47 protein-coding genes and 8 pseudogenes (1 of these 55 only partly in view) are annotated in these 57,671 nt (G+C 49.8%); 23 read left to right on the plus strand and 32 right to left on the minus strand.

What is annotated here, in order from left to right; genetic code table 11:
* Position 1: 1 nt before the first annotated feature.
* Positions 2 to 160, plus strand: a complete 159-nt coding sequence (locus ACM5QY_RS25800) for a hypothetical protein (RefSeq protein ID WP_416123480.1) — start codon at positions 2 to 4, stop codon at positions 158 to 160.
* Between the two features lie 281 nt (positions 161 to 441).
* On the opposite strand, the gene ACM5QY_RS25805 is transcribed toward ACM5QY_RS25800, so the two are convergent.
* Positions 442 to 1,680 carry an IS110 family RNA-guided transposase gene (locus tag ACM5QY_RS25805; protein WP_416121892.1) on the minus strand — a complete coding sequence of 413 codons (1,239 nt, stop codon included), beginning with the start codon at positions 1,678 to 1,680 and terminating at the stop codon, positions 442 to 444.
* A gap of 331 nt (positions 1,681 to 2,011) precedes the next feature.
* Between ACM5QY_RS25805 and ACM5QY_RS25810 the strand changes: the two genes are divergently transcribed.
* Entirely contained in the window at positions 2,012 to 2,248 is a 237-nt protein-coding gene (locus ACM5QY_RS25810; protein WP_416123481.1) for a hypothetical protein, read from the plus strand.
* A 461-nt stretch (positions 2,249 to 2,709) separates the two neighbouring features.
* Positions 2,710 to 3,225, plus strand: coding sequence for a GNAT family N-acetyltransferase (locus tag ACM5QY_RS25815; protein WP_416123482.1), 516 nt, complete (start codon positions 2,710 to 2,712; stop codon positions 3,223 to 3,225).
* 148 nt (positions 3,226 to 3,373) lie between these two features.
* Here the strand turns inward: ACM5QY_RS25815 and ACM5QY_RS25820 are convergent, their stop codons facing one another.
* Together ACM5QY_RS25820 and ACM5QY_RS25825 are read right to left on the minus strand one after the other, a co-directional pair.
* The gene (locus ACM5QY_RS25820) at positions 3,374 to 3,589 is read right to left on the minus strand and encodes a hypothetical protein (protein ID WP_416123483.1); all 216 of its coding nucleotides are present in this window, start codon (positions 3,587 to 3,589) and stop codon (positions 3,374 to 3,376) included.
* A gap of 490 nt (positions 3,590 to 4,079) precedes the next feature.
* Positions 4,080 to 5,030, minus strand: a complete 951-nt coding sequence (locus ACM5QY_RS25825) for an alpha/beta hydrolase (protein WP_416123484.1) — start codon at positions 5,028 to 5,030, stop codon at positions 4,080 to 4,082.
* Positions 5,031 to 5,140: 110 nt separating this feature from the next.
* On the opposite strand from ACM5QY_RS25825, the gene ACM5QY_RS25830 reads away from it, so the two are divergent.
* The 4 genes from ACM5QY_RS25830 (at position 5,141) to ACM5QY_RS25845 (ending at position 8,528) form a co-directional block, all read left to right on the plus strand.
* The gene (locus tag ACM5QY_RS25830) at positions 5,141 to 5,542 is read left to right on the plus strand and encodes a MarR family winged helix-turn-helix transcriptional regulator (protein WP_416123485.1); all 402 of its coding nucleotides are present in this window, start codon (positions 5,141 to 5,143) and stop codon (positions 5,540 to 5,542) included.
* Positions 5,543 to 5,871: 329 nt separating this feature from the next.
* Entirely contained in the window at positions 5,872 to 6,267 is a 396-nt protein-coding gene (locus ACM5QY_RS25835) for a plasmid partitioning/stability family protein (RefSeq protein WP_416123486.1), read from the plus strand.
* Positions 6,268 to 6,723: 456 nt separating this feature from the next.
* Positions 6,724 to 6,972, plus strand: a complete 249-nt coding sequence (locus tag ACM5QY_RS25840) for a DNA polymerase III subunit theta (RefSeq protein WP_416123487.1) — start codon at positions 6,724 to 6,726, stop codon at positions 6,970 to 6,972.
* Between the two features lie 317 nt (positions 6,973 to 7,289).
* A complete protein-coding gene (locus tag ACM5QY_RS25845) occupies positions 7,290 to 8,528 on the plus strand; it encodes an IS110 family RNA-guided transposase (protein WP_416121892.1) in 1,239 nt (412 codons plus the stop codon).
* A gap of 129 nt (positions 8,529 to 8,657) precedes the next feature.
* On the opposite strand, the gene ACM5QY_RS25850 is transcribed toward ACM5QY_RS25845, so the two are convergent.
* From ACM5QY_RS25850 to ACM5QY_RS25860, 3 genes are all read right to left on the minus strand, one after another.
* Positions 8,658 to 8,948 carry a DUF1330 domain-containing protein gene (locus ACM5QY_RS25850; RefSeq protein ID WP_416123488.1) on the minus strand — a complete coding sequence of 97 codons (291 nt, stop codon included), beginning with the start codon at positions 8,946 to 8,948 and terminating at the stop codon, positions 8,658 to 8,660.
* A gap of 103 nt (positions 8,949 to 9,051) precedes the next feature.
* The gene (locus ACM5QY_RS25855; protein WP_416123489.1) at positions 9,052 to 10,101 is read right to left on the minus strand and encodes an aldo/keto reductase; all 1,050 of its coding nucleotides are present in this window, start codon (positions 10,099 to 10,101) and stop codon (positions 9,052 to 9,054) included.
* Positions 10,102 to 10,166: 65 nt separating this feature from the next.
* Entirely contained in the window at positions 10,167 to 10,739 is a 573-nt protein-coding gene (locus tag ACM5QY_RS25860) for a flavodoxin family protein (RefSeq protein ID WP_416123578.1), read from the minus strand.
* Between the two features lie 136 nt (positions 10,740 to 10,875).
* Here ACM5QY_RS25860 and ACM5QY_RS25865 point away from each other — a divergent pair, with 136 nt between their 5' ends.
* Entirely contained in the window at positions 10,876 to 11,781 is a 906-nt protein-coding gene (locus ACM5QY_RS25865) for a LysR family transcriptional regulator (protein WP_416123490.1), read from the plus strand.
* Between the two features lie 300 nt (positions 11,782 to 12,081).
* Here the strand turns inward: ACM5QY_RS25865 and ACM5QY_RS25870 are convergent.
* Positions 12,082 to 12,204, minus strand: a pseudogene (locus ACM5QY_RS25870) (transposase); the annotation flags it as partial.
* A gap of 151 nt (positions 12,205 to 12,355) precedes the next feature.
* Here ACM5QY_RS25870 and ACM5QY_RS25875 point away from each other — a divergent pair.
* A complete protein-coding gene (locus ACM5QY_RS25875; protein WP_416123491.1) occupies positions 12,356 to 12,706 on the plus strand; it encodes a hypothetical protein in 351 nt (116 codons plus the stop codon).
* Positions 12,707 to 12,745: 39 nt separating this feature from the next.
* Here ACM5QY_RS25875 and ACM5QY_RS25880 read toward each other — a convergent pair whose 3' ends face one another.
* The 8 genes from ACM5QY_RS25880 to ACM5QY_RS25915 all read right to left on the minus strand — a co-directional run bounded on the left by ACM5QY_RS25880 (position 12,746) and on the right by ACM5QY_RS25915 (position 25,059).
* The gene (locus ACM5QY_RS25880; protein WP_134706923.1) at positions 12,746 to 13,519 is read right to left on the minus strand and encodes a lipid II-degrading bacteriocin; all 774 of its coding nucleotides are present in this window, start codon (positions 13,517 to 13,519) and stop codon (positions 12,746 to 12,748) included.
* 611 nt (positions 13,520 to 14,130) lie between these two features.
* Positions 14,131 to 14,544 carry a hypothetical protein gene (locus ACM5QY_RS25885; protein ID WP_416123492.1) on the minus strand — a complete coding sequence of 138 codons (414 nt, stop codon included), beginning with the start codon at positions 14,542 to 14,544 and terminating at the stop codon, positions 14,131 to 14,133.
* A gap of 79 nt (positions 14,545 to 14,623) precedes the next feature.
* Positions 14,624 to 20,386, minus strand: a complete 5,763-nt coding sequence (gene mobF / locus ACM5QY_RS25890; protein WP_416123493.1) for a MobF family relaxase — start codon at positions 20,384 to 20,386, stop codon at positions 14,624 to 14,626.
* On the minus strand, positions 20,383 to 21,084 hold the full coding sequence (locus tag ACM5QY_RS25895; protein ID WP_416123494.1) for a hypothetical protein: 702 nt from the start codon (positions 21,082 to 21,084) through the stop codon (positions 20,383 to 20,385). Before ACM5QY_RS25895 ends, mobF begins: the two co-directional genes overlap by 4 nt.
* Positions 21,081 to 23,042, minus strand: a complete 1,962-nt coding sequence (traD, locus tag ACM5QY_RS25900) for a type IV conjugative transfer system coupling protein TraD (RefSeq protein WP_416123495.1) — start codon at positions 23,040 to 23,042, stop codon at positions 21,081 to 21,083. The genes ACM5QY_RS25895 and traD overlap by 4 nt, the downstream gene beginning before the upstream one ends.
* Positions 23,043 to 23,124: 82 nt before the next feature.
* Complete coding sequence (locus tag ACM5QY_RS25905; RefSeq protein WP_416123496.1) at positions 23,125 to 23,547, minus strand: hypothetical protein; 423 nt, start codon at positions 23,545 to 23,547, stop codon at positions 23,125 to 23,127.
* A 61-nt stretch (positions 23,548 to 23,608) separates the two neighbouring features.
* On the minus strand, positions 23,609 to 23,932 hold the full coding sequence (locus ACM5QY_RS25910; protein ID WP_416123497.1) for a hypothetical protein: 324 nt from the start codon (positions 23,930 to 23,932) through the stop codon (positions 23,609 to 23,611).
* Between the two features lie 15 nt (positions 23,933 to 23,947).
* Positions 23,948 to 25,059 (minus strand): IS3 family transposase gene (locus ACM5QY_RS25915; protein ID WP_416118689.1). Its coding sequence is split into 2 segments (ribosomal slippage): positions 23,948 to 24,798 and positions 24,798 to 25,059, totalling 1,113 coding nucleotides; the frame shifts between segments, so codons are not numbered across the junction.
* A gap of 52 nt (positions 25,060 to 25,111) precedes the next feature.
* On the opposite strand from ACM5QY_RS25915, the gene ACM5QY_RS25920 reads away from it, so the two are divergent.
* Positions 25,112 to 25,567, plus strand: a complete 456-nt coding sequence (locus ACM5QY_RS25920) for a hypothetical protein (protein WP_416123498.1) — start codon at positions 25,112 to 25,114, stop codon at positions 25,565 to 25,567.
* A gap of 211 nt (positions 25,568 to 25,778) precedes the next feature.
* On the opposite strand, the gene ACM5QY_RS25925 is transcribed toward ACM5QY_RS25920, so the two are convergent.
* From ACM5QY_RS25925 to ACM5QY_RS25940, 4 genes are all read right to left on the minus strand, one after another.
* A complete protein-coding gene (locus tag ACM5QY_RS25925; RefSeq protein ID WP_416123499.1) occupies positions 25,779 to 26,906 on the minus strand; it encodes an MFS transporter in 1,128 nt (375 codons plus the stop codon).
* The gene (locus tag ACM5QY_RS25930) at positions 26,903 to 28,093 is read right to left on the minus strand and encodes a radical SAM protein (protein ID WP_416123500.1); all 1,191 of its coding nucleotides are present in this window, start codon (positions 28,091 to 28,093) and stop codon (positions 26,903 to 26,905) included. The genes ACM5QY_RS25925 and ACM5QY_RS25930 overlap by 4 nt, the downstream gene beginning before the upstream one ends.
* Positions 28,094 to 28,496: 403 nt before the next feature.
* Complete coding sequence (locus ACM5QY_RS25935; protein ID WP_416123501.1) at positions 28,497 to 29,264, minus strand: TraX family protein; 768 nt, start codon at positions 29,262 to 29,264, stop codon at positions 28,497 to 28,499.
* Positions 29,265 to 29,891, minus strand: coding sequence for a recombinase family protein (locus ACM5QY_RS25940; RefSeq protein WP_416123502.1), 627 nt, complete (start codon positions 29,889 to 29,891; stop codon positions 29,265 to 29,267).
* A 255-nt stretch (positions 29,892 to 30,146) separates the two neighbouring features.
* Here ACM5QY_RS25940 and ACM5QY_RS25945 point away from each other — a divergent pair, with 255 nt between their 5' ends.
* Together ACM5QY_RS25945 and ACM5QY_RS25950 are read left to right on the plus strand one after the other, a co-directional pair.
* The gene (locus ACM5QY_RS25945) at positions 30,147 to 30,410 is read left to right on the plus strand and encodes a helix-turn-helix transcriptional regulator (RefSeq protein WP_416123503.1); all 264 of its coding nucleotides are present in this window, start codon (positions 30,147 to 30,149) and stop codon (positions 30,408 to 30,410) included.
* Positions 30,407 to 31,750: a type II toxin-antitoxin system HipA family toxin gene (locus tag ACM5QY_RS25950; RefSeq protein ID WP_416123504.1), complete on the plus strand. Its 1,344-nt coding sequence runs from the start codon at positions 30,407 to 30,409 to the stop codon at positions 31,748 to 31,750. Before ACM5QY_RS25945 ends, ACM5QY_RS25950 begins: the two co-directional genes overlap by 4 nt.
* Before the next feature lie 77 nt (positions 31,751 to 31,827).
* On the opposite strand, the gene ACM5QY_RS25955 is transcribed toward ACM5QY_RS25950, so the two are convergent.
* The 3 genes from ACM5QY_RS25955 to ACM5QY_RS25965 form a co-directional block, all read right to left on the minus strand.
* Entirely contained in the window at positions 31,828 to 32,868 is a 1,041-nt protein-coding gene (locus ACM5QY_RS25955) for a tyrosine-type recombinase/integrase (RefSeq protein ID WP_416123505.1), read from the minus strand.
* A 613-nt stretch (positions 32,869 to 33,481) separates the two neighbouring features.
* The gene (locus ACM5QY_RS25960) at positions 33,482 to 34,309 is read right to left on the minus strand and encodes an SDR family oxidoreductase (protein WP_416123506.1); all 828 of its coding nucleotides are present in this window, start codon (positions 34,307 to 34,309) and stop codon (positions 33,482 to 33,484) included.
* 241 nt (positions 34,310 to 34,550) lie between these two features.
* Positions 34,551 to 35,117, minus strand: a complete 567-nt coding sequence (locus tag ACM5QY_RS25965; RefSeq protein WP_416123507.1) for a sugar O-acetyltransferase — start codon at positions 35,115 to 35,117, stop codon at positions 34,551 to 34,553.
* A gap of 152 nt (positions 35,118 to 35,269) precedes the next feature.
* Between ACM5QY_RS25965 and ACM5QY_RS25970 the strand changes: the two genes are divergently transcribed.
* Together ACM5QY_RS25970 and ACM5QY_RS25975 are read left to right on the plus strand one after the other, a co-directional pair.
* A complete protein-coding gene (locus ACM5QY_RS25970; RefSeq protein ID WP_416123508.1) occupies positions 35,270 to 36,187 on the plus strand; it encodes a LysR family transcriptional regulator in 918 nt (305 codons plus the stop codon).
* Positions 36,188 to 36,471: 284 nt separating this feature from the next.
* Positions 36,472 to 37,674, plus strand: coding sequence for a multidrug effflux MFS transporter (locus tag ACM5QY_RS25975; protein WP_416123509.1), 1,203 nt, complete (start codon positions 36,472 to 36,474; stop codon positions 37,672 to 37,674).
* A gap of 415 nt (positions 37,675 to 38,089) precedes the next feature.
* Here the strand turns inward: ACM5QY_RS25975 and ACM5QY_RS25980 are convergent.
* Positions 38,090 to 38,386 (minus strand): annotated as a pseudogene (locus ACM5QY_RS25980) (integrase core domain-containing protein); the annotation flags it as partial.
* Positions 38,387 to 38,474: 88 nt separating this feature from the next.
* On the opposite strand from ACM5QY_RS25980, the pseudogene ACM5QY_RS25985 reads away from it, so the two are divergent.
* Positions 38,475 to 39,242: pseudogene (locus tag ACM5QY_RS25985) on the plus strand (IS110 family transposase); the annotation flags it as partial.
* 116 nt (positions 39,243 to 39,358) lie between these two features.
* On the opposite strand, the pseudogene ACM5QY_RS25990 reads toward ACM5QY_RS25985, so the two are convergent.
* The 5 genes and pseudogenes from ACM5QY_RS25990 to ACM5QY_RS26010 form a co-directional block, all read right to left on the minus strand.
* Positions 39,359 to 40,158: pseudogene (locus ACM5QY_RS25990) on the minus strand (IS3 family transposase); the annotation flags it as partial.
* 344 nt (positions 40,159 to 40,502) lie between these two features.
* Complete coding sequence (locus tag ACM5QY_RS25995; protein WP_416123510.1) at positions 40,503 to 42,146, minus strand: glycoside hydrolase family 43 protein; 1,644 nt, start codon at positions 42,144 to 42,146, stop codon at positions 40,503 to 40,505.
* 184 nt (positions 42,147 to 42,330) lie between these two features.
* Positions 42,331 to 43,932, minus strand: a complete 1,602-nt coding sequence (locus ACM5QY_RS26000) for a glycoside hydrolase family 43 protein (protein WP_416123511.1) — start codon at positions 43,930 to 43,932, stop codon at positions 42,331 to 42,333.
* A gap of 35 nt (positions 43,933 to 43,967) precedes the next feature.
* A complete protein-coding gene (locus ACM5QY_RS26005) occupies positions 43,968 to 45,317 on the minus strand; it encodes a glycoside-pentoside-hexuronide (GPH):cation symporter (RefSeq protein WP_416123512.1) in 1,350 nt (449 codons plus the stop codon).
* A gap of 186 nt (positions 45,318 to 45,503) precedes the next feature.
* The gene (locus tag ACM5QY_RS26010) at positions 45,504 to 46,370 is read right to left on the minus strand and encodes a helix-turn-helix domain-containing protein (RefSeq protein ID WP_416123513.1); all 867 of its coding nucleotides are present in this window, start codon (positions 46,368 to 46,370) and stop codon (positions 45,504 to 45,506) included.
* Between the two features lie 117 nt (positions 46,371 to 46,487).
* On the opposite strand from ACM5QY_RS26010, the pseudogene ACM5QY_RS26015 reads away from it, so the two are divergent.
* Positions 46,488 to 47,830: pseudogene (locus tag ACM5QY_RS26015) on the plus strand (glycoside-pentoside-hexuronide (GPH):cation symporter).
* A 27-nt stretch (positions 47,831 to 47,857) separates the two neighbouring features.
* Here the strand turns inward: ACM5QY_RS26015 and ACM5QY_RS26020 are convergent.
* Genes ACM5QY_RS26020 through ACM5QY_RS26030 form a run of 3 tightly spaced genes read right to left on the minus strand, consistent with a single transcriptional unit; the run spans position 47,858 to position 49,472 of the window.
* On the minus strand, positions 47,858 to 48,115 hold the full coding sequence (locus ACM5QY_RS26020; protein ID WP_416123514.1) for a helix-turn-helix domain-containing protein: 258 nt from the start codon (positions 48,113 to 48,115) through the stop codon (positions 47,858 to 47,860).
* A 19-nt stretch (positions 48,116 to 48,134) separates the two neighbouring features.
* A complete protein-coding gene (locus ACM5QY_RS26025) occupies positions 48,135 to 48,545 on the minus strand; it encodes a substrate-binding domain-containing protein (RefSeq protein WP_416123515.1) in 411 nt (136 codons plus the stop codon).
* A gap of 39 nt (positions 48,546 to 48,584) precedes the next feature.
* Complete coding sequence (locus ACM5QY_RS26030; RefSeq protein ID WP_416123579.1) at positions 48,585 to 49,472, minus strand: helix-turn-helix domain-containing protein; 888 nt, start codon at positions 49,470 to 49,472, stop codon at positions 48,585 to 48,587.
* Between the two features lie 922 nt (positions 49,473 to 50,394).
* Here ACM5QY_RS26030 and ACM5QY_RS26035 point away from each other — a divergent pair.
* Positions 50,395 to 50,625 carry an EAL domain-containing protein gene (locus tag ACM5QY_RS26035; protein ID WP_416123580.1) on the plus strand — a complete coding sequence of 77 codons (231 nt, stop codon included), beginning with the start codon at positions 50,395 to 50,397 and terminating at the stop codon, positions 50,623 to 50,625.
* Positions 50,626 to 50,863: 238 nt separating this feature from the next.
* Positions 50,864 to 51,949: pseudogene (locus ACM5QY_RS26040) on the plus strand (multidrug effflux MFS transporter); the annotation flags it as partial.
* Between the two features lie 186 nt (positions 51,950 to 52,135).
* Here ACM5QY_RS26040 and ACM5QY_RS26045 read toward each other — a convergent pair.
* Positions 52,136 to 53,160: pseudogene (locus tag ACM5QY_RS26045) on the minus strand (alpha/beta hydrolase).
* 274 nt (positions 53,161 to 53,434) lie between these two features.
* Here ACM5QY_RS26045 and ACM5QY_RS26050 point away from each other — a divergent pair.
* The 5 genes and pseudogenes from ACM5QY_RS26050 to ACM5QY_RS26070 all read left to right on the plus strand — a co-directional run.
* Positions 53,435 to 54,319 (plus strand): aldo/keto reductase, encoded by an 885-nt coding sequence (locus ACM5QY_RS26050; protein WP_463366402.1) that lies wholly within the window; start codon positions 53,435 to 53,437, stop codon positions 54,317 to 54,319.
* Positions 54,320 to 54,434: 115 nt separating this feature from the next.
* Positions 54,435 to 55,115, plus strand: coding sequence for a heavy metal response regulator transcription factor (locus ACM5QY_RS26055; RefSeq protein WP_416123516.1), 681 nt, complete (start codon positions 54,435 to 54,437; stop codon positions 55,113 to 55,115).
* Between the two features lie 14 nt (positions 55,116 to 55,129).
* A pseudogene (locus ACM5QY_RS26060) lies at positions 55,130 to 56,586 on the plus strand (heavy metal sensor histidine kinase).
* A 64-nt stretch (positions 56,587 to 56,650) separates the two neighbouring features.
* Positions 56,651 to 57,130 (plus strand): (R)-mandelonitrile lyase, encoded by a 480-nt coding sequence (locus tag ACM5QY_RS26065; protein ID WP_416123517.1) that lies wholly within the window; start codon positions 56,651 to 56,653, stop codon positions 57,128 to 57,130.
* On the plus strand, positions 57,108 to 57,671 hold the 5' portion of the coding sequence (locus tag ACM5QY_RS26070; protein WP_416123518.1) for a carboxymuconolactone decarboxylase family protein. 198 nt of this gene lie beyond the right edge of the window; only the first 564 of its 762 coding nucleotides appear in the window; the start codon lies at positions 57,108 to 57,110; the stop codon falls past the right edge of the window. The genes ACM5QY_RS26065 and ACM5QY_RS26070 overlap by 23 nt, the downstream gene beginning before the upstream one ends.

Here is a 57,671-nt window from a genome sequence, read left to right on the forward strand (position 1 = left end):
CGTGGTAAAAAAACTGAAGCACATGGAACTCAACGCGCTGGAGCGCGACATCTTTGCCTCACAGCACAACACGCTGAACCTGAAGCTGCAACTCCTGGCGGAGGAGTACGCGCACCTTTACGAGGGGTCTGAAGTCCAATGGAACGAAAACGTACGTTAGTGAAGTAACTAGCTGATATATAACAACATAACAGACATAGAAAAATACCCTCAAAACGGTATTTTTTTAATCAAAATAGGCATTTAACGGAAGGTTTTGTCTTCTAATCAAATTTTCAGACGATAATTTCCCTCTTACCGTACGTTTCCGTACGGTTGGACCTCAAACCCCATTGACCTACTTACCATTTATTTACTCTTTAGATTGTTCGATAAATCTCCATCAGTCATAGGAACAATCGCGAACTTCCGCTTCACGCCCTGAGACATTCGACAAGCTTTTTATGGCTTCAGTAAGGGCGAGTGTCGCGCTTCGAGAGCCAGCAAATATTTTGCTTCGTCGTACTGGGTTCTGGTCTTCCAGCAGCGGTAAATGATCCTTATCCATTTGAAGGCAAGAGCCCGGATTGCAGACTGGTGAGATTTTCCTTTTTCTCGCAGTCCCTGATAATAAAGTCTGGCCCAGTATGATGAGTTAATCGTCTTCGCAGCCCATTCGACAAAGGTCTGCCTGACGAACTTGGCACATTGCCATCGCCAGTGAACCCATGATTTCTGGCCACTTCGTTCGGTCACCGGTGAAATACCTGCATAGTTTTGAATTTCTTCAGCGCTGTTAAACCGGTCACGGTTATCACCAAGTGCAGCAAGCATCCGTGGGCCCATACACGGCCCCATGCCCGGAAGTGATTTGAACAGCCCCGCATCTGGCAATGTGTCAAACAGCGTTTCGATTCGTTCGTCATAGGTTTTGATGATTTCACTCACGACTTTAATTTGTGTCGCCAGTGCTGTTGCCATCAAAGCATTAGCCTCTATAACACTCGGGTCTGTCGTCAATGGGATCGCATTATCAATACTCGCAACACGTTGCTCGGTAAGGGCCATTGCGCGGCCACCTCTGGCATTCAGAAAATTTCGGGTCGTGTCGCGCCTGGCTCGTTTCAGTTGTTGCAGACTGGGCCACCGGATAATCAACTCACACAAAAGTAAGCTACCCCGATGTGAGAACCACTCCAGTGGCTGAGGATAATACTGTTTAAGCGTGTTGATGAGGCGATTCACAAAGCGGCGTTTGTCTTCAACCAACTGACGACGTTGCTCAACCAGTTGCTGAAGTAAGCGAATATCCGCATTGTCGGGTTCAATAGCTTTTATCTTTTGGGGATAACGCAGCATTAACTCTAATGCCAGCTCTGCATCCTGCGGGTCATCTTTAGCGCCGCTGGGCGAGAAGGCTTGACGGTAACGAGCCAGGGACAAAGCGTGGACGGGGAAAACGGTGATAAAGGGATATTTTTGAAGAGCATATACCACGGGGCCCTTCTTCAGCTCGAGAGCTATGGCGATTCTGCCTTTTACTTTCTGGTGTAACTCAGTAAGCCAGGCATCAAGCGCTTCTGCTGTATGTTCAATCACATCGAATACGCGTTCACCGTTTTTAAACTGAACACAGACATCGTGTTTTTTATCCGCCCAGTCCAGACCAACGTGCGCAGCAAATTGATTAGTCACAGTCATCACCAACTCCTTTTTATCGGGGATTGGTATGCATTCCACGCTCTTCGAAAGAAATATAGCCAGCAGTTTATCTGCATGCCCTGAGTATTCGTTAGCGAACGTGGAGCACCTACTGGCTCGAAAGAAAAGCGGCGATCATCACGTGATTCTCGCTCAATACTCGTAACCAGCAAGCGCATACCCTGAATCACTTAATAGTGTAATTCTCAGGGTGCGAATGACTATATCTCGCTCTTTGCTGACCTGTGCAAGTTACCTTCTGGGGTATATTTTACGTTTTATTGCGCTCGAACAGAGGCCTAATTAATAGAAAAAATGGAAAATTAAATTTATGGCTAACATCCAATACAATCTAACCCGTGGAAGCGATGTCATCCGCGATGGGATGTACCTCGAACTTTCTGAGGCTGGAACATCCCCGCTCCGGCAAATTGCTGAAGTCTTCTATTCCGATGTAACTCATGAGTTCTCTTTTTCTTGCTACGAAAGATGCATCCCTCTGGAAGAGATTGAAAAGCTCATTCACGAAGCTAAAAAATTGCTTCCGCCAGCAAAGCAGGAATCTTGATGGGCCTGAACGTCTGCTGAGTGCCAAGAGCGGATATTTTAGAAAATTCATGTGGCCAGCATCAGTCTATTCAATAAAGGAGATGTATATATGGTTAAACACTTTTTTTTTGTGTATTTTCGCGCTTGTCGCTTTTTCTGTGGGTGCTGCAGATGATGGTGCCGGAGGTAAGGGGGCGGATGGTGGAAACGGTGGGGTGATGTCACAACCTGGTAAACCAGATGCAGACGGAGGGAGGGGCTCTGACGGGGGCAGTTCAGATAATTCACCAGGTAGGGCAGGATGCACAGGAGGAACTGATCCTGCTGAGAACGGCACTTTTTATCTCCCAGGAACAAAGGAACAATGCAATCCAGGTCCACAGGATTCAACAAAAAGTGCAAATTTTCTGTAATGCATCATATTCGTAACTGCTTTTATAATTAATGCGACTGGCTGACAGGCACGGTTGAGGAGACTCATTGGAGATAAAAAATTTGGATATGGAACTCAGTATCCGAGAAGCAATACGTTCTGATCTTGCGATCATTAGTGATTTGGCTCGCGAGCTCAATATCATCCATCATAAAGCGCGCCCAGATATTTATGCTGATGTGACTTTGAATGAGGGAGCAGATGAACCCCATTGGATGGAATTTATTGAAACTGATGATCATGTTGCGTTTATAGCCCTGCATGACTCTCTTCCCATCGGGTTTATTGCAGCGAACATATCAATACCCACAAGTCCACTTCTGAAGCCAGTCCCTGGTTGTAGGATTTGCTCAATATGTGTTCTTGAAACACACAGAGGGCAAGGAGTGGGTAAAGTATTGATGAACAGAGTGCGTGAATGGGCTCTAGCACGTAACGCGCAGGAACTCAGACTGGCTGTTTGGCATTTCAACAAGCCAGCAATCCGCATGTACGAGGAGTTTGGTTTTGAAGTTCGTGCGCTTGAAATGGGCATGACGATATCTTCTAAGGGGAAGGCCTGAGCGCCTGCCCCGTAACACATGGGAAGGTCAGTAGAGCATCATCAATGGCGATGACTATTCTGAACTTCCGCTCTTAGCTCATAGCGGCCTGGGATGTTCTTTACAGGCGCTTTGCGCCAAAACGGAAATTGCCACTAGAGAAGTAACGTTATCCAATAGGCTGAGCAAATTTCTTGAGTATGTTCTCAGCCAACTTTAACGCACGCTCGCGCTCATCTCCGACGCCAATTTCGCGCGATGCCTGCATGACTTTAACGAGTGTTTTAATCGTAAACTCCCGCTTTTCACCCAGAACGGTGAGCACCGCCGCTCCGATCTCATTACAGATGGCCTTGCCTTCAGTAAACTCATCTTGTTGAGACATAAGCTTCTCCTTTAACATTAATACACCATAAGTGTAATTTACCATAGTATCCGGGTACTGAATTACCATTGCTAAGACCCTAACATGCCGGATGTTTATCTTCTGACATGCCCCTGTTGATAGAGACACGATGTCATGTCTGCTCTTCGCTCTCAGCAGACCTTCAGCGCCACGTGATTGTCTGCTGTGTGCCAGGTATAGTCATTCACACCTCTGCTTATGTGGCCAGAATCGGTATGCCACTACATTACTCTGCCTCTTCACGTAGTTTCTTGCAGACCCTATTAACTGTAACGGCTCGCAATCTATGACGCCAGCTCGCATTCGACGACGGCGTGCTCACATTAACTGCAAATGAAATCATGTCTGTGTCGACGAACCGCTTCCGATTGAAGCCGCCTTTCAACGACTGCAAAAAACTCCATCGCCTCGGCATGGCTGCCAGCCGAGGCTATCTGTCGCACAACTCGGCAACGAGCTGCTAATCGCGCTAACGGTGCGTGACTGCCAACTGACGCGTGAAAAACTGGTTGAGGTGGCCAACCGCCTGATCGACGTACTCCGGGACGTCGTACATCTGGTAGTGGCGTGCGCCTGCGATTTCAAGGACCGGGTGCGCGGCTCGAGCCAACCCTGCGAGTCGGTAACCATCTTCAAACGAGCCGGTTGTGCCCGCCGAGTTTCCTGCAACGATAACTTGCACTGGCTGTGTGAGCAGGATTTCCGCCAGATGGAAAGCATCGAAGCCAAGAATTAACGCATCACTCAAGTAATGGCGGCGATTAGTGGAGTTTGCGTGTTGTCCGCGCTCGGTTCGGTAGTAAGTGATAGCCTGCAGCATATCGATGTCCTCTATACCTGCTGCCTTGGCCTCGGCCAACGTATCAGGGATCCATTGATGCAGTACCGGCTCGGCGCCGTGGGCTTCGTCTATCGCTTGCGCGGCTACGGTTTCCAAGAGACGCTTGAGGCTGTCACCTGCTGCAACCATTTTTCGAAAAGCATTGCCGATATCGCTAGGTACCACGACTCCCAAAGCCTTTACGCGATGGTCTATCATCGTTCCGGCTGCCGCGTAGCCGCCGCCGGCGCAAACACCCAGCATGCCAATACGCCCGTCGTCAACCTGGTTCTGGCGAATCAGGAAATCGACAGCAGCGCGCAGATCGGCGATACGGGCCGCCGGACTTTCCAGATCGCGTGGCAGGCCGGAACTCGCACCTTGATAGGTAGGATCGAATGTTAGAACGATGAACCCCCGCGCTGCCAGCGCGCGCGCGTAGTTGGCGGCGATCTGTTCCTTGACGCTGCTACCCGGCCCGGTGATGACAAGCGCAGGATAGCGCTTCATGGGTTCCCTTGGGGGAGGCATGTACAGGTCGGCGGCGATGGCAAAAGTGTCACGCGAAAATGTGGTGGCTCGGCATTGGATGGTGTTCATGGTGGTGTTTCCCAAGTAAAATACTATTGAAGATAAGATGGTACAATATGGAACTAGGTTATGCATAAACAATCACAGCTATGTACTATAAGTAAATACTGGCGGAATAGATGAGCGATCCTGCAAACATCTGGGCTCTGAACCACCGTGTACTTGGCCTCGTTATGAACGAATGCGCCGAACAACTTGCTTCGCTCAGGCTGGAAACGAAGGAATTTTTTGTACTTGGAGAAATTGAGCCCTGCCGCTATCCGGCCGAACTTTCCAAACGTTTGATGTTGCCAAAGGCCAGCGTGACAGTTTATTTGCGTAACCTAGTTGCAAAAAAATTCGTTCGACGCGAGATCGATGAGGGAGATCTGCGCCGACACCGGTTGGTGCTAACCTCAGAAGGTAGACGCGCACTCGACGCAGCAACGTTGGCGCTGTCTTCAAGCTTCGAGAAACGCCTGACGCGACTGAAGGTGCAGGAACGGGCTGAACTAGAGCGGCTACTTTCAAAACTTGTGTGACAGAAGCCCGCCGTTGGCTGAGTGGATAAATGGGTCAACTCGTAGTTGTAGTAGCTCGCGTTTCCAAACGGCTATGCTCGTATTCGATGCGTTTGCAGGCTCAAAGTAAACGTCTTCCCATCACCGTCTGTACGTAGCCTCCTCACTCTGCGAAAGCAGTTCCTGTTATTCTGGGGATGGTAACTACTGTGGACACTGTTAGCGGTTATATTGGGGGAAATCAATCGGTCGCGCTTGGGTCTACCGGTCGGTGGTCCGTCATGAGCAACCGACATAAGACATTCCTGTAGATTCGCTGCTGTAGTTGTGGCAGAGGTTGGACCGTATCCGTGACCGACAAACGTAAGAGGCTGACTGTCTATTTGCATCCTGAAGATGATAGTCAGGATGCCAGGGCAATGGACATCATCGAGTCAGTTCCCCTGCGAACCCGTGGCGAATTCTTCCGGGCAGCAATTGTGGGCGGAAGCGCGTTATACCAGTTGGATAAGCGTTTGCCGTATCTGCTGGCCATGTTGTTCGATGGTCAGCTTACCGCCGACCACCTGGTTGGCATCATTCAGCAGACAACGGGTTGGCAACCAACGACAGCCAGCATTCAGGAAGTCATTGCTGCCTGCGCCGGCCAGGTGACTGCAGCCCCCGCCATACCTGAGCAATCTGCCCGTACAGAAGGGGAAGAGCAGGCTCGCAATAATTTCAGACGTATGCTGAACAAAGATTGAAGCTCTTTTTCATTCAAATTTTCTCATTCAATCGTCTGACTCAAAATCTGGCTTGCATCTCCATCTATTAGTGATGAGGTTAATTATGTGGAAAACCCTGACGTCGACGTTGTCGAGGATGACCAGGATAGACCGACTAACATCGGAACAGCGTAAAGTGGTTGGCCGTCGATGTGTTCTAGGCAGCCTTGTGTTTGTTGTTATCCCGCTGAATATCGGATTCAACGGGCTGGTTAAAGCGATGTTTCATGTGCTTTTTGCACTGACAATGTGTGTCGGTGCCACCTTAGCCTTCGATGAGAAACCTAAAAAATAATCCCGGCAATACGGCAGGTGAGGGGCATTTTTTGGCTGTATAGCCCCTTGCTGTTTCGTCATACACTCAATCCATCCGCAATGTATCTCACTGCAGGTTCTTACTGTGGCGAGCCTTGCTGTCCGAAAATGAGGCATGACATGAGTTACAATCTCGCAGAACTTCCCCCGGAAGAACGGCAAAAAATGGCGGTTGATATGGCTGCCGCGACCGTTGCCTATAAGCTACGTTACGGCATGTCGGTCATTGTTGGCCAGATTGAGCTGGAGCAGCCGCCTGAGCTGAGAGAGTATTTCCGTGACCGCCTGGCTTACCATCGCAAGACATCAGCGACGCTAGGGGTGATCATGCCGCAGGCTTCTCTCTCGCCTGAAGCGCCGAAAAGATAACGCATGCTGATAGGGGGCCGCTTGGAAAAGGAGAAAAACCCTAGGTTTAGCCTGTTTCTTAAGCAGACATGACAAGCAGCTTTGAGCGAGATATAGTCATTCGCACCCTGAGAATTACACTATTAAGTGATTCAGGGTATGCGCTTGCTGGTTACGAATATTGAGCGAGAATCACGTGATGATCGCCGCTTTTCTTTCGAGCCAGTAGGTGCTCCACGTTCGCTAACGAATACTCAGGGCATGCAGATAAACTGCTGGCTATATTTCTTTCGAAGAGCGTGGAATGCATACCAATCCCCGATAAAAAGGAGTTGGTGATGACTGTGACTAATCAATTTGCTGCGCACGTTGGTCTGGACTGGGCGGATAAAAAACACGATGTCTGTGTTCAGTTTAAAAACGGTGAACGCGTATTCGATGTGATTGAACATACAGCAGAAGCGCTTGATGCCTGGCTTACTGAGTTACACCAGAAGGTAAAAGGCAGAATCGCCATAGCTCTCGAGCTGAAGAAGGGCCCCGTGGTATATGCTCTTCAAAAATATCCCTTTATCACCGTTTTCCCCGTCCACGCTTTGTCCCTGGCTCGTTACCGTCAAGCCTTCTCGCCCAGCGGCGCTAAAGATGACCCGCAGGATGCAGAGCTGGCATTAGAGTTAATGCTGCGTTATCCCCAAAAGATAAAAGCTATTGAACCCGACAATGCGGATATTCGCTTACTTCAGCAACTGGTTGAGCAACGTCGTCAGTTGGTTGAAGACAAACGCCGCTTTGTGAATCGCCTCATCAACACGCTTAAACAGTATTATCCTCAGCCACTGGAGTGGTTCTCACATCGGGGTAGCTTACTTTTGTGTGAGTTGATTATCCGGTGGCCCAGTCTGCAACAACTGAAACGAGCCAGGCGCGACACGACCCGAAATTTTCTGAATGCCAGAGGTGGCCGCGCAATGGCCCTTACCGAGCAACGTGTTGCGAGTATTGATAATGCGATCCCATTGACGACAGACCCGAGTGTTATAGAGGCTAATGCTTTGATGGCAACAGCACTGGCGACACAAATTAAAGTCGTGAGTGAAATCATCAAAACCTATGACGAACGAATCGAAACGCTGTTTGACACATTGCCAGATGCGGGGCTGTTCAAATCACTTCCGGGCATGGGGCCGTGTATGGGCCCACGGATGCTTGCTGCACTTGGTGATAACCGTGACCGGTTTAACAGCGCTGAAGAAATTCAAAACTATGCAGGTATTTCACCGGTGACCGAACGAAGTGGCCAGAAATCATGGGTTCACTGGCGATGGCAATGTGCCAAGTTCGTCAGGCAGACCTTTGTCGAATGGGCTGCGAAGACGATTAACTCATCATACTGGGCCAGACTTTATTATCAGGGACTGCGAGAAAAAGGAAAATCTCACCAGTCTGCAATCCGGGCTCTTGCCTTCAAATGGATAAGGATCATTTACCGCTGCTGGAAGACCAGAACCCAGTACGACGAAGCAAAATATTTGCTGGCTCTCGAAGCGCGACACTCGCCCTTACTGAAGCCATAAAAAGCTTGTCGAATGTCTCAGGGCGTGAGGCGGACGTTGTAGTTCAACGCATATCTGGCACGGAGATCTGTCATCAGTCAGACCTTCGTACCAGGCAGTTAAATTTTTTATCAAGCTTTACGCCGAAAATTAAGCTCCTCCTTCAACCAGCACAAAAGTTCCGGTCGCAGCACCTGCACGTATTGCTCTGGCTGCCTGATATTGAGGACTTTCATAAAAACGTTTGGCCTCGGCAAAAGAAGCAAACTCAAAAACAACATGCCTTTCATGGGATTCTCCCTCAAGGTTTTCATACTGCCCGGACCAGGCAATAACCTTTGGACTGAACGCCTGCATTGCTTCTCCGGCAGCCTTAGCATATTCGGCGTAGGTAACAGCGTTCGATACAGTGACATGTGCGATTAAATACCCTTTGTTCATTTCTTTATCTCTTTTGTAAAACGTGATTTATTCCAGCGCAATACAGTTCTGCAGGCAAACATGCAAGCAGCGGGAACGGGGGGTTACAACGTTTTTATCTCATTCAGTTTTGAGAGCGAGAGGATGCCTGGCGGCGAGCTGCGTTCTGATGCTCAATCATCCATCCTGGATAATAAGGAGGCAAAGCGCTTACCTCATCCAATCGCACCAGTTCCTCTGCTGTCAGAATGATATCGACTGCGCCGAGGTTGTCGTCGAGCTGCTCGATACGCTTCAGGCCGATTATGACGCTGGTGACATAGGGTCTGGTCAGTAGCCAGGCAAGCGCTATCTGACTGACCGATACGCTATGTTCTTCTGCAATGGCGCGCATTTCGGCAACGCATTGCCAGGCGTGATCGCGATCGACCGGTGGGAAATCGAATTTACTACGGCGTGCATCGGCCTGTGCTGATGAATCTGGTCCGAATTTTCCGGATAGTAATCCGCCAGCAAGAGGCGACCAGACAAGGAGGCCCATCTTTTCCTCCCGGATCAGGGGCACTAATTCCCGCTCCACATCACGCCCGGCAATAGAGTAATAAGCCTGAAGTGTCTCAAAACGTGTTGTATTACGTGCCTCACTCAGGCCAAGTGCTTTACCGAGCTTACCTGCGGCCCAGTTCGACACGCCAACATAACGAACCAACCCTTGCCGTGTGAGATCGTCAAGAGCACGCAGCGTTTCCTCAACGGGCGTGACCGGATCGCTCGCATGAATCTGGTACAAATCAATATGATCGACCTGAAGTCTTTCCAGGCTTCTCTGTACCGAATCCATAATATGCCCGCGTGATGCTCCCTGTGCGTTAGGCCCAGGCCCCATCACCCCACCTGTTTTTGTGGCAAGAACAATGTCGTTGCGTGCAACACCGAGTTCTTTTAGTGCGACCCCTGTAATACGTTCAGACTGACCGAAGGAATAAATATCAGCGGTATCGATAAAGTTAATCCCGCCGGCAAGCGCTCGCGCGATAATCTGATTTGCTTCATTCTGTTCTACTGCGCCAATAGACGACCACATGCCAGCATCCGAGTTGCCGCCCAACGTCATTGTGCCGAGACACATTTCTGAAACAAACAAGCCTGTACGCCCAAGTTGCTTATATTTCATTTGATTTACTTTTCCTCTTCACCAGTGATACCGCTTGCAGACACAGGATGTGTACGTGACGTAATTCAACGACTCTTTGAATTCATAGGTTGAAACTGGGAGGCAATATTTACGACACGTGCGCCATACAGGCGTGCTGTTTCAAGATCACCTGATGACATTTCTTCAGGGGAAGCATCGGCAGGGGTTTGTGCCATGGCACCGATATTTGAGCCCATCCGATTCAGATCATCACGCAAAGAGGCTTTGGTATTAGAGGACTTAATATCCATGTTGACCCAGATACCGCCGTGCTGACCAGCCAGCAAAAAGAAATAGGCCAGCGTATTCAGCTTGTCACCATTAATGCTCGCGCTGTTGGTAAAGCCACCGAAAATCTTGTTCACCCATTTGCCCTCAAACCAGGGTTTTGACGAGGCGTCTGCAAATTTTTTGAACTGCCAGCTCGGTCCACCCATGTAGGTCGGCGAACCGAACAAAATCACGTCTGCCGCATTGAGCTTTGCCCATTCGTCTTCAGCAATGTTTCCTTCGGAGTCGATAGCCACGAGCGTGGCGCTGGCACCTTCAGCGACAGCTGCCGCCATCCGTTCTGTATGCCCATAGCCAGAGTGATAGACGACGACAGATTTAATCATTGAAAGGGATTGAGTCATGATAATTGCCTTCTGCAAGTGTCTGCGTGGGATTACGCGGTGTGAAGACAGTCTATTAAGTATTATAATGATCATAAATAACCTTAAAATTAACACACTGTTATTTAAACGAGGAACAATGAAAAATCTTGAGGCACTGAGCATTTTCGCGCGCGTTGCGGAAATGAAGAGTTTTACCCAGGCAGCAGAAAGTCTTGGTATTCAGAAAGGACGTGCTTCAATGGTGGTTCGCGAGCTCGAACATGACGTAGGCGCTACGCTTTTGCACCGCACCACCCGGACCGTGCAGTTGACCGAAGATGGCCGTATTTTTTATTCGCGTGCACGAGACCTGCTGGCGGAAGCAGACGAACTGAAGTCAATGTTTTCACCTGGCGGAATGTCACTGCGAGGGCGTTTACGTGTTGATATGCCGGCTATTCTGGCACAAAGCGTAGTTATTCCCGCGCTACCAAAGCTACTGGATACCCACCCGGAATTCGAACTTGAGCTTTCAAGTACTGACCGCCGTGTTGATCTGGTTCTGGAAGGATTTGATTGCGTAATTCGTCTGGGACCCATTGTTGATGAGACCCTGATTGCCCGGCCGCTAGGAAAATTACGGATGATCAATGCGGCAAGTCCAGACTATCTGAAACGCTTTGGTGTGCCGCAGAGGATTGATGATCTTCTTAATCAAGGACACAGGATGGTTCATTACATGCGGAATTTTGGCGCGAAACCTGACGGATGGGAATATCCGTCAGGTGATGGCTACGACTCGCTGATGTTACCCGGCACGATGACGGTCAACAGCGTACCGGCCTACCATGAAGCAGGACTAGCGGGATTGGGGTTAATTCAGGGAGGTTATTCCGCACTCCTGCCCCATATCCAACGTGGAGCATTGATTGAAATCCTTCCCAATCTGCGGCCCATGCCGCTAAATGCATCTTTCGTTGTCGCGCACAGACGCAATTTGTCGCAACGAGTGAGGGCTTTTATGACTTGGACTGAAGAAGTTTTGAAACCTTATTTTGACTAATATCTGAGTGAATTAGAAAACGGAGAAGGTAAAGGCCTACGTATTGACCTGCTCCCCGTTGATCCACACAAACTGTTATTAGCTACTTCCGCTCTGCATGCCCTGAGTATTCGTTAGCGAACGTGGAGCACTTACTGGCTCGAAAGCAAAGCGGCAATCATCAAATCACATGATTCTGGCACAATATTCGTAACCAATAAGCGCATACCCTGAATCACTTAAAAGTGTAACTCTCAGGGTTCGAATGACTATATTTGGCACACAGCAGACGTTCAGGCCTATCATGATTCCAGCTTTGGTGGCGGAAGAGTCCGGCCCGTACTTCTTTATCCATGCAAAAAGACTGTGGGTAGTGATATCGAGACGTGTTGCAACACTGGAAACAGAATGGCCACGATCAACAACTTGTTTAACTGCTTCAATTTAGAACTCTTCTGGATAACGCTTACTGCTCATGTGCACCTCTCTTTAAGCCATTTTAAATGACTCCGAGGTGTCTGTTAAACCCGTGGCGATTCAGGCAGACTATTATTAATGGGGGAACGAACTGGTGATTATCGATCTAAGAGGCAGTATGAGCAAGGCTACAAAGATTGGCTTAGGGGTTATTGCAGTTATGGTCATTGCTATTGGCGCTCTGTATGTTGATTTCGAAATGGGAAAACGTGCCGATATTGAAGCTTGCCTGACACTGCAACCTTCTCAAGCCGCTAACGCGGTGATTAAAGACGTTGTTAGAGCAGATAATCAGATTTTTGCTAAATACCACCTGTCAGTTAGCGATTTGCATGTTGATATGGCGGCTGTTCAGATCGGTCCAATGAGTGCGCTGGTACCATTTCATATCTCGACTCACCCAGCTAAGCAGTATTTCGGTATGCCGCGTTGTTCAGTGCTGTCGAACGTAGAATATTCCAATGACTGAGAAAGGGCCAATGGCCCTTTCTCATCATACTTACACCTTTCAGCGCTTACCATTAAGGTTGACGGGATGTTCCCCATTAAAGTAGATCTCATATTCTTTGCCAGGGATCAGCCGTAACACATTTGTCAGTAATTCCCCGACCTTGCCGCGTTTCACATCTTTATTGGCATCATAGCGGTCGCTAAAGCCAATGACTTTTCCATCAAACGCCCAGTTACCAGCCGCATCTACTGTCAGTATGCCTCGCAAATTTAGAGATACGCGACCGAGATAACTCCACTCCCAATAGCTACTTCCACGGAAGTCGTACCCGATATTTTGGTTAATATCGAATTTACCGATGCTGGCTGTCTTCAGGATCGTATCAACCGGTATCAGGTTTTGACGATTAAAGTTAAAGCTAAGACGATCCAGGCTAACGCTCAAAGGAGAACCATCTCCAAACGCATAGTGATAAAGAGCTGCCAGCGGAGCCATAGCATCCTTGGTAAGGTCAGTTTGCTTGTGAGGATCCCACAGGTCGGGTGCTAAATTGAACGCGGTGTAATAAACAGTCTGACCACCATCAATACGTTGTTGCTCAGCCCAGGCAGCTTTACACAACATCTGTTCCACACCGGTCGGGTTTTTATCCCAGTTGGTCATGCATTGCTGCAGGAACAGAGCAGTAGCTGTCCCGTCATTGAAGGCTTTTACGAGGCGAGGTTTAGTCGTCGGTCGCGGTTGGCTGTCGTACCCAGTCATTGAAGCAAAGTTATAGTTATCAGGGAAAGAGGGAGCGTTACCGTCCACGTTAATAGTATCTTCAGCCATAATTCAATCCTTTAATTAGTAAGTTATATGTCTTATGCAGACAAAGCCGTTGTGTTGTACAAAAACTAAATCACTGTATTTACATACAGTGATTGCACATTATCCCTGCTCTTTAGCTAAAGCAATAAGTAATAATGATTATCATTTGTGGTATCAATGACACAATACGGGGGTTTTGTTCTGCTCCAGGCCGGTATGAGTATTCAGGAATTTGCAGCGCTTCCCTGCGAACGAAAACGCTATGTTGGCAACGGTTTTTAGTGTTTGTAAATGCGCGTAGCGCATGGAGGCGACACCCCATTTTGAAAGGAACGCTATCGATAAGGGTCGCCGGTAGCGCGGCGCAGCCGCCCAGGTTTTATAGGTAACACCGATGCCCACCCCTCGCCCTGCCAGACCATTCCGGCTCACAGCAATGAAACGTCAAGGTACGCGGTCGGAGTGGTCCTGGCGAAGCCAGGGCGTATCTCCGCGTTAGCGCCTTTGGCGCTTACGAGCGTGTACTTCAGAGCTAAAGTCACACCTCTCAAAGCGACACATTTTTAATAGTTACAACATTCACTTTTAAAGCCACTCTGTTCCGGGCCGTTGGCCCGGGGCGGCGGGGCTTTTCAGGTGAACGGAGGGCTTACGTGCTGGCTCGGTGCTGGGGGTTGATGTGAATTACGGTTTTGAATGTTGTAACTAATCATGTTGCCGTTGTGCCCCGGCTTGTCCGGGGTGCTACTTTTCGAATGTTGCGGGCCTTTCACCGGCACGCCGTCAAGCTGCATCAGCAGCCGGTGCCCCTTCAGGGCAGACTGTGCCATCAGCTGTGCTTGTATTGCCGCCTGCTGCGCCTGCAGCTTTTTGCTCATCTCGATAAGCACCTGCGGGTGAGCCACCAGGTAGTCGGTAGCAATCTCACCGATACGGGCTTGCTGCGCCGGCGTGAAATCTACCGGCTCTGCAACGGCTGCCTGGATTGAAGCGAAAGTAAAACTCAGGGCGAGCGAAAGCGCCGCCGCGTTAAAACGGTTTGTCATAATGATGCCTCTGAAGAGGAATACCGGAGTTGTCGGTAAAGGAATAGGTGCCCGTTGACGGTATGTGAAACGGTGTGGATTAACGTTCTTTCTGAATATTTCGGACGGCCTCGTGGGTAATTTCTTCCCGCTCCGGCTCCCGGCCCCGGCTTTCGGGCGGTAACGTCAGTTGCCCCTGTTTTTCCAGTTCACGCGCCGCGCTGGCCAGCGCCCGCTCTGACAGGTCGTTTTGCGGATTTTTAGCGGTGCCGTGCGCTTTATCCTGTTCGGCCTGCACGTAGCGGAGTGCTTCTGCAGACACCAGGCTTCCCTGCGCGTTTTCAGCTGGCAATACGGCATTGGCGAACTGCCCGGCACCGGCCAGTGAGGCCAGCACGGCCTGTACAGCACCGTTGTTGTCCTGCAGGCCTTCGTTTTGGGCCAGCAGGACAGACGCCTGACGGACAAGCGCGACGTAGTCCGGCAGTTTCTCACCCGGCAGTACCGGCACCTGTTGCTGCATCGACTGCACCACCTGCTCAATCAGACGAGCCGACAACGCTGCTTTTTCAGCGCCCTCAGATGCCCCAGTCATAACGTGCAACGGAGGCGTTTCAGTGACGAGTGCCCATGCGGCATCACGTAACAACGCCGACTCATCCTGACCTTTAGCCTCCTGCGGCAAGCGTTCTGGCAGTGCAGGCCGCGCCTCTTCAACAGCCCGGAGTGCCTGCCGAAGCAGGGCTGACTCATCCGCCGGCCGTTCTTCTACCGGCAGATACCGCAGTATCTCCTGCAGCTCCGACTGAACCAGCCTGATCAAAGTGGCATCAGGTCTGAACGTCCGGTCAGTCACCCCGCCCGCCACTTTCAGCAGTTGCGCGGACGGCATCTGCCGGCCGGTGAGCAGTAATACGCCTGCAGCCGGATTGCCCCGCGCCGCCGCCAGCGCCTGCGACATATCGCTCACCACAATCGTGTCACCGTTACGGCTTTTTTGCACCACCGCCGCCTGGGCGCCCTCGGTCGTCAGCTGGCGTACCGGCCCGGTCTGTATCTGACCGGTGTCCGACTCAAGGGGAAACATCGTCAGCCCCGCCGTCTTGCCATTACCATCAAAGACGGGCAAGGCGAGGTGCGGCATCGGATACTTCTTTGTGGGCGGGATGATCCGTGCGGTGATCGGGTTATCTTTCAGGTTCTGCTCCCGCAGGTAGGTTCGCCCAATCGCCGTTTTACCCACCGGCTGCCCCATCGCCCAGATGCTCCGGGCCTGCGCACGCTCTGATTCTGGTTTCAGGACATCATGCGCAGTCGTCGGGCCATTATCCTTTTGCCGCAGCGTATCCATCCAGTCACGCAGGCCATCCGTGTAAATCTGCACATGGTCGCGGGCACGGGAGGCGTTGATGTAAAAGGCCCGCATGCCGCTCATTCTCTTACGCGCACCGTCCGTCCCCTCCAGCGCAATCACATAGTCCGTACTGGCCCCTTGTGCGCCGTACCCCGTCACAGCCCAGGCATAATCGATGTGCTGGTCTGCCAGCGTCCTATCAGGCGTAATGATCTTCTTACCGTCGGCGTTTTTGAGCACGACTTCACCATTATCCCGCAGTGCTTCCCCCCGGTACTGCTCATGGGCGTCATGGCCCGCCTGCTTCTGCGTTTTGCTCATGCGCACGCTGTCACCTTCCCGCAGCTCAATCTCCCGGCGTTCAAACACCTCAATTTCGGTGACATTCAACTCCTGAGGAGAGTAATAGTGCATGCGGTCGTTCTCATCGCGTAAAAATACCCGATCCGTCCCCTTGTCCACGCCGGTCACGCTCAGATAACGCTCATTAGCCAACACCACCTGCCCCGCCTTCCAGTCATTAATGCGGTTAAAATCGTGGCGTCCGCCGGTAATGCGATCCAGTATCGGGACGGTCACCGCTTTATCCCCCAGCACTTTTCCGTCCAACATCGCCTGATGAATGCCGGCATTGATAGCCTGGCGGTCTTCATTCAGCTGCACCACAATCATGGTACGCTCGCGGGCATCCGGTGTTCTGCTCATATAGTCCATGATAATGCGTGTCACCGGTGATTCGGTTTCGACCACCGAGTGGGCAGGGGGATCCCAGAATTGCCGCCGGGGCACCGTCTTCGGTGACACCTGCTCAATTTTCTCGAGGGCCGCGCCGGCTTTGTTCTCAATGACGCTGTAAACGGCAGATTTCAGGTCATGATTACGCTGGCGAACGATTTCATTCATCACGGCCACGTCGATGGAACTGCGCTCCTGCATCAGCGTGAACGGTGCCCCGCTTTCCGGTGACTGCAGCTGGCCGGTATCGCCCACCGGCACGGCGCGCCCCTCCCCGCGCGTTATCGCATGATAGGCGGCAGCGGTGTCCTGATTACCCACAATCGAGGATTCATCAATCAGAAATACCGTATTGGCATAACGCACGTCTTCGCCCGCCGCCGTGCGCTGTTGCCAGTCCACGACGAAAGATTTGATTGTCTGCGCCTCGATGCCAACGTCGCGCATTTCCTTCACCGCGCGGTGCGTCGGTGCAAGCCCAATGACTGACGGTCGTTCACCGACCGGCAAGGTATCGATCGCGGCTTTCACCGCCCGGAACTGGGTAGTTTTCCCCACGCCGGCATAGCCCTGTACGGCGGTAAAACGGTCGGGACTTTGCAGGATAAGCGTCGTGGCGACCTTCTGCCCGGCGGTCAGACCATTGAGTAAGACCGGATCAATCGTGGCCATCAGCGGTGTCTGGGTATTTTTACCCGTATCAATCTCCCGGATGATGGCCTTTTCCATCTCCCAGGTCGCCCGCCCCACAAATCCCCCTCCGCCACCGACTTTCACCGGGATAAGGTCCCCCTCTTTGACCTGCCGGGCCACTTCGGCCCGTAACGCGCCCAGATGATTGAAGAACGTGCCCGCCTGCTCCAGCAGCTTCACCTCTGAGAAGGCGACCTCCTTCATCTGGGCAACGGCGCGCGACACGGCTTTTTGCGCATCCGTGAGTAATCCTGCGTTTAACACTGCCAGCGCCTCCCCGGCGTCTTCCTTGCCACTGACCTGGCGGACTAACGCCAGCGGTGAACGGGTGGTACGCATACGCCCGAGTTTCTCCTCCGCCTTGTTTTGCGCCTCCCCGGTAAAGATTTCCGCCTCATGACCCGACTGGGCCAGGGCGTTCATGATGTTGCCGGACAGGTCACGCGCGTTGAGGCTGGCCAGCACGATGCCGCGCTCATTGTCCCGGCTCCCCGGTGCGCTGACATAACCATGCGTCAGATACAGTGGCCGATCGGTCGCGACCTGCAGCGGTTTTTTCTGACCGTCACGCTGCACCGTTAATTTCCCCTCACTGACCGCCGTGACCGTCAGCCGATCGCGGGCTTTCAGTCCATTGGCCTTGTCGGCGGCCAGCGCAAAAAGCTGTTCCCCCTGAGCGATGTGCAGCTGTTCACGGGTAAACAGCCGCCAGTCGCCGGTCAGGTCGCTGAGTTTTACGCGGCTCAGAACGCCGTCGCTGTCGATAAGTGACAACATGCGCTTCTCCTCATGCACCCGGTCAAGGGTGTAGTGGCGGGTTTCATTTTTGTCTGATCGGTCTTCCAGCACCATCCCCGCCCGGTAGGTGGCCGGGAGCAGACGCTCCTTCACGCTGGCATAGACCGGCGTGCGGGCTTCGACGGTCAGTCCCTCGCGTTCCAGCTTGCCGGCATTTTGCAGGGCGTCACGAATGATGCCGGTCAGATGCTGCTGTTCCCGGGCACCGGTGACCACGGCCGTCACCGGGGTATCCGGTGCGCTCAGGTCGGCATAGCGTTCGGCCAGTGCCCGATAACGGTCGCGCTTATCGCCAATACTGATCACCCGGGCTTCCAGCCCCGCCACCGGCTCCGTCAGGCCGTGACGGGGCACGCCGGCGGATGACAGCACCGACAAGGCGTTGGCGTTGGACTGCCGTCCGGCACTGTCCAGGAAGATAAGCTGGGCGTCTTTTTCCTTCGCTTCGCCGCTCAGGACCAGCATCTCCTTGAGTCCGAGGCGCTCCGCACTTTCCACGATGAGCGTGCTGTGTGATGAGAGACTGAACCCCTTATCCAAAATGCGGCTGCGGTAAAGGATGTCGTCTTTGAGCAGCGGAGATTTGCCAAAGCTCAGGCCCCGTTCGGCGGAACTGGCCAGTATTTTCACCTCGCGACCGTGCTCACGTGACATTGTCACCAGTTCTTCCGTCACTTCGCGCAGACGTCCGATTGACGCCGGCGCGTTCAGGATGGCCACCGGCGCAAATTCCACCGCTTTGAGACGATCAGGCGTTTCGTGATCAGGCTGGCGGAAACTGACCACTTTTCCCTCCTTCACGATATCGCCCGCCAGGGCCTGCACCGACAGCTCATCCAGCAGATGAATATGCGAGGTAAATACCCCTTTGTCCCCGTCCAGAGGAGCCAGCAGGTTTTCACCGATGGCCAGATCAATCGCCTTGCGGAGATTGGGAATAGCGTGCTGATCTTCCCCCACTTCATGCGCCGTCATCAACAGGTCGCCGTAGGTAAAGCGGGTGCGGGTGTCACTCAACACCGAAATCGCGGTACGCACCGCCTGCATAGCGTGCGGCAACTGCGGGCGTTCGCTCTCCTGTTCAGGCTCTTCGGCGCGAACCTGCGCCGCGTCTATCACCTCGCGGATATTGAAATTCAGGTCAGCCATCTGCTGATCCCACCTGGCCTGCAGGCGGTTGCGGCCGGCCTGCGTCTCCGGTTTGGCGATGGGTGGTTCCGCCGATGCGTCCTTTGCACCCGTACTTTTTTCCAGCGTTACCTGTCCGGGTTCGGTCAGACTGACCGCCTCAGCGGTCGTGCGGACAGGGGCGTTCCCCTCTCCAACCACCTCAATTGCAGGTTCTGACGGTAAATCCACGCGCTCAGGGGACGATGATCGCACGCTGGCAGTGTCAGCTTGCGTCAGTGACGGCGCAGCCGGCGTGCGTGCGCCCTGTGCATCGGCTTCATCGAGTCCGTAACGGCTGATATCGACCTTTTTCTGCCGGGTGTCTAACGCCGCGACGTCGCGGCTTTTCAGTGACGCTTCATCCCCGACCTGGGCGGCGATTTCACGGTGGCGGGACGAAAATTCCTCCAGCACCGCCTCCGGAAACCCTTTGATTTCCCAGAGATCATGCTTGCCGCCGGTGAGTTCTGTCTCATACCCCAGCGCTTCCGCTTTTGCCCTCAGGCCGTTACGGTAGATTTTGCCGAAGCTGACCTGATGGCGGTACATCGTTTCAATAAACCCGGCACCATAAATGGCGTCGGTGGCCAGCGCCTTCCACTTGCCGTCCAGCTCGGTCACGTTGGCCACCACGGCGTGGGTGTGGATGGCCGGATCGAGATTGCGTGACGTATCGTGGGTAATGAGCGCCGCCACCATCTTGCCGGTGGGGACAATGGAGGTGATGCCTTCCTTCGTGTCACGGGCTGAAATCGTCTGCTCCATGATGGCCAGCGTTTCTTTGACAGACTCAATATGGGCCTGCAACAGGCGCTTATCGCCGCCGGCCAGGATAAGCATAGAGACACTTTTAGGTGCAGAAAAGGTGAAGTCGTGTCCGGGCCGATGCACATGATTACCTGACACCTCCTTCCCCAGCTCCACGCCGTTCGGCAACCGCCCGTGCAGGACATTCGTGAACGCCTCAAGGTCAACGTTCCCTTCCAGTCCCAGCTCACGGGCGCCTTCCCCCAGCCACTGGCTTTGCAGATCATCGAGGAAATAGTAGTTATCTTTGCTGCTGTAATAGCCCGCCGCGTCTGCAGCAGACGCAACGGAGGCAACGGTCATCATCGTTCAAAACCTCCGGGTTCGTGGTGTTCATCCATATGCTGGTACGCGTCATAATCATCGTGGTGTCGCAGAATGTTCTGTTCCTCCTCGGCCATCGCGCGGTTTGCCGCGCCGTACTCCGTCGCCTGGGCCTCATCCAGGCTTTCCGGTGCCGCCTTCCGGGCACCTAACGTGCGCAGAACAAGTTCGCCCTTTTCGTCAACCTCCACGTCCATCTGCAGGTCCGGTGCTTCCCCCTGTGCCTCTGTTGCCGCCTGGTCTTCGGTGCCGTCAGCGGTCGGCGCGGGTTTGCGCCTTTTTTGCGCGAGCATCTCCAGTGCGCTGAGTCCGACGGAGGGCACTGCCTGCTTAACCGCTACCGCAGGGGCTTTGGCCGCAGCCGGACTAACAGGTGGCACGGCGGCCGAATCCGCAGTGACGGCACGTGGGGTCGCGGCATCAGACACTGATGATTTGACCGGTGCGGGAGCATTCGGGTGTTTGTCCGCCGTTCTGGATACGCCATCACTCTCTCCGGGGTTTCCCGCCGCCACATCCGGCCTCATCATTCGCGGCGTAAAGGGACGCACGTTGCTGGGAGGCTCCGTGAGGACGGCAGTGCCGGGCTGAGCAGAGCCTTCAGCCACCGGCGGTGTTGGTGTTGCCGGTGTTTTCAGTGCTTCAACGGTGAGCGGCGTCGGCGAAACCGTAACGGTCACGCTTTTCCGAACGGGGCTTTGTGACGAAATACTGTCTTTCGGGGCGGCGTCTGGGGTTGAGGGGATTGAGTGACAATCTCCGGTTCTGCTGCGGCTTTCTGCCCTTCCAGAATTTCGTCGCCGGTCGGGAAGACAATGCCCGCCATGCGCGTCGCCTGTTCGTTCTTGCCGATGACCTGTTCCAGCTGGGGACTGAGCACATCCTTGAAATCGCGCTCCATCAGCGCCTTGTGGTACTTCTTCTGAGGGCGGTACTTCAGATCCAGTTTCACGACCGGGTATTCCCCCGGCAGGCGGGCGTAGAAGCGAAGGTTTGGCATCGACATGATCTGGTCATAATCGACCACCGGCTCGTTGACCTTGTCACGACTGATGGATATGCCGTCACGGATTTGGTCAAGACCGTAGCTGTTCTGCTCCCGCGCCTCACGACGGCGCTGATGCCCCAGCTCTTCCTCAACGATTTTTGCCACCTCGGCGCTCGGCGAACGGCCATAGAAACGGGTGTTGAGCAGGTCAAAAATAGACTTGGCCAACTCGCGTCCGTACACATTGATAAGCTGAGGCATGTTCTGAAGGCCCAGAAAAAAACACCCACCGAATTTTCGTCCTTCAGCCAGCGTTTCAGCAAAATCCGGGATTTTTTGCAGACTGGGTATTTCATCAAAGATGAACCACACCCGCCGGTCAGGGTCTTCCCCCATGCTTTGAAGATAAATAGTGGCCATCGACAGCCACATCGACATCAGCGGGCGAACGGATTTGCGATGACGGGCTGTGGTGGAGATAAACAGCCAGCTTTTGTCGTATTGTGCGTCAGTCATCCACTCCCGGATGCTGAACTCGGGCTTACCTTCCCGATCGAGCCCCTGCAGGTAGCGCAAGGCTTTGGCATAGTTCGTCACTACCGACCGGATCGAGATGGCCGTTTTCTCAATTTTTTCCTCTACCAGGTTGGCAGAGGGCGTGTTTTTGAGAAACTCGCGTAGGGTTTTCAGGTCGATAGACAAGAGGGCTGTCAGGAACTTCTCAATACTGCGATCGCTATGTGAGGCAAACTGCATCGCCGTGTCGCTGAAAATAGTACGCGATGAGGACACCCAGAACGGGTCGGACTCCCCCTCCACCGGAATAAGCGAGGCCGTCAGGTTCTCGTAGTCCACCACTTCCCGCGCTTCCCGCCACAGCACCCAGTTCTCACAGCGCTTATCGTGCGCGTTGAGAATTTTGTCGATACGTTCGTCATAATGCGTTTCAATAAAGGTGCCACCGGAGTCGTAAACAATCGCCCGGTCTCCCCGTTTACGTATAAAGTCGAGCAGCCAGCGGATAAGGGTGGATTTACCGACGCCGATGGTGCCGTGGATCAGATAATTCATCACCTCGGCATTCCTGACCATATTCAGGCCACCAATCTGCAGGTCTGACTTCTGCCCGGCCTTTTTCAGCTGCCGGTTCACACTGGCCAGGTCATCCGTCAGCGTCATGCCGGATATATAGGTATCTTCACTCTCTTTTTTGCCAATGCGCCCCACGTACCAGGCAATTACGCTGAACAACAGCATGCAGATTGTGCCGCAGCCTGCAGCGCTCAGTTTTAAGTTATTCACCAGCTGGCCGCCCATCGACTGCATCCAGGGGTCGGCCAGTAATTGTCCCAGCGTCAGTTTGGTGGTGCATAGCGTTTCGCTGGCATTGCAGTGCCAACTGATATCCCACGTCGCCGGGCTTTTCGGGTTCATCAGTGGCACAAAGCTGGATAACAGCCTGCCGGTCCAGTACCAGTAACCGTTATTCAGGACATCTGCGGGGGTAACGGCCCAAAACACGCCCGCGGTAGACACCACAAACAACAGGAAGAGCCAGTTAAATATCCACTGGTTAACCTGGGCAAACATACGCAGGCGGTAGGCCGTCATCTGGCCCCCCTGCGTGAGGTACTTCGGTGTAAAACTCATGGTTCAGCTCCGGCAAGCGCACAGGCAAAATCCGCCCGAACAGGCAGCGCAGGGATCGTCAGAAAAAGAAATGGGATGGAATTCAGCGGGAAAACAAAGACGTCTTGTTATCTCTAAGCGTAAGACGGGATACCAAAATGCAGCTGGCGATAAACACGAGCAGGCCACTTCCCTGAACCTCAGTATTCCAGCAAAGACCGAAACTCACTGCAGTAAATGCCGTCAGAAGGGCCACCATAAGGTGAGATAACACGAGGTATCTCCACGCAAAACGAATAAACGGCATCAGGCCAAGTGCTGCTATCCGCTTTCGCTCAGGGACTAGGGGCAATATCACCCCGACCAGTGCGACCAGGCTGCAAAGATTCGCCGTATACGCATCTGTGAGCTGCTGAGGCCCCCATTGGCTTCGCAGCGAAACCGCAAGCATGAACCTGACGCCAGCAAACAGCATTACCGCCCATCCCCAGAACAGCACCCGTTTTCTGGTCTGAAACAAAATCATGTAATTTCTCCCCCTCACTCTCACCGCCATCATCTGCATTCAGCGAAAAAACGAAGACGTCTTAGTGAAAAGACGGCGGATTACGGGGTGCCGGTGGGGTGCTGTACTGGGCCTGAATGAGTGCGCCCGCCGTTCTGAACAGGAAAGACACAGCGTGAATCGCGCCCACCGTGACGGATGACAAAAACGCACCGACCGCCAACACCAGCATGACCAGCAGGACAACCGGCAGGGCATCCGGGAGCAGCGTGTTGCTGTCCGGGTGTAATGCCAGTGAATAGGTATACAGATAACTGTCGTGAATAATGAACTGCAACAGGGAGACGCCGTGATACCAAAGAATAAACGCGCTCCAGATGAAAAACAGGGTAAACCAGGTCATCATGTAAGCACACCCGTTTTAGTTCCACGCACTTTTTGAGATTTCCGTATTTTCGGCCATCAGCCTGTACTCTTCCGGCGTCAGGTTATTCAGAGATTCATGAGGTCGCTCGCTGTTATATTCCATCAGCCAGCGCTCTGTGATTTCCCGTACTTCGTTCAGAGTTCTGAACAGGTAAAAATCCAGTATTTCTGTCCGGTACGTCCGGTTAAACCGTTCGATAAAGGCATTCTGCGTCGGCTTACCCGGCTTGATAAATTCCAGCATCACACCATGCTCTTCTGCCCAATTCGCCAGAGCCAGTGAGATTAATTCCGGTCCATTGTCCATCCGCATCTTCAGCGGGTATCCGCGGTTTGCCACAATCCTGTCCAGTACCCGGACGACACGCTGGGCCGGAATATTCAGGTCTATTTCTATCGCCAGCGCCTCACGGTTAAAATCATCCACCACGTTAAAGGTTCGAAAGCGTCTGCCGCAGACGAGCGCATCGTGCATAAAATCGATCGACCAGCTCTGGTTTAATGCTTCCGGTGTTGCCAATGGTACCGGGTCGCGCACCGGCAGGCGTTGTTTACCCTTACGACGAAAATTCAGTTTCAGCAGGCAGTAAATCCGGTGTACACGCTTATGATTCCAGGCATTACCGTGCCTGCGAAGCACCTGAAAGAGCTTCTTAAAACCGTATCGCGGATAGCGTTCCGCCATTTCAGTCAGCGCCTGGATCACCGGCTCATCGCGACGGGTATCGGGCTGATAAAAATACACCGTCCTGCTCAGCGATAATGTCCTGCATGCCTGACGTAAGCTCATGGCAAATTGCGCCGTCAGATAGCTGACGAGCTCACGCTTTATCGCTGGTTTTAAAGCTTTTTTTCGATGACGTCTTTCAACGCGCGGCATTCCAGACTGAGGTCGGCAAACATCTGTTTGAGCCGCCGGTTCTCGTCTTCCAGATCTTTGATCTTTTTGATATCGGCGGCTTCCATCCCGCCATATTTCGCTTTCCAGTTGTAATAGCTGGCTTCTGAAATTGCGGCCTCGCGGCAGACATCTTTGACGGTCCTGCCAGCTTCGACGGATTTCAGGACGGCGATGATCTGGTGCTCGGTGAATCGGATCTTGCGCATAGCGATCTCCTCAGGGGACATAATCAGTATGTCGGAAGATCTCTAAAAGTGAATGGTTCGTTTTACCGGGATACTTACACTGACTGCTGCAGAAAAAAATCAACTCAGCCCTACTCTTACAATAGACCAAAGTTCTAATGAGTTATATATTAATAATAAAAAGTCCGGTACATTCACGTGCAATGTTGCCTGTTTGACTATATCACATGGTGCCATTACTCTGAGTTTTTTTGAGAAAACAATAAAAGATCATGAAGATAATATGCTTTTTCATTTAGAGCCACATGAAAATATTCCAGCCGCTAAATTCTATGGTGGTTTTCCACCAAGCAAAACAATATTCGATGAAATATATATGTTTGAATATCATTCAAATTCCAATGAATGGTTTTTATGTATCTGCGATGCCGAGGGTAAACTAAAATCAGAAGAAAAATTTGACGAAAATGGACTCCTAAGAATTTTGCACATTTTTTTCTATAAAAAAATAGAAAAAACTATTTCATAGTACCTAATCAATCCTTATTGATAAATTATTTAGAGTTAGAACCCAGCCTTACGTACGCGCACGTTAAGTGCGCTTTTTTGTGCTTGTTTCTTGGGTAAATCTGTCTCGGTTTCTTCTTTACTCTTTTCATTGACGCCAGTAGCCGTAAAGAGCTGAATTCTATCTGCCAGCTTAAAAAGATGATTATCGAAGCTGTGCCGATTCAAAATTACTAGTTCCAACGGTCATCTTTTATTATACAAACAAACAATTTTTTGGCCGATGTGAGTATAAGTACAAGAACTGTCAGGTAGAACAAAGATAGGAAAACGAATACGTGCGAGACTCCACTTTTTTCGATAAGAAGGCCCGCCATAACGGAGCCACCGGACATTGCCAAAGATTGTCCAATACCAACTAATGGGAGCGCGTTTGGAGCAAGCTTCCCTATAGCAGCCAATGCCGAGGCATATGCTGCCGCAGCTGCCACATATTCCAGTGACAAGAAGCCTCCAATCTGAAAAGGTTCCGAAACGATGCCTGCAAGGCTAAACAACCCAGTGATGATTGCGAGCGCCGGAACCAGAACGAATAGCGGTTGTAGCCTATCTGAGAGATAGCCAAAAATAGGCATCAAGACCGTAAAAATTAAAAATCCACCTGAGAAAAAAATGGCCGTTGCAGAAATGGCGCGATCGCCCAAAGCTTGAAAAGCTACAGGAACACCGAGCGACAATGCCCCGAAAGTGCAATCGAACAATGCGAACAAAGCCACGAGAGGCCACACCGGTAACAACTGCTTTAATACGGAAACTGGCGGCACCATGGCGGATGCTTTCGACTTAACACTTGCTTGTCGCTGAAAAAGCACCGCAATAGCGCATAAAATTGCCACAATAAGAAATGCACCCTGAGGTCTATGCAAGGCGTTAGTGCAGGCGATGATGAGTGGCCCGGCCAGAACGCCTGCCGACGACATTCCATTGAGCCAACTTAACCTATATCCAACAGCTTCGCCCATCGAGGCAATATCAACGGATGCTTTCGCTAGGAACCATCCAAACACGAACCCCTCGATGCACCGGGCCAGGCCGACGAAAAACGGCTCGAAAGTAAAGCTGAGGACGCCGTAACTGACAACTGTCAAAAACAGCATGAGCGCAGCTGGCCAGGCACGGATTTTAGGAGAAAGGCATGCAGCATATCCCAATGCCTTGGCCAATGGATAAACTCCAATTAATAGTCCAATCTGAACAGAAGATTGGGTTCCCGCCATAAGTTCATTTACAAAGGGGGTTAGCATGCCGTAGCCAAGACTGACTGCAAAGGCACCGAAACAAAGTCCCCACGAGCCGTTCATACCACCCATTCCAATATCGATAATCGAGAAATATCCATATCAAAATCGGCAGTTCGTGCAGCATAGAATTGATTTATCGTGCTGTAAGATCCGTTCCGATGACATCCAGCAAGCGCATGGCGTGGGTCAAGATTTTCAGAATAGAGCGAATTGGCCGTGCCTACGAGAAAGCTAACTTGGTCCTGAACCGATGGTAACATCGCGTTGGCAAGCTCGGACGCAGGGTCTGGATATAAAGGTCCTGGCGACGGAATGACACCGACAGAGACCATTGTTTTCATTTCTTCTGAGCAAAGCTGATTAGGGAGAGGAATGTCATCCTCTACCATCAAGACATTACTAAAAACTTGGCCTCTCCCAAAAAGTGAAACGGCGCGTTCCCATACGTGTAGGTAATGCTCGAAGGGTATCTTTGCCTTGCCAGGCATGTAATGGGCTCTTCGATCATGCGTTAGGAACTCGAGGTTGCACGAAACCGTCGTCACGCCGGATTCGCGAAGCTTATCTAGCCATTCCAATTCCTGTGGAGGCTCAAATTCCGCAAAAATAGGTATTCCTGCGATGCGTGCAGTCTTTCTAAGACTGGATAGTACGGTCAGAATCGACCTAATTCCTCGGTCCGCTCCAGGTGCTGTTCCTGTGGTGAGAGAGATATGTTTTACCTCCCCTAGCGATATTGCGAGAGTGCTTGCATCGATCAGGCGTTTTAACGAACGATCCTCAGCATCCCGCCATTTAGGAATAGAACAAAAACGACAGGCGTTTCCTTGTTTGAAATACAAGCATCCGTGGTTAGCTGTGAGTGCAAGATGCCCATCATATTCAACATTACAGATGTCTCTGAACGGCACACCATCAATTTTGGCTTCGTGAGAAAAATAAGGCCTCTCGAACTCAACTAACAGAGGTCGTCCATGTATGAGGATTGTGTTTCTCGTTAGAGTAATTTGGTATCCGCTTTTGGAACGATGGGTGTAAACAGGAACTTCGATTTTAAGCAAATCATCTCGAATTACGAGGTAAACACCTGCTCCGTCAGAATTGTGGGGGTCAGTAGGCCCACAAAGGTCGACGCCATGTGTTTGAAGCATAATCTTCATTATTGCCATACAGTAGTGAGGATTTATATGTTCCGGTAGGCTCATATTTAGCGTTTCTGAAATTCCAGTGAGTGCTCTGTCATTCATAAGAGTATTTCGCGAATATCCAAGAGGCCGCGTGTATGATTGATAGGGAACTCATGTCGCTTGTCCTCAATACCAGGTAAGTATTTCGAAATATGAACCTCTTCATAAGTATTATCAAGGTGTTTGAATACTAATATTATATCAATGCGTGCGTAGTGCGTTTTTTACACAACCCCACGGGATGTGTATATTCCATAAATGAAATATTCCTATGTGAATTTCTGTGTTCTATTTCTTTTTAGAGGTAGCTGCATGATGCGAAAAATAGTTTCATTGAGTGATAATAAATTCAATCATCTAATTCCAGTCGTCGTCATTTAGAACAAATAAGTATGATATTTAAATCAATATTATTATTAGTTATAATCAATAGTACGTTTTACATTTTTATGTGCCGCTTACATCACTGCCCCCTTGTGCTTAGTAAAACTGAAATAATTCCTAATACAAGCAGATGCGCGCAATACAGCCAGTAGAAAGTTTGTCGCGGCAAAAATCGTTTCCCTGCTGCTTCAACGTTATCGATTAAAGTCAGCACAAATAGCGGTAAACAAAGCGTGGGTATAATGGCGAAAACGACCACTTCAATTATTGGCGCTGTCATCAATGAAGCAGCATTTAAACTGAATAGTGATAAAACCCAAAGTAATGGAACTATCTTGCCTGATGATAAGCTGGCTAGCATCAGAACTGAGATCAACACAAAGGCAATGCCCGCTAACCCATAACTGGCCAGTGAGAGTGGCCATGCGAAAATGGCGATAATCAGTACGCTCTTTATCCAGCAATACCGCGTCCTGGGATAGATCCACGCGACCAGTTGGCTGCACACGGCGAATACAAACAAAATGTTCAACGCGTACCAGGGCTGATGGTCATAAAAGGCAAAGGCAAAGAAAGGCTGGGTTATGATCGCCCACTTCCATTGCCGTTTAGCCAGTTCCTGGGCACGGCCTGGCTGTTTTGCCATGTTGAATGCGAAGATAAGTGCGAACAGTGGCATTGCCATGCGGCCAACGGCGTAAAGCAGTGGGCTAGAGGGTGACAACAGAATGTCATTCATATGGTCGATAAGCATGGCGACCAGGGCCACGCATTTAACCACGTCCATGCTAAACGGAGACATTCTGTCAAAGTAGCCTGGAACCGCCCTCACCTGCCCTACGAGCATCTACTCAGCCTCTTCACGTAGTTTCTTGCAGACCCGGTTAACCGTACTCAGTGACGCGCCGCTGATTCGGGATACGTCGGCCAGGCTCTTTCCGCTCTTTCGTAGCGTCATGATCACCATATGCAAATCTTCGTCAGCCCTGCGTCCGTGAAACTTCCCCTCGGCTTTGGCTTTGTCAATGCCCTCGCGTTGCCTGCGGCGGCGGTCTTCATAGTCTTTACGTGATATCGCGGCAAGCATGTCTAACATCATGCCGTTGATAGCCCGGAGCATAGCCCCCTGAAAATCATTTCCGCTCTTATCGGTTAACGCCATTTGGCTGGTAGGCAAATCTAAGCTCACAACAGCCAGCTGCTTCGCGTGAATAATTGTTTTTAGCGCGCCCCAGTCATCCTCTGATAAACGGGATAACCGATCGACCTGTTCAATCAGGATGATGTCACCTTTATCTGCTTCATCCAGCATCCGCATGAGTTCGGGTCTCTGAAGCGAGGCACCGGACTCATTCTCGATATACCAGGCGGCGACTCGGTGTCCATTGTCCTCTGCGAATGCCTTCATCCGTTTTTGTGCTCTTTTAGCATCCTGACTTTTTGTTGAAGCCCTGAGATATCCGAAAATGTACATAAATACCCTTAAAATGTCATTAAGGTTATATCACAATATATAGTGTCATTTAGATAGTTTCTTTAGCTAAATTTAGCTATAATTTAATTGTTCTTTTTGGGTATACAAAAGGATACTTCTGATCTTTATTCGAAATATTCAAGATATAATTTCTATCGGCATCCAAGCTAAAATTTTTGTAATAAGGTCATGCTATGGATCCCATGGGATACATTTTTGCTTTATAGTAGATTTATTGTATCCCAGGAGACACAGATGACTACTCTCTATGATGTTGCAGAAATACTCAAGACTGCAAGGATCGAAGCAGGTTTGTCGCAGGCTGAATTGGCTGAGAAAGCGGGTGTTTCACGTGTGACCATTGTACGAATGGAGACGCTTGCTAAAGGCGATATGAGTGTGTCCATTCTTGTGCGTCTTTTAGAGGCAGTGGGCTATGACTTGCGTGCTGTCAAAATAGGGCATGTCCGGACCTTGGATGACATTCTCCTGGAACAGCGCAATGGGGAAGACTCATGAAGTTAGATGTGCAAGTTCTGGGTAAGAAAGTCGCGACATTATTCAGGAACCGGGATGAGTATGTGCTTCAATACTTACCAGGGACGAAGAGTACCGAATTTATCAGCTTGTCGATGCCTGTTCGTGAAGAAGCATGGCGTTGGCCACGGGATTTGCATCCCTTTTTCAGGCAGAATCTGCCTGAGGGTTACCTTCTGGGAGTTATTCGTGAAGAATTTGGTCCACTGCTTGATGGAACAGATTTATCGCTTCTGGCTGTTATTGGCTCTTCAAGTATAGGAAGGGTAACCGTAACTCCAGAAGGTATCGTTCCCGGAGAAGAACCTGATCTTCTACAAATTAACGACCTGCTGAAAGGTAATAACACTGCCGACCATTTTGCTTCTTTGGTAAGGCGTTATGCGAGAGCCGCAGTATCGGGCGTTGTACCGAAATTTCTTGCTCCTGCCGGCAAAGAAGAGATACCACTGGGTAAACCCACTCTCAAAACCAGACAGTTCATCATTAAGGGCTCAGACGACACAACACCTTATCTCGGCTTCAATGAATTCTACACAATGAGAGTGTTAGAGCGGCTTAGGGTCACTCACGTGGCTCGTAGCATCATGTCTGATGATGGCAAAGTACTTCTTGTTGAACGATTCGACGTTGATGAAATAGGTAATCCTGTGTCCGGTTTAGAAGATGCATGTGGATTATTGGGGATGCCGCCGCATGAGAAATATGCGACAACGATGGAAAAGGTGTTAAACGCAAGCCGCGTGTACTTACCGGGTACGGCAGTACGTGCGCAGTTGGAAGGTCTGGGATGGTTAATTTTGACGAATTTCATTGTTCGCAACGCGGACTGTCATTCAAAGAATATTGCCCTCTATTACACGACTTTGTCAGATGTGAAATATACGCCAGTGTATGACTTAGTAACGACGCAGGCCTACCCACGTTTTTCACATAACCCGCCAGCACTGTCAATTGAAGGAAGGCAAACGTGGCATGCGCGTAAGACCTTGGAACGATTTTTTAATGCCAGGTTGGGGATTTCGCCGCGCCGATTTGCTGAAATGGTCGACGTACTTTCAGAATCTGCAGTTGAGGTTGGAAAGGAGATGGTTGAGGCATCCAAGAATGAACCGCAATGGCGAGACATGACAAAGCACATGCTCCATGCATGGAATGAGGGGATCAATTCATTGCAGCGCACCAAATCATTACAAGTAATTGGATCAATAGAAGAATTACTTGATGAAGAAGGGTTTTCAGGAATAAGAAAACACGCAGAAGATAAAGTTAGCTTCGGACGGTCAGAATTATTGGGAAGTCGTAAAAAAAGGAATGATTAATGATGCAAACTCAAAATTGGACAACTCGTTATACTATAATCACAATTCATACTTATTTTTTATGAGTTCATATTTAATTAATTTACCCCCCTATGGTTTTTTTCCATAATATCAATCATCGCCCCTTCATGCGCCTGAAGATTACGAATATAACGCATTAATGTTTCAGGCTTTTTCCAAGTTCCTTCCTGCATAATCTGAGCGACAGCATAGCCACGTCCCGCCATATCCTGTGCAGCCCCTACGCGAGCACTGTGACCAGTCCAGGCTGTATAGCGCCCTTTGTTTGGAATGATGGGTTCACCTGCTCCGTTCGTATTCCATGCCAGTGCGAAAATAGATTCAATCGCAGGCGTGCTCAGCGGACGGGTGACTGAAAGAGTTGCACTCCCAGAGCGGTGCACCGGACAAAAGAGAAAGGCGTCGGGTTCGGCGCTGATACCAGACATCGATAGCCATTCAGACAGCCGGCGAGAAGACTGCGAACTTAGGGACTTGATCAGGCCGCCGGTCTGAACAATAGTTTTAGTGTAACTCACATTAAGGATGATCCTCCCATCTGGCGCCCGGGAGATATCGCGAACTCGAAGACGGGCTAACTCACTAATACGCAGCAGCGTGCTGTAAGCTACATGCAGAAATGCCAGATCCCGTTTTTGGCGAAGCGATGTCGAATCAGACCATAATGCATCCAGTTCCAACAAATCTTCAAGACGGAAGGGAACTGCCTGGCCAGTACGTTCCCCCGTAACAACCGCAACACGATTTATCTTCTTAATGGCCCGGAATACCAGCGGTGAAGTATTAGGAGGGGTTAGGCCTGCATTACGGTGTAACATCGAAATCAAGGAACCATGCGTCGCAATCGTTGAAGAGGCCCGGCCATTCTCCTGCAGCCAGTTCAAGTAATCGCGAAGGTCGGCCGGAAGCATAGGCAAAAATGGTCGACTATTATCTATCGACCATCTGTGGCAGATCCGCATAACACTCATCAGCTGTCGCCAGGTATTGGGCGAAAAAGCCTCTTTGTCTTGAACAAATTCCTTAAGCCTGGCCAGAACATCCTCTTCAGCCTGGATAGCCGGTAACGCCTGGGGGATCGTTGTTAATTTGCCCATATATAGCTTAAAAAGCACACTCCCGGTCACTGACGATGCTACGTGGATTCTGAGAAAGATGCAGGGGATTTACCTTGCAGATTTCACGTAGCGTAACCTGTAAGATCTACGGTGAAAATTCATCTGCACCTGAACTACTGGATAGATTACCAGTTCATACAGAAGAAAGATAACTTTATATAAGTCCCATTATATGAAGTTAGTAATTATCTGATGATAAGGATTTCGATTGAACTGTATATCCATGCAATTGTAGTGAAAACGAGGATGTCAGCAGCGCTCCGAGGTTGGGATCGCTAACCAAACGACGCTAATGAACGTGTTTGCGTGAGGAATACAGGTACTTTTAATTTAAATAATGGCATTGCCTATCTTCATTAACGGGGTGGGATAATTAGTGTTTATAAAAACGGATATAAAACAAATTATTTAAATAACTGATTTATATATCCACCCATCAGATTTTATATTTTTCTATGCCATTTACTAAACTTGCTAATTGATGAGTTGATTTTTCTACCCACACAAGAATTAAGTACAACAAGACAAACTATGATACGAGTAAAAGTAGCCAGTTATTCAGATTTTTAATTATGTTTATCACAGAGGGCTGCTATGGTTTTAACTCACCATATTTATAAGAAGCCGTCACACCCCCATCGATTAATATATCGCTGCCGCTGATATAGGTGCCATTCGGCCCAAAAAGAAACTCAGCCAGTGCACCTATTTCATCAGGTGTGCCGCCGCGACCTGCAGGGGATTTAGCCAGCATATTCTGATAAAACGCTCCACGCTCCACGCTATTTAGCTCATCATAAGCCAATGGAGTGTATACAATCCCTGCACTTATACAGTTTATTCTGGCACCTCGTTTCCCCCATTTCACCGCTTCAGCCACCACCCGTAAGGCATTACCTCGTTTAGAAAGCTGGTAAGCGTACAGGCTATCCGTCACCTCCTGAACCAGGGGCAGCTCGAGTAACTCTTCAGGTGGGAGCGTCGCCAAAGCATCCGCTTGTGCTTGTGTGAAGGCATCTACATTAAGACGGTGGCTGGACTGAGAACCAATAACCACGGCTGAACCGCCCGGTGCAATGACATGACCAAACTCTTCAAAGAGCACGGCGGTACCGTACAAATCGACTCTAACAATGTCCTGCGCTTTTGCCTGAGAAGGAGACAGCCCGGCGGTATGGATAACACCTTTTATATTACCTATGCGGCAGGCTTCTTTCACTAAATTTTGTACGGATTCACGCGAACTGACATCAACAACCGTGGTGCTCACTTCAAATCCGGCACGTGATAATGTATGTTCGACAGCTTCTGCTATTTCGGATCTTATATCGGCTAATAAAACATGTTTACCAATACTGACCCGACGCGCAATAGCCTGAGCAATAGAACCACTTCCTATTACAACAATCACATCTTTCATCGTTTTCTCCAGTGCTGATTAGGGTAGAAAAATAAAGGGAGACTACTTGTATCTGACTAAAGTCTTTCAGGAAAAAATCACTTTGCTTTATTCATAATCAGTAATACCCAGTTGCGGCAGGCGGGTTGGTGTACCAATTTTGTCAAACCAAGCATTGAGAACCGCAATACGTTCTTCTGCGATATCCAGCCCAAAAGTTAGTCATCGTACATTCCTCAATTATTTTGATGTAGATAAGAAGTTAATTCAGTCGTTTCAGCACACGGGCCGGGTTACCGCCAACGACGACGTCAGGCTCTACGTCCTTAGTCACTACTGCGCCTCCGGCAACCACTGCATTTTCTCCAATCGTTACACCAGGCAGTATTAGTGCACCGGCACCTATCCAAACATTTTTTTTGATACGCACAGGCTTACAAATAAGGGTGTAACGGTCGACAAAATCATGATTAGTGGTGGTGATTGTTACTTGTGGGCCAATTTGCACATCATCACCTATTTCAATGCTGCCAGCGGACATCATGGTGCAGTTATGGTTAATGAAGACGTTTTTCCCCACTTTCACCTGACGACCAAAATCGATGTAGCACGGCGACAAAATGTGTGAACTGCTGTCCAGCTCCTCACCAAGGAGCTGTGCAAAGAGAGGGCGTAACGTATCATCAAGAAAATCATTTGCCGTATGGTTAATGGCATGCGTGACTTTCCAGCTCTCCCCCATATCGCGGATTGCCTGAGCATATTCAGGTGAACGCATGCTGACGGGTTTGCTTTTGGAAAGTTGCTGATATAAATCACTCTCTGGCATTCTGGTATCCTGTTGTTTGTCATTACGGTCTCAATCAAAAGGATTATCCGACCATTACGATCACTGGTATATGAATTGTTTTTACTTTCAGAATTCTCATTTCAAGTATAATCAACTTTCGTTATTACCCCCGCTTTCATGCAGAGAACACCATGCTGGATAAACTTGAATCGCTAAAAATTTTCTGTACTGCCGCAGAAACCCTTAAATTCAGGGAAACCGCGACCAAGCTGGGAATTGCCCCACAACTGGTGACCCGCGCCGTAGCAGAACTGGAGAAAAAACTGGGTGAAATGCTGTTTGTGCGTAATACGCGACAAATGAAGTTAACGCCATTTGGGCAGCATTTTTGGCCCAAGGCGGAAGCGCTATTGGCGGACAGTGATGCGCTCTTTGCTGAAGGTAACAGCCTCAATCCTCACGAGATATCCGGATGCGTGCGAATTACACTCCCACCGCTCTTTGAAAATCAAGATATTTTGCGCCGCCTGCTGAAAAGTTTAGTGGATTACCCTCAACTCAATATTGAATGGCTGCCGACGGATGCCCATCTCAACATTATTGATGAGCAAATTGATATCGGAATACGTATTGGAACCGTTCCGGATAACCGTTTTATTGTGAAAACAATCCACCCAGTTGGTGTGAGCATTGTTGCCGCGCCGGAACTGATTGCCCGGCGCGGCATACCAGACTCTTTACAGGATCTGCGTCATAATTATCCGCTCAGCGCCCTGAATAACAGCAATTCCGGGCGGATCTGGGCATGGCAATTTGCTGATGGCAGTAGTTTTTTCCCTGTCCAACCCACATTCATTGCTGCTGATATCAGCAGTGAATTGTCTGCCGCACTGTCCGGCAGAACCTACAGCCAACTGGCGGATATTACAGTCCGTCCCTATTTGCAACGTGGAGAGCTGGTCAATATTTTTCCGGAATATAACTTCCAGGCCTGGCAGTTATATATTTTTCGCCCACATCAGCCTTTATTGCCTGCTAGGATCCGTTTGGTCTTCGATCTGCTTATCCAAATACTCCGGGACCAGTTTCATTATGCCACTACAGACTAACCGACGGCTTTATGACGAAATTTTACTTACATTGGATAGGAAGGCATGCTGTTTTATGATCTGATAATTCGTGCCCTTCTCTGCAACCACACATCGAGCCTGAAACGATACCTCCATTCTTCACTATAAGGCCTAAGATAAGTGCCTGTTCAAATCATACTTTCACTGCCTTCGCAATTCACAATATTAATGAATGTAATTCATAGTCCCTATCCTCCCCCTGTGATTATCAGCGAGCACAAACAAGTTAATATGCCATATATCTTCATGTCCAACGGATCACCATGCTTAATAATCAGGCACGAACACAGTCAGCTATAGCTAAAAAACCCGGTCTATCGTTTCTACTCATCCTTAGCGCCCTAATGGCTGTTACCTCTTTATCAACCGACATCTATCTTCCGGCTATGCCCGTCATGGCAAAAGATTTACAGGGTGATGCAGAGCTGACAATCACAGGTTTTCTTATCGGATTTTGCATTGCACAACTGATTTGGGGACCAATTAGCGATCGTTACGGGCGTCGTCTGCCGCTATTCATCGGTTTAAGTTTATTCATCTTAGGCTCGATCGGTTGCGCGTTATCAACCGATATCAGGCAAATTGTCTTCTGGCGTGTTTTTCAGGCATTAGGTGCCTGTACCGGCCCGATGCTGGCTCGAGCAATGATCCGCGACCTGTTTAGCCGAACTCGTGCAGCACAAATGCTTTCGACCCTGATGATCATCATGGCAATCGCGCCAATTGCAGGTCCACTAATCGGCGGGCAAATGATCAAAGTCACCTCGTGGCATGCCATTTTCTGGCTGCTGGCGATTATCGGAACATTAATGCTGATGTCTTTATTCTGGTTACCTGAGACATTACCTGCTGAGAAACGCTCACAAGCCTCCGTAACCAAAACCTTTCAAAACTACTATGCCTTGCTAACCAACACCAAATACATGCGGTTTACTCTGTGCCTGACGTTCTATTACGTCGCGGCCTACGCCTTTATCACGGCCTCTCCGTTTGTGTACATCACCTACTTCGGCGTTGATCCGCAGCACTACGGGTGGCTGTTTGCAGTAAACATTGTGGGATTAATTGCTGTGAGTATGGTCAACAGACGCCTAGTTTACCGCTATCCACTTGAAGCGTTGCTGAAAAATGCCGTATTCATCGCCACTATTGCGGCAATAGTGCTGGCGGTCACAACCGGCCTGGGTGTAGGTGGAATTACCGTAATTGTCGGCACAGTGTTCGTATTCTTCTCTATGAATGGCATCATCGCTGCAACATCAACGGCTTGCGCACTTGACGCAGTGCCAAAAGTTGCAGGCTCAGCGTCGGCGCTTCTGGGAGCGTTACAATACGGCAGTGGCATCATCTCTTCACTTCTTCTTGCTCTGTTCAGCGACGGCACACCATGGACGATGGGCTGGATAATTGCGTTGTTTACAGCGGCTAGCGCCTTGATGGCACTGACCGTTCAGCAAAAAAAATAAAAGTTTGTTATTGATGCCGGACGACACTTTCGTCTACAGATACCCGTCCTTCCCTGTAACTCAGGGAAGGACGAGTTTTATCAGGGATCCCTAAAGAAATGCCATAAAGTAGCCTGAAACCTTAAGAAACATACCGTCTGGGCAAAATAACTCAGTACTGCCTGCGGAACGCCTCTGTAACCGCGAGCTGCAAGAGAAAATACGCAACGTGAAATGCAGCGGAAAGTGGCTACAACAAATGGGCACCCCAGTCTGCGCAGCTGGGCGTCATCGGAGGCTTACTAAATATCCTTATCGAAGAAGACGTCCAATTTTTGCATTGCCTGGTCAACGTATTTAGAAACCCAATAAGTCTCGATGAGCCTGACCCTGTATGTGATCCATTCATAATCAGGAATAACCGGCTTCATGTTGGTTATGTATTCTGGCAACCGGCAGACTTCTCAGCAAATTCTGACGGGGTCATCCAGATCCAGCCCAGCGCTGAATGGGGACGCCTCTGGTTATAGTGTATGCGCCAGGCCTCGATTTTGCACCGTGCATCCTCCAAAGACATAAACCCGTTCTCGGTCAGACATTCCTGCCTTAACCTGCCGTTGAACGACTCCACTGTCGCATTGTTCGTCGGTGTTCCCGTGCGTGAGAAGTCGATTCTGATGCCTCTTTCGTACACCCATCTGTCCAGCATTTTCCCTGCAAATTCAGAACCATGATACCTATTGAGTGCATCCAGCTAGCGTTTAAGTCAGCTATTTTCTACAACTTGTAATGTCTGTGTCTGCCACAAGTGGAGAAAATCAATGAACACTTTTGTTAGTAACATCGGTGTGTCGGGGACTCTGATTGCCCTAGATATCGCTAAAAAACATCACGATGCAAAAATTCGGCACCCGGATGGACGAACATCCTATCTGCGTATTGAAAATACCCTGGAAGGGTTCAACCGACTGCTTGCGCTCACCGCTTCACCCCATGAAGATATTATCGCTGCATTTGAACCTACAGCTGATTATCACCGTAACATCGCATGGTGGTTACATAAGCAGGGAGTTCAGTGCCATCTTGTTTCCTCTGTCAGATGTGCGCGAGCTCGTGAGATGCTGTTTAAGACCTGGGATAAAAATGATCGCAAAGATGCCAGTGTCATTATGTATTTGCTCGAACAAGGATTATCTTCACCATTTTATGATCCTCTGGCGAATGGCATTATCGATATACAGGAGATATCAAACACATACCATCAGGTTACTCTGGCACGAACACGATGTCTGAACAGCCTGGTTAACCACTATCTGACCCTTTATTTTCCCGAAGCTGAGCAGTTTCTGCATATGTCCCGGGCAGAGTGGTTCTGCCAGTTTTTACTTCAATTCCCTACACCGTCTTGTATCACGTCACTTAACCGGGATGTGTTTGTAAAACAGTCATGGGATGTTGTTGGGCGGAAACAGTATAAACAGCAGTTTCTTGAACATCTCTATGATGTTGCAGCGAATTCCATTGCATTACCGTTGCCAGATGATTCTCTGGCAGTGGCCACGTTCAGATTACAGCTTCATCGATATATCGAACCATATTTATAAGCCGAAAGGAAATGTGGGCAGTATCGGATATTAAAATGAACTATCGTCTTTGTATTAGATGGCTGTATCCCTGCGTGTAAAATAGTTGACTCAGACGGTAGTCCGTTATCGGTTTTCAGCAACTGAGGTAAAGGACGTCTGAGCGCTATGCTATTAAGCATTTCTGCCACTTCTGTTGAACGCAAATTCTGCCCCACGCCGATCCCCAGGCATTCGCGGGTGTACAGGCCGATAACCGTCAGCAGGCGCAGTCGTCGCCCGTCAAACAACGCATCAGAGACAAAATCCATGCCCCAGACGTGATTCGGATACAGACCCTGAGGCTGCGGTTGTCGGCGCTGGGCCGATTTATTGCGCCGCAGCGACAGACCCTGCTCGCTGTAAAGCCGGTAAATCCTTTTGTGGTTATCGCGCCAGCCTTCCCGTCTGAGCATCACGTGTACGCGGCGGTAACCGTGATGAACCCGGGTTTCGGTGATCTCGCGGATGCGCAGGCGCAGCGCACTGTCGTCGGCAGCAACAGAACGATATCGAAACGAGCTGCGGCTGACCCGCAGCGCAAAACAGACCTGTCTCTCACTGGCACCGTAGCGGGCTTGCAAATCCCTGACCCATTCGCGCAGGCGTGCCAGCGTCAGCTCTTTTTTGCCAGCACGTCCTGCAGCATCGCCTTGTCGAGGCTCAGATCGGCAACCAGCCTCTTAAGCCGCAGATTTTCCTCTTCCAGCTGCCGCATATGCTTCAGCTCCGAAGGAGAAATGCCGCCGTATTTTTTACGCCATGTATAGAAAGTGGCATCCGAAATGCCCAGCTTGCGACAGACGTCCGGCACTGACGTACCCAGTTCAGCCTGCTTCAGGGCAAAAACAATCTGCTCTTCGGTGAATCGTGACTTTTTCATCGGCACATCCTCCGTTCAGGGGAGTCATTATCATGCCGGAATTCTGTTTCTGAATGGAGCAGGATTTTGGGTCAGGGTCAACCTTCAGCCAGTTTTTCGACCGCCATCGGATCGCTATTTTGTTCCCAGCAGAATGCGCTTTCGGTCATTTTTTCAGGTTTTTCGTTCACGCTTCCACTGAATGCCAGCGCCCGGCTGACTGGAAGAACGCTCTCAACCAGTTGCTGCAGAACAGCCGGTGATAGTTAACGGGATCATATGCTAACGCAGGATATACACTCGTGAATTCTTCACCTCAGCGAGGTGAAGACCCGTAAAGATAAGGCATTGTCGCCGCGAAAACCTTAATCAATCAGGCGCGTCTCATCGGCCTCATAGCGTAAAAAATCAAAATGGGCGTCGTGTTGATGGAGCATGGCATCCACGCAGGCCAGCCCAAAAAATGCGCCAGTAAATTCCCCATACTCGCTGTATTCATCGGAAAATCCCGTCGTATTATAACACTCGCCAATCGGCTGGTAACCACCGTCACGCAGTGACCAGAGGCAGGTGATATCTCGCCCTTCAATGCGTATCTGCAGAAATACCGGCTCACTTCCTGCCCGCACAGGCTGGGCAATATCATGGCGCTGGCCGTTATCCATATGGATCACCGACAACACGGGTTCTCCTATTGATACATCCCAGGTTTGCAGTAGGTAGAGATAGTTCATATTGTCGTAATAGAGCACTAGACCCGCGCTGTGCTGATACACCTGCGGGGAAAAGGCGAGTTTGGTGGTGATGGTGCAATAGACCGAGGTCAGCTTTCTCGCCAGCAGGCTCACCTTGTTGGTCGAACTTAACGACTCCTGCCCTCGTAGCGTGACATGACTGTCACGCGTATTAAGCGAAGCAAAACGGCGAAAATCGATGCGCGGCGCGTAATAAGTTTTATTCAGTTGTGCCTTATCAAAATGATCCGTCGTTACATCCGGTGCAAACGGGCTCGGCGGCAAGGCCGAGGCGTTGACTTCATGGTGAGCAATGTTTCCCCCGCCTTTTAGCCTTAGCCAGTTGTCAGCCGTCCAGTACATCTCCTGGATAGCGGTTTCCCTGCCAAGGGTGCAGCGCAACTCATCACGAAACGGTCGGCTACACAGATGAACCAGCCAGACTTCCCCCTCCGGGGTTTCAACATAGCTACCGTGCCCGGCTTTTTGCAGATAGGTCTCAGGGTTGAAGTACTGAGGTTTAAGGTGGTTCGCATCGTGGCGTTCATTAAAGTTTTCACTGTACGACGTTAAAATTGGATTTTGCGGGTCGCTCTCATATGGTCCCCAGACATTTTTTGCCCGCCCCATAGTGACTGCATGCCCGTATCCGGTGCCGCCTTCCGCCGTCATGATGTAGTAGTAATCCCCGCGTTTCGTCAGATGCGGCGCTTCAATGCAGCCCCGGTCTGTACCGCCAGACCAGATGCGCTGAGGAAAGCCCACAATGGCTTTCTGCGCCGGTGAATACTCTACCAGGCAAATGGCGCCGGGTTTTTCGTAGCCAGGGCGCGTTTCCCACTCAAGAGAGACGACCCATTTCCGCCCGTCGGTGTCATGCAACAGCGATGCATCAAAACCGGCGGAATGGAGATAGAAAGGCTCACTCCAGGGGCCGGTAATATCTTTGGCGGTAATCAGATAATTGTCGACATCAAAATAACGGGCATTCATGGAGTTCATCACGCCATAAATGGCATAGAACAATTGCTCTTCCTCGCACCAGGTCAGGCAAGGTGCCCAGATGCCTTTGGCGGAGGGCAGTTTACGCAGGTCGGGGACATTGTCATCTTGCAAAACATGTGTCAGTAACTGCCAGTTTTTTAAATCCCGTGAATGATAAATCGGGATCCCGGGAAACCATTCAAATGAGGAAACGGCGACATAATAATCATCGCCTCGACGGCAAATGCAGGGGTCGGGGTTAAAACCTTTGAATATGGGATTCTGAATCATAAATAATCACTCTTAAAGTATTCTGTTATCCCTGATTTTACCGCCCGTATTTCTAGCCAGGTATATGAAACGCCCTCGTAAATATAAGAAGTGTCTTCTTGCGGGTGATCCTCTTCACAAAAAATAAAAAGCGCCATTATTTCAATCGCGCTGGCAGGAAAAACACATGCCGTGCTATCAACGGTTAGTATGGGTCTGCCGAATAAGAGAAATAATCGAAGTCTGCATAGGCATGTTCGCCGGTCAAATCCTGACAACACATGCCCACAAAAGCTCCGGTGAAACGCTCAATGCTGCGTTCTTTAAAGTATTCGTCGGACAGCTTACTGTATTCCACATACCCACCGACGGGGAACCACTCAGCCTCATCCAGCGAATAATAAAACCACGCAGCATCGCCCTTCACGCACACTTTGAGATACACCAGCCCTTCACGGGTAATACGAATGCCCTCGCCAGTTACCATCGTGAATTTGTTCAGGTCGTTGACCATCAGGTTAACTGTTCGCAGCCCTTCCTCATCACAGGAGATATTCAGGTACAGGTAATTGGTAGTGTCATAAAAGCAGACCAGCCCGGCCATTTGCTGGAACGCACGCGGGGAAAAATCTACGCATGTTTGTGCGGTATAAGCAAAATCCGTCTGCCGGCGGGCCTGCAGGCTCTGGTAATGGCGTGAGCTAAGAGACTCACGGCCACGCAGGCGCAGCCAGCCTTTTCTTTCACCAAGCGAACACATCTCTTCGCCGAGCGGAATACGCAGCGACTGGTAGTGCAGCGGCAAAGTCGCTGCGTCAAAATTGTCTTTGACCGGTAGCGCGGGCCACGGGTGTTCTTCCAGACGGGAGTGAACCACGCTTTCCGGCGTCGTCTTCTCATTAATAAGCCGTAACCAGCCCTCTTCATTCCAGTACACCCGCTGAATGGCTGTTTCGCGTCCCATCGGACTGCGCCCTTTTGTCGCCAGCGGCCTGCCGCACAGGTGCACAATGAACGTCTCGCCGAGCGGATTTTCAATCAGATCCGCATGTCCCACGCGCTGTAGCGGCAAACGGCAGTCGTAACGCGCGGTCATCATCTGCCCGATGGGGTCCGTTTCGTACGGCCCGAAGAGATTACGCGAGCGGGCCATAGTCACGCCGTGGTTGTAGAAGGTGCCTCCTTCGGCCGTCAGCAGATAAAACCAGCCGTCGTGTTGGTAAATATGCGGCCCTTCGGTCGTCCCCAGTGCGCTACCCGCATAGATTTTCAGGCACTCGCCCACCAGCCTGTTTTCCTGGGCGTCATACTGCTGGATGATAATGCCGTTCCATTTGGGAAAACCCGGTTTCCCGCCTTCCAGGTGGCTCATCTCCATGCTCACAAGCCATTTTGACCCGTCGCTATGGTGGAACAGTGACGGGTCAATGCCCCGGCTGTGAAGGTAGGTGGGTTCTGACCACTCCCTTTCGATATCGTCGGTAGTAACCAGGTAATTGTTTGCGTCCCAGAAGCGCCCGGCGACATTTTTGACATCGCTAAAAATCAGGTAAAAGCGCCCATCGTGATAACTCAGGCACGGCGCATACACACCTCCAGAATCCGGGTTACCGACCATGTCAAGCTGGCTTCTGCGGTTTAACGGATAGGCTATCCGCTGCCAGTTTTTCAGATCGAGGGATTTATACAGACTCACCCCCGGAAACCATTCGAATGTCGAGGTGGCCATATAATAAACCTCGCCAACGCGAATAATTGACGGATCCGGGTTAAAGCCTGGAATAATTGGGTTAGTGATAGCGGCCATAATAGCGACTCCTTGTTATCGTCCGTAATAAACCGTTAGTGTCTGGCGGGCTCGTTTTGTGCAGCGATCACCGTGACGGTGTTATCGAGCTCTTCGCTGTTGCGGTATTTTTTCAGAATTAAAATCAGGATCAGCATCGCCGGAATCACCGTGAAAATGAGTCTAACTACAAGAGTTGCCGATTCAGTCTGCACGGGCGCATTGCCCACATAGCCGCCGATGGTCAGCAGCCAGCCGATAATGGCCCCACCGATAGCAATACCAATCTTAATGGCAAAAATATTGGTGGAAAAAACCAGTCCACTGAGGGATTTACCAGATTTTCCCTCCACGTTATCAATGATATCGCTAAGCAGACTCCATTGCAGCGGTGTCGCCGTGGAGTTGATAAAGTGAATAACACCTACCACCGCGCAGGTCAGGATGATGTAATCGGCAGGCACAAAGAATAACGCAATCATCACCGCCGCCTGTACCATCATCGCCATTTTGTACGCCCACAAGCGGTCGAGTTTTCCGTACAATGTGGTGGTAAACATCGAACCGATAAATTTCGCGCCGAGGATAATGGAAAGCACCACACTGACCAGGTCCGGGCGATGCAAATAATAATTCACGAAATATATGGCCCCGCCGGTTTTTAATATTCCGGCAATAAGGTTGACGACATTAAGGCCAAAGATGCAGCGCCAGTTCTGGTTTTTCAGCAGAATATTGAGCTCTTTATAGATGCCGCTAAATTTCTGGGTTTTATCTATCTCTTTAACGTAGTGTTCTTTGGTCATGGCAAAGCACATCAGGAACATAATGGTGCTCAGCACGCCCATCAGGATCATGCCGTAGAAATAGCCCTTTTGCAGATCGCCATTACCCAAAACTTTGGTCAGCGGCAGCGCCACAGCAGAAACGATAATACCGCCCAGTGCGGCAAAGGCGAAACGGTATGACTGCATTGATACCCTTTCTTTCACATCCCGGGAGAGATTGTTGATCATCGCGCAGTAGGGAACGTTAACCAGCGAATAAAAAAGCGACAGCGTGGTATAGGAGACGTAGGCATAGATAATTTTGCCGGTTTCCCCGAAGTCCGGAGTATAAAACGTCAACGCGCCAAAAATGCCAAACGGTAAGGAAAACCAGAGCAAATAAGGGCGAAACTGGCCGTATTTTGTTTGTGTATGGTCAGCTAAATAACCGGCGTAAACATCAGCAAATGCATCAAAAACGCGGACCACGAGAAACATTGTTCCCATATGAAAAGCACTGAGGCCGTACACATCGGTATAAAAGTAAGCCATAAATAGCATGATGGTTTGCCATATGATATTGGAGGCACCATCACCCAGGCCATAGCCTACTTTTTCTTTAAACCCTGTTTTATTCATAACAATACCTTTAATTTTCAAGGGATAGTCAACGTGGTGAAACAAACGCCGTATTCACGTTATGAAAAGTAGGCTTAATTGCAGGCAAAAAATGTATTCTTTGGCGGGGTTTATATGACTTTTTTGCGCGACTAGGGAAACGCTGATCACACTCAGAAAAAATCGTTCAATTTTTAACATTTCCTGTTATAGGTGTGGCCCACGACCCACATCAGTAGTGGTTCTGACTTTATCTCTGAATGACAGCGGGGTATCGTTCATCATTTCCCGGAACTTGAGGCAAAAGTAAGCACTATCGGTGAAACCAGCACGCTGGGAAATATCACTGATACGTAGATCGGTATTGGTCAGTAAATTAATGGCAATATTGAGTTTTCTCAGGAGAATAAATTTTTTAAAACTGATACCGAAGGTGAGTTTAAATATTTTAGAAAACCACGACTTAGACCAGTTGCAGGTTCGCGCCGCCTCTTCTGTCGTGATTTCATAATTTTCAGTGGCTTCAATGGATTTCAGTAATTTGATAAGCTCTCCGAGATAGGCGTTATTTTCTTTTTCCGTAATATGTACAGCCGCTTTCAGGTTTTTAAATGCATGCAGCAGAATACTGCGGATAAGTGAGCGGAAAAGTGTGTCGGCAAAATCGCTAAACTCGCCACACCAGTTAAATAGCATTTCCAGCCGGTCGGCGTCTTCTGTGCCAAGAATGGCCATCGCACCACAATGCAACGCATCGGATGCCAACGCGTACTCATCAAGCCACTCTTTTTCGAATTGCAGGAGATAACGCACGTGATTCGCCTGCGCCGGGATGATCATCTCATGAATTATCAATGCCGGAACAAAAATCAATGTATTGTTTTCTATTGCTAATCTCTCATTTCCTATGGTGAAGCTGCCAGCTGATTGTCGAAACCACATCAGCTCCTGCATCATATGATAATGCGGTACTACCTCTATCCCCTGGAAGTCTCTGATAGAGTCGACCCGGAAGGTGAACAGGTCTCCGGCGCGAACGGGTATTTTTTCGAAAACGGGAGATTCATCACTCATACAGTACACTCTTCTTATATTTGTCAGGATTATTTATACATATCGCAAACGGCCTTAGCAATAACTTACTTACGTCTACGTAAGCATTTTCGTTAAATTTTATCCGATGGAGTCTGTATGAACAGTACACTAATAGGTGTAAAAGAAAAAATAAGTTATGGGTTGGGCGACACCGGTTGTAATTTAGTCTGGCAAACCGTGATGTTGTTTATGGCTTATTTTTATACTGATATTTTTGGTTTAAATCCAGCACATATGGGCACCATGTTTCTGGCGGTGCGTTTGATTGATGCGATAACTGATGTATTAATGGGGGCTGTGGCTGACAGAACAAAATCAAAATATGGTCAATTCCGGCCTTATTTATTATGGTTCGCGATTCCGTTTGGTTTGGTGTGCTGCTTAACTTTTTACACACCAGACTTATCATACGGTGGAAAACTGATTTATGCATACGTTTCCTATACATTACTGTCGCTGGTCTATACCGCGATTAATGTCCCTTACTGCGCGATGATCAATAATATTTCCAATGACTCCAGAGAGCGCGTGTCATTACAATCCTGGCGATTTGCCCTTAGTACCTTGGGTGGATTGATTGTTTCCCTGACGGCCCTGCCACTGGTGGCTTATCTGGGGAAAGGCAATCTGCAGAACGGTTATTTCTACACCATGATGGTAATGGGTGTACTGAGCATTATTCTATTTTTTATCTGCTTTGGTCTGACAAAAGAGCGTTTTTCACCGGATATCGAATTAACAAAAAAGAACAGTATCCTTGATGATCTTAAAACGCTATTTTCCAATAAAGACTGGCGTATTCTTTTTGCGCTTAACGTGGTGAACCTGGTGGCAGTGCTTTTTAAAGGTGGCACCACGCTCTATTTTGTAAATAGCATTATGAATCGCCCCGATTTGGGCAGCCTGTTACTGACCGCCACGCTGGCATCGGGCGTACTTGGGGCGATGATCTCGTCTACCGTATTTAAACACATCGATAAAGTGAAAGGGTTTAAAACGGCAATGTTCCTCGAAGCCGCGCTGCTTCTGGGTATGTATTTTATTCCCGGCAGCAACGTTATCGTCATTTTCTCGCTGGTGATTATTATTAATATTATCCAGCTTGCCGCAACCCCCTTACAGTGGAGCATGCTGTCAGACATTATTGATGCTGAGGAGCAGAAAAGCGGGAAGAAACTCAGCGGCATCGTCTTTTCCACCAATTTATTCGCCATTAAGTTAGGGATCGCCATTGGCGGCGCGCTGGTGGGGTATCTGCTCGCCTGGGGTGATTATGTCGGGGGGCAGTAACGCAAACCGCGTCGGCACTGGAAACCATCCGACTGCTGTTTACCGTTTTACCGGCTATCCTGGTGGCATTGCTAGTGCTGATCATGCGCAAATACAGCCTTAACGATAAAGCGCTGATGACCATGGCGGAGAAAAACTCAGCGACATAAATGCCAAGCGGTGACCGGCCTCACCGGTCACTTATTCTTTGCGTTCTGCTGACGGTAGAGCGCGGGCGTGAGATTCATCTTGCGTGTAAAGAAGTTATAAAAGTAGTTAATGGAGGGAAACCCGGCCAGCGCAGGGATGTCCGCAATCGGAATGTTTTTGTTCTCCAGCAGCATCCGGCAGGGAATGAGCTTTTCTTTCAGGATGACCGCATGGACCTTGCACCCAAGATCTTTTTGAAATTTGGTGTCGATAAGCGTGCGGGAAAGCTCAAGGTAGTTGATCACATGAATCACTTTCAGCAGTTTATGGATGTTCTCGCTGAGAAACGACAGTGCACCCCCAACAGCGGATCCTGTGTCCCTTTACATCCGTCGACATGCGCGCTTTGATACCAACTGGCGGAACCACAATGCGACGCAGGGCGTTCTGGTCCCTTGATGAAAGCCTTGCGTGTAAGAGACCGGCAGCCTGAAAACCTAATTGCCGGGCGCCCTGCACCACGGTCGTCAATGAGATGCGCGACAGATAGTTGGCGAGGTCTTCATCATCGATACTGACGATGGCGACCTCATCGGGTACTTTTACACCGGCTATCGTACAGGCCTGCAACAGATGACGGGTGCGGGAATCGGTAGCGGCGATAATGCCCTCGATAATCTGACGGACCCAGGCTTTATTGGCATTAAATAACAACCCTACGAGATACTGGCCCACATGTTTATTCTTCGTGTTCAGAACGGTGAAATCATTAACTCATTTGGTTTTATCATGCTTCGTGGATAGCTGTTTTGTTGACCGGCTGTTGGTTCTGAATTTCTTCGGCGTCACGCCAACAATCTTTTTAAACTGAAAACAGTAATAGGCACTGTCGGTAAATTCACACTGATAGGCAATATCCGTCACGTTCAATTCGGTATTGGTCAGCAGGTCGGCAGATAGGGCAATTTTCTTTCTGACCAGATACTCTTTAAAACTGACCTGCATAATCTTTTTGAAGGTACGTGAAAAATGACTCGATGACAGACCAACAAATTCTGCGGCTTCATTCAGTGTAATATTAAAAGAGGTTCGAGTCTCCATATCAATAATAAAATTGATGATATTTTCAAATGAGCTATTACCTTCATTTTCCGGTGAGATTTGTTCCGCCTGGGTGGCGTGGTGGAATATCGTATTGAGCAGAAGAATCATCAGTGGATTAATCTCATAGACTGAATGCGGTGTCTCATGTATTTCCGTAAACCATCTGAACAAGAACTGTAGCCTTGCGGCGTCCTGCTCATTGAGCTGCGTAACAATACCAACATGGGGCTTCATTGCAGGAAAGGGATATTTTAACCGGTTGAGTACCGCGTTATCGTATTGCAATAGGAAACGCTCATGGTCGCCGGTGAAAGACAGCTCCATATCATGCAATACCAGCGGACTGACGTAGATTAGGGTGTTATTTTTAAGATTAAATTTTTCGCGCCCAATACTGTAACTGCCCTCCGCTTTGTGAAACCACATAATCTCATGCTTAAGATGCATGTGTGGGCGGATGTATACTCCTTTTTCCGGTACGCCTTCCCGGGCGCGTAGCATGTAGTCGACGCCGATGGTGGTTTCGATTTTTTCAAAAAAGTGATCTGTATTCCACATGGTGAGCATAAAAATTATATAAACCCCACTAAAAATAACATCCTTGAGATGTATATGCGTGAAAAATCACATTGAACAGTAGAACAGATTTTTTAATATGTATACTAAAATAATATTTTTAATAGATAAAACGGTTGTCTATTTCGTGTATGCCTGATTTTTTATAGAGAAATTCATGCTAATTAATATGCCATATATACCAGGAATAATGGCATTATAACGAAAAAGTTAATTTTAAATCCGGATGGAATAAACGATAACCTTGAGCATCAGTTAAAAACTATTACACGTTAATTGACATCTATGGTGAAATATCACCCGCGTAACAATATCATATCAATATCGCGACAGCTTGCGTTGAAAATGGGGAAAACAAACTCGACGCCGATTTCCTGGGGAAATTCCCGGCATTGAAAGTCATCGCTATTTCGGTGTGGGTTTTGATGGTATCGATATGAATTATTTCCGGTAACATAATATCGCTGTCACCAATACTCTAGGTGTATTAACCGAAGATGTTGCTGACCTTGCCCTCGCCTGGCGCTCACGCGTGAGGTAATTCCCGCCAATAATTTTGTACAACAAGGATACTGGAGCCATTCACGCTATCCGTTACGACCAAATTCAGCCGGCGTAAAGTGGGAGTTATTTGGTATGGGCGGGTTGGGCAGGCGATATCTGCTGGTTATTGGGTTTGTTGGATATATGAATTTTCAAATCAATCGCTCATTAGCACAAATAATCATTGTTGCGTTTAGGTTGGTGAAATTCATCATTTTCGCAGTAATGCGGCCATCTTCTCTTTCTATATTCCTAGGCCACATCGCTTTCAATTTCTCAGCATTTGGTTAAATCCAATCTTGTCAACCTTGATATTGTGCGCGCACTTGCTGCTATGCATGCTGATCTATCTCGCAAAACAATGAAAGCAAAGTCCATACATGCTGGATTGTACAGGGATGAGTTCTCGCTTTTATTCCAGCCCATCGTTGATCGATCTGGTTTAGTCATAGGTGCGGAGGCCCTTTTACGCTGGGAACATCCGCAGAAGGGAACCATCTCTCCTACAGATTTTATTACAGAAGCTCAGGAAGCAGGGCTAATGCCCTTAATTGGTGAATGGGTTGTATCGCAAGGGTTAAGGGATGTATAGACCGGTCACATGGGTTACAGATCTGACCGGTCTCATAGGTAACACATTTCACCTCAGTCGATGCGCAAGATTTGCCCATCGATACTGTCATAGTAAGCAAGGATAAGGCGGTCGAATAAGATTACATGTAGGCCATCATCGACTTCTTTCATCATTACATACTCACCTCGTAATGATTCGCTCAAAAATAACAGGCGGGACCCCGCGCTGATATTTCCTTTAGAATGCACTCTGTATAGACGTGCATCTTCCGGCTATGCCCGTTATGGCAAAAGATTTACAGAGTGATGCTGAGCTGACAATCACTGGGTTCCTTATCGGATTTTGCATTGCGCAAGTGATTTGGGGACCGACTAGCGAGTCGTCTGCCGTTGTTTATCGGTTTAGGCCTGTTCATCATCGGCTCGGTAGGTAGCGCGTTATCAACAGATATCATGCAAATTGTCTTCTGGCGTGTTTTTCAGGCATTAGGTGCCTGTACAGGCCCAATGTTGGCACGAGCAATGATCCGCGATCTGTTTAGTCGCACTCGTGCAGCACAAATGCTTTCAACTTTGATGATCATTATGGCCATCGCGCCCATTGCCGGGCCCCTGATCGGCGGACAAATGATTAAAGTCACTTCGTGGCACGCTATTTTCTGGCTGCTGGCGATTATCGGAACACTAATGCTGATGTCCTTATTTTGGTTACCGGAGACATTACCTGCTGAAAAACGCTCGCAAGCCTCCGTAACCAAAGCCTTTCAAAACTACTATGCCTTGCTAACCAACGCAAAATACATGCGGTTTACTCTGTGTCTGACGTTCTATTACGTCGCGGCCTACGCCTTTATTACGGGCTCCCCGTTTCTGTACATCACTTACTTCGGCGTTGATCCGCAGCATTACGGTTGGCTGTTTGCAGTAAAAATTGTGGAATTAATGGCTGTGAGTATGGTCAACAGACGCTTGGTTCAACGATATCCACTGGAAGCGTTGTTCAAGAATGCCGTATTCATCGCCACTATTTCCGCAATAGTGCTGGCGGTCGCAACAGGCCTGGGCGTAGGTGGAATTACCGTGATTGTCGGGGCTGTGTTTGTATTCTTCTCGATGAATGGCATCATCGCTGCAACATCCACGGCTTGCGCACTTGACGCAGTGCCCAATGTAGCAGGATCCGCATCGGCGCTAATGGGGCATTACAATACGGAAGTGGCATTATCTCTTCATTGCTTCTCGCCCTGTTAAGTGATGGCACGCCATGGACGATGGGCTGGATAATTGCGTTGTTCACAGCAGCCAGCGCTTTGATGGCACTGACCGTTCAGATAAAAAAATGACCACCACATATCCACCACGCTTATGAATTTAACTCATAGCGCCTATTTAAGCAGCGTAATTATCTTTAACCGCAACTTCGTTAATCTGAGTATATCGCGTGAATACGCAATGTGAAATGCTGCGGAAAGTGGGTACAGCTGATGGACATACCCAGTCTGCTCGGCTGGGGCGTCATCGGAGGCTAACTAAATATTCTTATCGAAGAAGACGTCTAACTTTTGCATTGCCTGGTCTACGTATTTAGGAACCCAATACGTCTCGATATGGGTAGCTCCATCGATCAGGAAGAGTTCTTTGTCCTTCGTACCGGTGGCTTTCGCGAACGCATCTTCAGTCATGTAGAGCGTATCCGCTTTTGCACCGGCAATCATCAGCAGCGGTTTATTGATGAGATTGATATGGTCCGTTACGTCAAAGCTCATCAAATCCAGCAGACTGCTGGTGGTGTATTTAAACGTGGAGTTCGGGTGGGCGTGAGTTTTCCAGTAGTACTCGTAGCCCTGGCGATATAAGGCAAAAGGTAATTTAGCAATCTGTTCATCAGTCAGGTTGGCATCGCCGGAGTAAATCACTTCTCCTCCGGCTGCTTCCTGAGCACGTGCATCAGAAGCCTGCTGAAGACGCTGCTGGATAGTATCCAGCTGTGAATCCTGCATACCGTTGCGGCGCACAAGACCTGAATTAAACATGCTGATGGTTGCTATCGATTTGAACCGCTTGTCAGTTTCGGCCGCAACGAGTGAATATCCGCCGCCACCGCAAATGCCAAGCAGACCAAGGCGGGCGGTATCTACACCAAGATACTGGCTGATGTAGTCAGCCATGCCGTGGATATCCTCAATGCGATTAGCGGGTTTATCCACGCTGCGCGGCATCCCACCGCTAGCGCCCTGATATGCTGCGTCGGCGGTAATCGTGATGTAGCCCTGCTCGGCGAGACGCTGGGCATACAACCCGGAGACCTGTTCTTTTACGCCGCCATTAGGATGCGCGACCACCACGGCAGGGTATTTTTTGGCGGGATCGTAGTTAGCAGGGTATAGACATTCGCAGCAATCTGGATGCCATGCAGATCGTATTTCACTGGGTGAATGTTGACCTTGCCTTTGACGTTCTCAGTAATGGCACCGTCATAGACGAGTGTGAATGGATTTTTTTTGTAATCAGCCGCATTGACTGAGGTCACTCCAGCCATTGCCATGAGTAGCATTGCACTGATAAGCGTGAATTTCATGGTCTCTCCCGATGAGTGTCGGCCTGGTTATGCAGGCTCGCGGAATCAAATTTGCAGGCTCAGATTAGGCGGAGAGGGCTGTCAGCATCGTGACAGAGAAATAACATTTTTGTCAGGAAACAGACAGGGATAGGTAGGTATTTCTGACAATGCTGTCAGGTAGCCGTCAGCTTTATGTTGGCAATCACGCCGCAGAATGGTCTCGCTTAAATGAGATTCATGTTCAATTTTCTGAGAAGCGGAGCGATCAATGAATAGCAAGAATGGCCCAACAATGCCAGAGCGGCGCAAGCTATTAGTCGCCGGGGCCGGTATTGCCGCCGCCTCGCTAATTCCGCACGTATCAGCGGCGAGCCAATCCTCTCGGATCGATTCATCTAGGCAACCCAGCCAACGCCTTGCTGCTCCAGGCAAGCGTAAACTCGGGAAGCTGGAAGTCTCTGCCGTCGGTCTGGGTGTCCAGAACATGAGTCGCAAATACGACACCTCGGTTCCCTGGCGTCCCGAAATGGTCAATGTTATCCACCGGGCATTTGATGAAGGAGTGACGTTCTTCGACGCAGCCGAAGCCTACGGCCCATTTGAAGTCGAAAAAATTCTTGGGGAAGGCGTCGCCCCGTTCAGGGACAAAATCGTTATTGCCACCAAGTTTGGCTGGAACATTGACCAACAGACGGGTAAGCGTCTGCCGGGCCTTAACAGCAGGCCGGAGCATATCAGGCAGGTCGTCGACAATATGCTCAAACGCCTTCGTACCGATCGTATCGATTTACTGTATCAACACCGGGTTGATCCACAGCTCCCGATCGAAGATGTCGCCGGTGTGGTTAAAGATTTAATGGATCAAGGAAAAGTCCTGCACTGGGGTCTTTCTGAAATGGGCATCAACACGTTGAGACGCGCCCATGCAGCATTACCCGTTACCGCCGTGCAAAGTGAATACTCCATGCTCTGGCGCGGGCCTGAAAAACAAGTGCTTCCGGTGTGTGAAGAGCTGGGAATTGGGTTCGTGCCATGGAGTCCGCTTGGTGTGCAGTTTTTAACGGGCTGCATTGATGAGAATACCCGGTTCGCTGCCGGTGATTTCCGCGCAACAGAAACGCGCTTCTCACCCGACAAACTTCCGCTGAGATGACCGAGCTCACCCGCTCACTGGATGCCATTACTATCCAGGGTCAACGTCTGCCGGATGCTGTGCAGGTTTATTCTGATGGTGAAGCACCGTTGAAAAGTTAAGAGGAAGTCCCGTTATGCGTCTGTTGTTAGTCGAAGATGAAGAAAAAACGTCAATCTATCTCGCCCGTGCACTGGGTGAGTCCGGGTTTACGGTAGATGTCTCTGCAGATGGCGCTGAAGGTCTTCATTACGCCCTGGAGTTCGACTACGACGCGATAATCCTTGATGTGATGTTGCCGGGGATGGACGGCTACCGGGTGCTTGAGGGTGTGCGAGCAGTCAAACAGACGCCGGTGCTGATGCTCTCGGCTCGCGGATCGGTCGACGAGCGCGTTAAAGGGCTACGTCTTGGCGCGGATGATTATCTGCCCAAGCCCTTTTCGCTTATTGAACTGGTGGCGCGTATTCAGGCACTGGTGCGCCGCCGCTCTACGGATGGCGCAGACATCACCCAACTGCAAATTCACGATCTGCATCTCGACCTACTGGCTCGCCGGGTATTTCGCGCCGGAACGCGACTGGAACTGACCGCGAAAGAATTTTCCCTGTTGAGCCTTCTTTCCCGGCATCAGGGGGAGATTTTGTCAAAGATGATGATTGCTGAGCAGATATGGGACATGAATTTTGACAGCGATGCCAACGTGGTTGAAGTCGCCATTAAACGTTTGCGGGGCAAAGTTGATGCCCCGTTCGACGTAAAACTGTTACATACCGTTCGTGGCATGGGGTATGTCCTTGAAGTCCGGCCTGAATAAATGAAGGGGCAAGCATGCTTAAGCGTTCCATCTCAGTTCACCTGGCGCTGATGTTTGCCTTATCCGCGCTGCTGATTGTGTCCGTTATTGGCATCCTGCTAAGAAGTTCCCTGCATGACTCTTTGCAAAAGCAGATGCACAACGAGCTGTTGTTCAGGGAGTCATTAATGAGTCCGTGGATCACCGCACGAACGTCGGCTGACGGCTGGTTGACGCTTGCCAATAAATTCACTGTGTTAACCAATTCTGAAGGTGAGCGTGTTCGCTACTGGATAGTGAGCGATAACCCACACTTTAGCATGGGGGAACACCACCGGTGGGTGTTCAGTGGTCTTCTTTGCAGGAGGGCTTTAATAAAGTGCCCGGCGCATCGGAAGGTGCATGCTCACTGTTCCTGTTAGTGAAAACCATCCCCGCGAACGGTGAAAGGCCGGAGCTGCACTATGTGGTTGCCATCGATTCCACGCCGTACATGGGAACACTCGATGCGTTCACGCGTACATTGCTGATCATTGCCGCACTGGGCGTCGTGATTGTCGCCTTGCTGGGATACGTTGTTTCACGGATCGGTCTTCGTCCAGTTAAGGCTCTCAGTAAACAGGCACAGCAACTCGCACCCAGTGACCATGGACAGCGCCTGAATACCCGCGATTTGCCCGAAGAACTGCAGCAACTGGCGTCATCATTTAACGGTGTGTTAGAGCGTCAGGAAATCGCCTGGCGACAGCTCGAAAGCTTTAACGCCGACGTTGCTCATGAACTCCGTACACCGCTGACTAACCTGATTGGTCAGACGCAACTGGGTCTCTCGCGCCGACGCTCGCATGATGAACTGGAAGAGTTACTGGGTTCCAATCTGGAAGAGCTTGAACGTATGACATCTATAGTTAACGACATGCTGTTCCTGTCTCATGCCCACGCGGGTGAACATGCTTCCCAACTTACGCAGGTGTCCCTGCGGGAAGAAACCCTGAAAACAGCGGATTATGTTGACCCCTCTTTTGCTGAAAAACAGCTCTCTCTGGATGTTGAGGGCGACGTCACGGCGCACATCGACCGGCGACTGTTCCACCGCTCACTGGCTAATCTGCTTGAAAATAGCGCAAGACATTCACTTCCCAATAGCACGGTGACGGTGCGGTTAAACGAAAAAAACAATCAAGCCTGTGTTGAAGTTTCTAACCCTGGCGACCCAATAGCACCAGAGCACTTACATCGGCTTTTTGAGCGCTTTTATCGCGTCGACACATCCAGAGCCAGGAGTGATACCCAGCATGGGCTGGGTTTATCAATCGTACGCGCCGTCGCCATTATGCACCGTGGGGATGTCTTTGCGCGTAGTGAAGATGGCATCAATACATTTGGCCTCACCTTTGCGATGCAAGCGGATAAAACGGCGGACAATGCTCACTCCGGCACTGAGCCGGGATCAGGGCTAACTGACAGAATTGTCAGGGGGGCGTCAGCCTGACGTCATTGCCCCTCGATAGAATCATTGCAGGCAATCCCCCTCTTCATTGATAAGGACGCTTTGCATGATCGGACATTTACGTTACCTGGGGCTGTTACTGCCCCTCTTCACATGTTCATCCTGGGCTGCGGAGCAAAATCCCGCTGTCCATATTGCACCCGCAGGAAGTCAGAACGCGGTGCATGGGCCTGCAGAGAACTTTACCGGTCGCGTCCGGGTTGATCCTCTCTTCAAGCCTGATAACGACATCAATGTGTCAGGGGCTTATGTCACCTTTGAACCGGGTGCCCGTTCAGCATGGCATACGCATCCGGCAGGTCAGCGGCTGATTGTGACCTCTGGTGTTGGGCTCACCCAACAAGAAGGCCAGCCGGTGCAGGTAATCCGCGCTGGTGATGTTGTCTCTTGCCCGGCGGGAGTCAAACACTGGCACGGGGCAGCGCCTGGCAGCGCGATGACACATCTGGCGATAACCGGGATTGTGGATGGCAAAAGCGTTAAATGGATGGAGAAAGTGACAGATGAACAATACCACGCCCATTAAGGCATTAACGGCAGCGGTACTGCTGACCTTTGGTTTTGGTCTCACGGCAAATGCTGCGCCCGTCAATAAAGGAGCCTCAGAAATGAACCACGAACAAACCGTTTCTGATACGCTGTCGGCTCGCCAGCACGCCATCCCACTGATTGCGGCATCGATGACCAGCAGTCAGATGGATAAGCTGAATGCAGCGCTGAATCAGGGACTTGATGCAGGACTCACCATAAACGAAACCAAAGAGATTCTTGTCCAGCTTTATGCCTACACGGGCTTCCCCCGTAGCCTGAATGCACTTAGTGAACTGATGAAGGTCGTCGAAGCGCGTAAACAACGTGGCATTGAAGACGTTGAAGGTAAAGATCCGGTCGCCCCCATCCCTGTCGGGGACGAGCTTCGCCGTGTCGGTACTGCAAACCAGTCTAAAATCTCAGGCACTCTTGTCCAGGGACCTCTGTTTGATTTTGCCCCGGTCATTAATCAGTTCCTGCAAACGCATCTGTTCGGCGACATTTTCGCCCGCGATAACCTCGACTGGCAAAGCCGC

The sequence above is a fragment of the Rahnella sp. PCH160 genome (assembly GCF_047784855.1).
GTDB lineage: Bacteria > Pseudomonadota > Gammaproteobacteria > Enterobacterales > Enterobacteriaceae > Rahnella.

Coding starts and splice junctions, on each gene's coding strand:
- ACM5QY_RS25970 (WP_416123508.1), top strand. CDS start 35,270: ATGCTGGATAAACTTGAATCGCTAAAAATTTTCTGTACTGCCGCAGAA.
- ACM5QY_RS25955 (WP_416123505.1), bottom strand. CDS start 32,868: ATGGGCAAATTAACAACGATCCCCCAGGCGTTACCGGCTATCCAGGCT.
- ACM5QY_RS25825 (WP_416123484.1), bottom strand. CDS start 5,030: ATGAACACCATCCAATGCCGAGCCACCACATTTTCGCGTGACACTTTT.
- ACM5QY_RS25810 (WP_416123481.1), top strand. CDS start 2,012: ATGGCTAACATCCAATACAATCTAACCCGTGGAAGCGATGTCATCCGC.
- ACM5QY_RS26005 (WP_416123512.1), bottom strand. CDS start 45,317: ATGAATAAAACAGGGTTTAAAGAAAAAGTAGGCTATGGCCTGGGTGAT.
- ACM5QY_RS26065 (WP_416123517.1), top strand. CDS start 56,651: ATGATCGGACATTTACGTTACCTGGGGCTGTTACTGCCCCTCTTCACA.
- ACM5QY_RS25925 (WP_416123499.1), bottom strand. CDS start 26,906: ATGAACGGCTCGTGGGGACTTTGTTTCGGTGCCTTTGCAGTCAGTCTT.
- ACM5QY_RS25885 (WP_416123492.1), bottom strand. CDS start 14,544: ATGACAAACCGTTTTAACGCGGCGGCGCTTTCGCTCGCCCTGAGTTTT.
- ACM5QY_RS25995 (WP_416123510.1), bottom strand. CDS start 42,146: ATGATTCAGAATCCCATATTCAAAGGTTTTAACCCCGACCCCTGCATT.
- ACM5QY_RS25820 (WP_416123483.1), bottom strand. CDS start 3,589: ATGTCTCAACAAGATGAGTTTACTGAAGGCAAGGCCATCTGTAATGAG.
- ACM5QY_RS26000 (WP_416123511.1), bottom strand. CDS start 43,932: ATGGCCGCTATCACTAACCCAATTATTCCAGGCTTTAACCCGGATCCG.
- ACM5QY_RS25965 (WP_416123507.1), bottom strand. CDS start 35,117: ATGCCAGAGAGTGATTTATATCAGCAACTTTCCAAAAGCAAACCCGTC.
- ACM5QY_RS25920 (WP_416123498.1), top strand. CDS start 25,112: ATGGTTCGTTTTACCGGGATACTTACACTGACTGCTGCAGAAAAAAAT.
- ACM5QY_RS25855 (WP_416123489.1), bottom strand. CDS start 10,101: ATGAAATATAAGCAACTTGGGCGTACAGGCTTGTTTGTTTCAGAAATG.
- ACM5QY_RS26010 (WP_416123513.1), bottom strand. CDS start 46,370: ATGAGTGATGAATCTCCCGTTTTCGAAAAAATACCCGTTCGCGCCGGA.
- ACM5QY_RS25845 (WP_416121892.1), top strand. CDS start 7,290: ATGACTGTGACTAATCAATTTGCTGCGCACGTTGGTCTGGACTGGGCG.
- ACM5QY_RS25840 (WP_416123487.1), top strand. CDS start 6,724: ATGAGTTACAATCTCGCAGAACTTCCCCCGGAAGAACGGCAAAAAATG.
- ACM5QY_RS26035 (WP_416123580.1), top strand. CDS start 50,395: ATGAAAGCAAAGTCCATACATGCTGGATTGTACAGGGATGAGTTCTCG.
- ACM5QY_RS25945 (WP_416123503.1), top strand. CDS start 30,147: ATGACTACTCTCTATGATGTTGCAGAAATACTCAAGACTGCAAGGATC.
- ACM5QY_RS25930 (WP_416123500.1), bottom strand. CDS start 28,093: ATGAATGACAGAGCACTCACTGGAATTTCAGAAACGCTAAATATGAGC.
- ACM5QY_RS25910 (WP_416123497.1), bottom strand. CDS start 23,932: ATGATGACCTGGTTTACCCTGTTTTTCATCTGGAGCGCGTTTATTCTT.
- ACM5QY_RS25865 (WP_416123490.1), top strand. CDS start 10,876: ATGAAAAATCTTGAGGCACTGAGCATTTTCGCGCGCGTTGCGGAAATG.
- ACM5QY_RS25960 (WP_416123506.1), bottom strand. CDS start 34,309: ATGAAAGATGTGATTGTTGTAATAGGAAGTGGTTCTATTGCTCAGGCT.
- traD (WP_416123495.1), bottom strand. CDS start 23,042: ATGAGTTTTACACCGAAGTACCTCACGCAGGGGGGCCAGATGACGGCC.
- mobF (WP_416123493.1), bottom strand. CDS start 20,386: ATGATGACCGTTGCCTCCGTTGCGTCTGCTGCAGACGCGGCGGGCTAT.
- ACM5QY_RS25935 (WP_416123501.1), bottom strand. CDS start 29,264: ATGCTCGTAGGGCAGGTGAGGGCGGTTCCAGGCTACTTTGACAGAATG.
- ACM5QY_RS25860 (WP_416123578.1), bottom strand. CDS start 10,739: ATGATTAAATCTGTCGTCGTCTATCACTCTGGCTATGGGCATACAGAA.
- ACM5QY_RS26030 (WP_416123579.1), bottom strand. CDS start 49,472: ATGTGGAATACAGATCACTTTTTTGAAAAAATCGAAACCACCATCGGC.
- ACM5QY_RS25940 (WP_416123502.1), bottom strand. CDS start 29,891: ATGTACATTTTCGGATATCTCAGGGCTTCAACAAAAAGTCAGGATGCT.
- ACM5QY_RS25875 (WP_416123491.1), top strand. CDS start 12,356: ATGAGCAAGGCTACAAAGATTGGCTTAGGGGTTATTGCAGTTATGGTC.
- ACM5QY_RS25850 (WP_416123488.1), bottom strand. CDS start 8,948: ATGAACAAAGGGTATTTAATCGCACATGTCACTGTATCGAACGCTGTT.
- ACM5QY_RS25950 (WP_416123504.1), top strand. CDS start 30,407: ATGAAGTTAGATGTGCAAGTTCTGGGTAAGAAAGTCGCGACATTATTC.
- ACM5QY_RS25830 (WP_416123485.1), top strand. CDS start 5,141: ATGAGCGATCCTGCAAACATCTGGGCTCTGAACCACCGTGTACTTGGC.
- ACM5QY_RS26055 (WP_416123516.1), top strand. CDS start 54,435: ATGCGTCTGTTGTTAGTCGAAGATGAAGAAAAAACGTCAATCTATCTC.
- ACM5QY_RS26050 (WP_463366402.1), top strand. CDS start 53,435: ATGAATAGCAAGAATGGCCCAACAATGCCAGAGCGGCGCAAGCTATTA.
- ACM5QY_RS25880 (WP_134706923.1), bottom strand. CDS start 13,519: ATGGCTGAAGATACTATTAACGTGGACGGTAACGCTCCCTCTTTCCCT.
- ACM5QY_RS25905 (WP_416123496.1), bottom strand. CDS start 23,547: ATGATTTTGTTTCAGACCAGAAAACGGGTGCTGTTCTGGGGATGGGCG.
- ACM5QY_RS25805 (WP_416121892.1), bottom strand. CDS start 1,680: ATGACTGTGACTAATCAATTTGCTGCGCACGTTGGTCTGGACTGGGCG.
- ACM5QY_RS25975 (WP_416123509.1), top strand. CDS start 36,472: ATGCTTAATAATCAGGCACGAACACAGTCAGCTATAGCTAAAAAACCC.